The 44,193-nt window shown below is 69.3% G+C and carries 46 protein-coding genes and 1 tRNA gene; 37 read left to right on the forward strand and 10 right to left on the reverse strand.

What is annotated here, in order from left to right; genetic code table 11:
- Positions 1-101 precede the first annotated feature (101 nt).
- The 16 genes from MJ607_RS19250 (at position 102) to der (ending at position 16,948) form a co-directional block, all read left to right on the forward strand.
- Positions 102-2,054, forward strand: coding sequence for a primosomal protein (locus tag MJ607_RS19250; RefSeq protein ID WP_243077257.1), 1,953 nt, complete (start codon positions 102-104; stop codon positions 2,052-2,054).
- The gene (locus MJ607_RS19255) at positions 2,054-3,091 is read left to right on the forward strand and encodes an HAD-IIA family hydrolase (RefSeq protein WP_243077258.1); all 1,038 of its coding nucleotides are present in this window, start codon (positions 2,054-2,056) and stop codon (positions 3,089-3,091) included. The genes MJ607_RS19250 and MJ607_RS19255 overlap by 1 nt, the downstream gene beginning before the upstream one ends.
- 45 nt (positions 3,092-3,136) lie before the next feature.
- Positions 3,137-3,298, forward strand: coding sequence for a hypothetical protein (locus MJ607_RS19260; protein ID WP_243077259.1), 162 nt, complete (start codon positions 3,137-3,139; stop codon positions 3,296-3,298).
- A complete protein-coding gene (locus tag MJ607_RS19265; RefSeq protein ID WP_243077260.1) occupies positions 3,295-4,095 on the forward strand; it encodes a TlyA family RNA methyltransferase in 801 nt (266 codons plus the stop codon). The genes MJ607_RS19260 and MJ607_RS19265 overlap by 4 nt, the downstream gene beginning before the upstream one ends.
- Positions 4,092-5,045 carry an NAD kinase gene (locus MJ607_RS19270; protein WP_243077261.1) on the forward strand — a complete coding sequence of 318 codons (954 nt, stop codon included), beginning with the start codon at positions 4,092-4,094 and terminating at the stop codon, positions 5,043-5,045. The genes MJ607_RS19265 and MJ607_RS19270 overlap by 4 nt, the downstream gene beginning before the upstream one ends.
- Positions 5,042-6,739 carry a DNA repair protein RecN gene (recN, locus tag MJ607_RS19275; RefSeq protein WP_243077262.1) on the forward strand — a complete coding sequence of 566 codons (1,698 nt, stop codon included), beginning with the start codon at positions 5,042-5,044 and terminating at the stop codon, positions 6,737-6,739. Before MJ607_RS19270 ends, recN begins: the two co-directional genes overlap by 4 nt.
- A gap of 17 nt (positions 6,740-6,756) precedes the next feature.
- Complete coding sequence (locus tag MJ607_RS19280) at positions 6,757-8,454, forward strand: CTP synthase (protein WP_243077263.1); 1,698 nt, start codon at positions 6,757-6,759, stop codon at positions 8,452-8,454.
- 265 nt (positions 8,455-8,719) lie between these two features.
- Positions 8,720-9,250 (forward strand): NUDIX hydrolase, encoded by a 531-nt coding sequence (locus tag MJ607_RS19285; RefSeq protein WP_243077264.1) that lies wholly within the window; start codon positions 8,720-8,722, stop codon positions 9,248-9,250.
- A 1-nt stretch (position 9,251) separates the two neighbouring features.
- Positions 9,252-10,175 carry a site-specific tyrosine recombinase XerD gene (xerD, locus tag MJ607_RS19290; RefSeq protein ID WP_243077265.1) on the forward strand — a complete coding sequence of 308 codons (924 nt, stop codon included), beginning with the start codon at positions 9,252-9,254 and terminating at the stop codon, positions 10,173-10,175.
- A 135-nt stretch (positions 10,176-10,310) separates the two neighbouring features.
- A complete protein-coding gene (locus MJ607_RS19295) occupies positions 10,311-11,195 on the forward strand; it encodes a ParA family protein (RefSeq protein ID WP_243077266.1) in 885 nt (294 codons plus the stop codon).
- Positions 11,179-12,057: a ScpA family protein gene (locus tag MJ607_RS19300; protein ID WP_374238082.1), complete on the forward strand. Its 879-nt coding sequence runs from the start codon at positions 11,179-11,181 to the stop codon at positions 12,055-12,057. The genes MJ607_RS19295 and MJ607_RS19300 overlap by 17 nt, the downstream gene beginning before the upstream one ends.
- Entirely contained in the window at positions 12,047-12,700 is a 654-nt protein-coding gene (gene scpB, locus MJ607_RS19305; RefSeq protein WP_374238083.1) for an SMC-Scp complex subunit ScpB, read from the forward strand. Before MJ607_RS19300 ends, scpB begins: the two co-directional genes overlap by 11 nt.
- 97 nt (positions 12,701-12,797) lie before the next feature.
- The gene (locus MJ607_RS19310) at positions 12,798-13,589 is read left to right on the forward strand and encodes a pseudouridine synthase (protein WP_243077268.1); all 792 of its coding nucleotides are present in this window, start codon (positions 12,798-12,800) and stop codon (positions 13,587-13,589) included.
- Complete coding sequence (locus MJ607_RS19315; protein ID WP_243077269.1) at positions 13,586-14,695, forward strand: prephenate dehydrogenase; 1,110 nt, start codon at positions 13,586-13,588, stop codon at positions 14,693-14,695. The genes MJ607_RS19310 and MJ607_RS19315 overlap by 4 nt, the downstream gene beginning before the upstream one ends.
- Positions 14,688-15,428 (forward strand): (d)CMP kinase, encoded by a 741-nt coding sequence (gene cmk / locus MJ607_RS19320; RefSeq protein WP_243077270.1) that lies wholly within the window; start codon positions 14,688-14,690, stop codon positions 15,426-15,428. Before MJ607_RS19315 ends, cmk begins: the two co-directional genes overlap by 8 nt.
- Entirely contained in the window at positions 15,425-16,948 is a 1,524-nt protein-coding gene (der, locus tag MJ607_RS19325) for a ribosome biogenesis GTPase Der (protein ID WP_243077271.1), read from the forward strand. Before cmk ends, der begins: the two co-directional genes overlap by 4 nt.
- 92 nt (positions 16,949-17,040) lie before the next feature.
- Here the strand turns inward: der and MJ607_RS19330 are convergent, their stop codons facing one another.
- Positions 17,041-17,460, reverse strand: coding sequence for a GNAT family N-acetyltransferase (locus MJ607_RS19330; RefSeq protein ID WP_243077272.1), 420 nt, complete (start codon positions 17,458-17,460; stop codon positions 17,041-17,043).
- 82 nt (positions 17,461-17,542) lie between these two features.
- Between MJ607_RS19330 and MJ607_RS19335 the strand changes: the two genes are divergently transcribed.
- Positions 17,543-18,442 carry an NUDIX hydrolase gene (locus tag MJ607_RS19335; protein WP_243077273.1) on the forward strand — a complete coding sequence of 300 codons (900 nt, stop codon included), beginning with the start codon at positions 17,543-17,545 and terminating at the stop codon, positions 18,440-18,442.
- 15 nt (positions 18,443-18,457) lie between these two features.
- Here the strand turns inward: MJ607_RS19335 and MJ607_RS19340 are convergent, their stop codons facing one another.
- The 4 genes from MJ607_RS19340 to MJ607_RS19355 all read right to left on the reverse strand — a co-directional run bounded on the left by MJ607_RS19340 (position 18,458) and on the right by MJ607_RS19355 (position 21,466).
- A complete protein-coding gene (locus tag MJ607_RS19340) occupies positions 18,458-18,832 on the reverse strand; it encodes an RNA-binding S4 domain-containing protein (protein WP_243077274.1) in 375 nt (124 codons plus the stop codon).
- Entirely contained in the window at positions 18,829-19,539 is a 711-nt protein-coding gene (locus MJ607_RS19345; protein WP_243077275.1) for a lysoplasmalogenase, read from the reverse strand. The genes MJ607_RS19340 and MJ607_RS19345 overlap by 4 nt, the downstream gene beginning before the upstream one ends.
- 31 nt (positions 19,540-19,570) lie before the next feature.
- Positions 19,571-20,155: a GNAT family N-acetyltransferase gene (locus MJ607_RS19350; RefSeq protein ID WP_243077276.1), complete on the reverse strand. Its 585-nt coding sequence runs from the start codon at positions 20,153-20,155 to the stop codon at positions 19,571-19,573.
- Between the two features lie 90 nt (positions 20,156-20,245).
- Complete coding sequence (locus MJ607_RS19355; protein WP_243077277.1) at positions 20,246-21,466, reverse strand: globin domain-containing protein; 1,221 nt, start codon at positions 21,464-21,466, stop codon at positions 20,246-20,248.
- A gap of 134 nt (positions 21,467-21,600) precedes the next feature.
- Here MJ607_RS19355 and MJ607_RS19360 point away from each other — a divergent pair, with 134 nt between their 5' ends.
- The 4 genes from MJ607_RS19360 (at position 21,601) to adhE (ending at position 26,091) form a co-directional block, all read left to right on the forward strand.
- Positions 21,601-22,212, forward strand: a complete 612-nt coding sequence (locus MJ607_RS19360) for a helix-turn-helix domain-containing protein (protein ID WP_243077278.1) — start codon at positions 21,601-21,603, stop codon at positions 22,210-22,212.
- 86 nt (positions 22,213-22,298) lie between these two features.
- A tRNA-Pro gene (locus MJ607_RS19365) sits at positions 22,299-22,372 on the forward strand.
- An 88-nt stretch (positions 22,373-22,460) separates the two neighbouring features.
- Positions 22,461-23,189, forward strand: coding sequence for a hypothetical protein (locus MJ607_RS19370; protein ID WP_243077279.1), 729 nt, complete (start codon positions 22,461-22,463; stop codon positions 23,187-23,189).
- Between the two features lie 172 nt (positions 23,190-23,361).
- The gene (adhE, locus tag MJ607_RS19375) at positions 23,362-26,091 is read left to right on the forward strand and encodes a bifunctional acetaldehyde-CoA/alcohol dehydrogenase (RefSeq protein WP_243077280.1); all 2,730 of its coding nucleotides are present in this window, start codon (positions 23,362-23,364) and stop codon (positions 26,089-26,091) included.
- A 93-nt stretch (positions 26,092-26,184) separates the two neighbouring features.
- Here adhE and MJ607_RS19380 read toward each other — a convergent pair whose 3' ends face one another.
- Positions 26,185-26,430: a DUF4287 domain-containing protein gene (locus MJ607_RS19380; protein ID WP_243077281.1), complete on the reverse strand. Its 246-nt coding sequence runs from the start codon at positions 26,428-26,430 to the stop codon at positions 26,185-26,187.
- A gap of 79 nt (positions 26,431-26,509) precedes the next feature.
- Here MJ607_RS19380 and MJ607_RS19385 point away from each other — a divergent pair, with 79 nt between their 5' ends.
- The 3 genes from MJ607_RS19385 (at position 26,510) to MJ607_RS19395 (ending at position 28,898) form a co-directional block, all read left to right on the forward strand.
- A complete protein-coding gene (locus MJ607_RS19385) occupies positions 26,510-27,424 on the forward strand; it encodes a L,D-transpeptidase (RefSeq protein ID WP_243077282.1) in 915 nt (304 codons plus the stop codon).
- A gap of 97 nt (positions 27,425-27,521) precedes the next feature.
- Positions 27,522-27,842: a hypothetical protein gene (locus MJ607_RS19390; protein WP_243077283.1), complete on the forward strand. Its 321-nt coding sequence runs from the start codon at positions 27,522-27,524 to the stop codon at positions 27,840-27,842.
- Positions 27,843-27,905: 63 nt separating this feature from the next.
- Positions 27,906-28,898 carry an aldo/keto reductase gene (locus MJ607_RS19395; protein WP_243077284.1) on the forward strand — a complete coding sequence of 331 codons (993 nt, stop codon included), beginning with the start codon at positions 27,906-27,908 and terminating at the stop codon, positions 28,896-28,898.
- A gap of 88 nt (positions 28,899-28,986) precedes the next feature.
- Here the strand turns inward: MJ607_RS19395 and MJ607_RS19400 are convergent, their stop codons facing one another.
- From MJ607_RS19400 to MJ607_RS19410, 3 genes are all read right to left on the reverse strand, one after another.
- A complete protein-coding gene (locus MJ607_RS19400; RefSeq protein ID WP_243077285.1) occupies positions 28,987-29,472 on the reverse strand; it encodes a DUF1294 domain-containing protein in 486 nt (161 codons plus the stop codon).
- A gap of 91 nt (positions 29,473-29,563) precedes the next feature.
- Complete coding sequence (locus tag MJ607_RS19405; protein ID WP_243077286.1) at positions 29,564-29,968, reverse strand: hypothetical protein; 405 nt, start codon at positions 29,966-29,968, stop codon at positions 29,564-29,566.
- A 206-nt stretch (positions 29,969-30,174) separates the two neighbouring features.
- Positions 30,175-30,774 carry a GNAT family N-acetyltransferase gene (locus MJ607_RS19410; RefSeq protein WP_243077287.1) on the reverse strand — a complete coding sequence of 200 codons (600 nt, stop codon included), beginning with the start codon at positions 30,772-30,774 and terminating at the stop codon, positions 30,175-30,177.
- A gap of 79 nt (positions 30,775-30,853) precedes the next feature.
- Here MJ607_RS19410 and MJ607_RS19415 point away from each other — a divergent pair, with 79 nt between their 5' ends.
- On the forward strand, positions 30,854-32,191 hold the full coding sequence (locus tag MJ607_RS19415) for an MFS transporter (RefSeq protein ID WP_243077288.1): 1,338 nt from the start codon (positions 30,854-30,856) through the stop codon (positions 32,189-32,191).
- Between the two features lie 63 nt (positions 32,192-32,254).
- Here MJ607_RS19415 and MJ607_RS19420 read toward each other — a convergent pair whose 3' ends face one another.
- Entirely contained in the window at positions 32,255-33,187 is a 933-nt protein-coding gene (locus MJ607_RS19420) for an NADP-dependent oxidoreductase (protein WP_243077289.1), read from the reverse strand.
- A 174-nt stretch (positions 33,188-33,361) separates the two neighbouring features.
- On the opposite strand from MJ607_RS19420, the gene MJ607_RS19425 reads away from it, so the two are divergent.
- The 12 genes from MJ607_RS19425 to MJ607_RS19480 all read left to right on the forward strand — a co-directional run bounded on the left by MJ607_RS19425 (position 33,362) and on the right by MJ607_RS19480 (position 44,169).
- Positions 33,362-33,661, forward strand: coding sequence for a DUF1905 domain-containing protein (locus MJ607_RS19425; protein ID WP_243077290.1), 300 nt, complete (start codon positions 33,362-33,364; stop codon positions 33,659-33,661).
- 298 nt (positions 33,662-33,959) lie between these two features.
- Positions 33,960-34,403: a prepilin-type N-terminal cleavage/methylation domain-containing protein gene (locus MJ607_RS19430; RefSeq protein WP_243077291.1), complete on the forward strand. Its 444-nt coding sequence runs from the start codon at positions 33,960-33,962 to the stop codon at positions 34,401-34,403.
- 35 nt (positions 34,404-34,438) lie between these two features.
- Positions 34,439-34,888: a prepilin-type N-terminal cleavage/methylation domain-containing protein gene (locus MJ607_RS19435; RefSeq protein WP_243077292.1), complete on the forward strand. Its 450-nt coding sequence runs from the start codon at positions 34,439-34,441 to the stop codon at positions 34,886-34,888.
- Positions 34,885-35,409 carry a prepilin-type N-terminal cleavage/methylation domain-containing protein gene (locus MJ607_RS19440; protein ID WP_243077293.1) on the forward strand — a complete coding sequence of 175 codons (525 nt, stop codon included), beginning with the start codon at positions 34,885-34,887 and terminating at the stop codon, positions 35,407-35,409. Before MJ607_RS19435 ends, MJ607_RS19440 begins: the two co-directional genes overlap by 4 nt.
- 2 nt (positions 35,410-35,411) lie before the next feature.
- A complete protein-coding gene (locus tag MJ607_RS19445) occupies positions 35,412-36,956 on the forward strand; it encodes a hypothetical protein (RefSeq protein ID WP_243077294.1) in 1,545 nt (514 codons plus the stop codon).
- Positions 36,956-37,768, forward strand: coding sequence for an A24 family peptidase (locus tag MJ607_RS19450; RefSeq protein ID WP_243077295.1), 813 nt, complete (start codon positions 36,956-36,958; stop codon positions 37,766-37,768). Before MJ607_RS19445 ends, MJ607_RS19450 begins: the two co-directional genes overlap by 1 nt.
- A 23-nt stretch (positions 37,769-37,791) precedes the next feature.
- Positions 37,792-38,832, forward strand: a complete 1,041-nt coding sequence (gene pilM / locus MJ607_RS19455; protein WP_243077296.1) for a pilus assembly protein PilM — start codon at positions 37,792-37,794, stop codon at positions 38,830-38,832.
- Complete coding sequence (locus MJ607_RS19460; RefSeq protein ID WP_243077297.1) at positions 38,832-39,479, forward strand: hypothetical protein; 648 nt, start codon at positions 38,832-38,834, stop codon at positions 39,477-39,479. Before pilM ends, MJ607_RS19460 begins: the two co-directional genes overlap by 1 nt.
- Positions 39,479-40,156 carry a hypothetical protein gene (locus tag MJ607_RS19465; protein ID WP_243077298.1) on the forward strand — a complete coding sequence of 226 codons (678 nt, stop codon included), beginning with the start codon at positions 39,479-39,481 and terminating at the stop codon, positions 40,154-40,156. Before MJ607_RS19460 ends, MJ607_RS19465 begins: the two co-directional genes overlap by 1 nt.
- Positions 40,157-40,159: 3 nt before the next feature.
- Positions 40,160-41,293, forward strand: a complete 1,134-nt coding sequence (locus MJ607_RS19470) for a type IV pilus twitching motility protein PilT (RefSeq protein ID WP_279234925.1) — start codon at positions 40,160-40,162, stop codon at positions 41,291-41,293.
- 1 nt (position 41,294) lies between these two features.
- Positions 41,295-42,530, forward strand: coding sequence for a type II secretion system F family protein (locus tag MJ607_RS19475; protein ID WP_243077299.1), 1,236 nt, complete (start codon positions 41,295-41,297; stop codon positions 42,528-42,530).
- Between the two features lie 382 nt (positions 42,531-42,912).
- The gene (locus MJ607_RS19480) at positions 42,913-44,169 is read left to right on the forward strand and encodes an HNH endonuclease signature motif containing protein (RefSeq protein WP_243077300.1); all 1,257 of its coding nucleotides are present in this window, start codon (positions 42,913-42,915) and stop codon (positions 44,167-44,169) included.
- Positions 44,170-44,193 lie beyond the last annotated feature (24 nt).

Raw genomic sequence — 44,193 nt, forward strand, 5'->3', positions numbered from 1 at the left:
CCGCCGGACTTCTTTCATGAAATGGCCACCCAAAGCTGGGTGGCCATTTCACGTTAACGGACCACATTGCCCACGAGGCGCGGACCCGGGAGGATCGAACAATGGCACAGCCAGAACCGCGAGACGGCGAGCGTGAGCAGCGCCCGCGCGCGAACTCGCACTCAGATCGCCCGAAGAGCTCGTCCGGCCACGCCGGCGGGCAGAAGCCGCCCTACGCGAAGCGCGATGGCGGCTCGAAGCCGTACGTGAAGCGCGACGGGGATCGCAAGCCGTATCCGAAGCGCGACGGCGATGCGAAGCCGTACGCCAAGCGCGACGGCGACCGCAAGCCGTACCCGAAGCGCGATGGTGACGCCCGTCCGTACCCGAAGCGCGATGGTGACGCCCGTCCGTACCCCAAGCGGGACGGCGATCGTCCGTACGCGCGGCGCGACGGTGACGCGAAGCCGTACGCGAAGCGCGACGGCGATCGCAAGCCGTACCCGAAGAGGGATGGCGACGCGAAGCCCTACGCGAAGAGGGTCGGCGACTACAAGCCGTATCCGAAGCGCGATGGTGACGCGCGGCCGTACGCCGGTCGTGACGGCGACCGCAAGCCGTACCCGAAGCGCGACGGTGATGCACGGCCGTACGCCGGTCGTGACGGCGACCGCAAGCCGTACCCGAAGCGCGACGGTGATGCACGGCCGTACGCCGGTCGTGACGGCGACCGCAAGCCGTACCCGAAGCGCGACGGTGATGCACGGCCGTACGCCGGTCGTGACGGCGACCGCAAGCCGTACCCGAAGCGCGACGGTGATGCACGGCCGTACGCCGGTCGTGACGGCGACCGCAAGCCGTACGCGAAGCGCGAAGGCGACGCGAAGCCCTACGCGAAGCGCGAAGGCGACTACAAGCCGTACCCCAAGCGCGATGGTGACGCACGGCCGCACTCCAGTCGTGACGGTGATCGCAAGCCTTACCCCAGGCGCGACGGCGATGCTCGCCCGTACGCGAAGCGCGACGGAGACTCGCGTCCGTACGGCAGCCGGTCCGACGACCGCGGGGGCAGGCCGCCCCGTCCGACGCGTGGGGGAGCGGATCGTCCCGACCGCGCGCCGCGCGAGGGCGAGGAGCGCTCGATCCGTCCCCGCCACGACGATCCGTTCATCCCGGACGAGATCACTCCTTACGATCTGCACCCGTCTGCGCGCAACGAGCTCAAGACCCTGAGCAAGGAGAACGCGGAGTGGGTCGCGCGTCATCTCGCGATGGCGGCGAACCTCATCGAGGAGGACCCGGCGCTCGCGCACCAGCACGCGATCTCCGCCTCCCGCCGCGCCGGCCGTATCGCGGTCGTCCGCGAGACCCTCGCGATCACGGCCTACGTGACGGGCGACTACGCGCTCGCTCTCCGCGAGCTGCGCACGTACCGTCGCATCTCGGGCAGCGAGGATCAGATCGCCCTCATGGTCGACAGCGAACGCGGGGTCGGCCGTCCCGACCGTGCGCTCGAGCTCGGCCGCACGGTGGATCGCAGCATCCTTTCCGTTCCGGTCCGCGTCGAACTCGCGATCGCGATGTCCGGTGCCCGCCTCGACCTCGGCGAGCCTGAGCGCGCCCTCGTCGAGCTCGACATCCCTGAGCTCGACCCCGATCGCGCCTACGAGTGGAGCCCCGCGCTCTTCGCGGCGCGTGCGACGGTGCTCGACGAGCTCGGCCGCTCCGCCGAGGCGGAGGATTGGTACCGCCGCGCCACCGTGGCGGAGGCCGCGTTGGATGAGGCATCCGGCGTCGCCGAAAGCGAATTCGTGATCGTCGAGGAGGTCTTCGAGCAGTACATCGACGAAGACGAAGACGACGATGCAGACCAGGAGCACCCGGACGCCGGTAGCGCCGAGCCTGAGGTCGTGACCGAAGCTGAGGCCGAAGCTGAACCAGAGGCCGAGGTCGAAGCGGCACCTGCAGCCGAGACCGAGGGTGAGGCCGAGGCCGGCGCTCCGCAGAGCATCGAGGACGAGGTGCACGAGATCCTGGTCGAAGCGGGTGTCGACGACCCGGACGAGGAGCGCTGATGGCGCTGTTCTCCCGCCGGCCCGCTGAGCGCGCGCCCCTCGACGACGTCGACGTCGTGCTCGCTGACCTCGACGGCGTCGTCTACGCCGGCGCTGGTGCGCTTCCGCACGCCGTCGAGAGCCTCAACCGGGCCCGCGAGGGACGCCGGCTCGGCTACGTCACCAACAACGCGTCCCGGACGGATGCCTCGGTCGCTGCGCACCTGAGCGAGCTGGGGCTCGAGACCGCCGCATCCGAGGTCGTGACGAGTCCGCAGGCGGCGATGAGACTCCTCGTGGACCTCGTCCCCGCGGGCGCGACCGTGCTCGTCGTCGGCGGCGAAGGTCTCGTGAGCGAGGTCGAGAAGGCCGGGTTCACCGTCACGCGCAGCGCCGACGACGGCCCCGCGGCGGTCGTCCAGGGCTTCGCCCCGGAAGTCGGCTGGCTGCAGCTCGCCGAGGCCGCCTACGCCCTCAAACTGCCCGAGGATGAGGGCGGCATCCCCTGGATCGCGACCAACACGGACTGGACGATCCCGCAGGCGCGAGGGATCGCGCCGGGAAACGGCACCCTCGTGTCCGCCGTCCACACCGCCGTCGGCCGTCTCGCGACGGTCGCGGGCAAGCCGGAGACGCCGATCTTCGACGAGGCCGTCGCGCGATTCGGCGCGGCGAACCCGCTGTTCCTCGGGGACCGCCTCGACACCGACATCCTGGGTGCGAATCGTGCGGGGCTGCCCTCGGCGATCGTGCTCACGGGAATCGATCGTCCCAAGCACATCCTCGCGGCGTCCGCGGACTCGCAGCCGACGTATCTGCTGAGCGATCTGCGCGAACTGCACGAGCCGTATCCCGAGGCGCACGTGCGCGACGGCGTCGTGACGGTGCGCGGCGCGAGCGTCCGCATCGACGGACCCGACGTGCGCATCCTCGCGGAGGGCGACCGCCCCATCGATCTGCTGCGCGCGGGTGCCAAGGCGATCTGGGACACGGGCCGCGCGATCTACGGATTCCGCGTCCCCGAGCGCCTCTACGCGGACCCGTTCCACCGGCCGTGAGGCGCGGTCCCGGGCGATCGCGCCTGCGCACCGTATCCTGAACGGATGGAGCATCCCGAGCCTTCCTCCGGCGATCGCGCGGACCTCGTCTCCGCACTCGAGGTCGTCGAAGACCAGCCCCTGGCGACGCGCGCGGCCGCGTACGAGGCCCTCGCCGAGGGACTCGCACGCCGGCTCGACTCAGGTCCGGCAGCATCCCGTCCATGACCCGTCGCCTCGACGCGGCCCTCGCCGAGCGCGGTATCGCCCGTTCGCGCACGCACGCCGCCAAGCTCGTCTCCGAAGGTCTCGTGACGGTGGACGGCCGTGTCGTCGTGAAGCCGTCGACGCCCGTCGCGGACGATGCCGCGATCGTCGTCGCGGGCGACGATCACTACGTCAGCCGCGCGGCGCACAAGCTCATCGCGGGGCTCGACGCGTTCGGTGTCGACCCGCGCGGTCGGCTCGCGCTCGACATGGGCGCCTCGACGGGCGGATTCACACAGGTGCTGCGCGAGCGCGGTGCACAGCCGGTCATCGCCGTCGACGTCGGGCACGGCCAGCTCGCCGAGGCGATCGCGGCCGATCCCGGCGTCATCGCGATCGAGGGCTTCAACGTCCGGTACATGTCGAGTGCGACCCTCGCCGATGCGAGCGGGATCGCCGAGCCGCCCTCGGTCGTGACGGGAGACCTCTCGTTCATCTCGCTCGATCTCGTGCTGCCGGCCGTCGCGGCGGTATGCGCCGAGGGGGCGGATGTCGTCCTGCTCGTGAAGCCGCAGTTCGAGGTGGGGCGCACGGCCGTCAAGGGCGGTCTCGTGACCGACCCGACTCTTCGCATCGATGCCGTCGAGCGCGTCCTGTGGGCGGCGTGGGATGTCGGCCTGGGAACCCTGGGCATCGTCTCCTCCCCGATCGCAGGCACGCACGGCAACTCCGAGTACGTCGTGCATCTCGCGCCGGGGCGGGGAAGCAATCCGACAGAATGGTTGAGCACGGTGAACCGACTGGCGGGAGAGGGATGACCGACGCACAGCGCAGCATCCTCGTCGTCGCCCATGCCCACCGGCACGAGACCGTCGAAGCCGCCGAGCGCGTCATGTCGGCGCTGCGCGGCGCGGGCGCGCGCCCCGTGCTCGCCCCCGACGACCGTCAGGAGCTGGGCGAGCTCATCGAGGATCTCGACGGCGTCGCGACCCTCGGCGTCGATGTCGAGGTGGGTGAGGTCGAGCTCGCAATCGTCCTCGGCGGAGACGGCACGATCCTCCGCGCCGCCGAGCTCGTCCGCGAGGGCACGGCACCGGTCCTCGGCATCAACATGGGCCACGTCGGCTTCCTCGCCGAGATCGAGCGCGACGACATGGACGACGCCGTGCGGCGCGTCATCGACCGCGACTACCGCGTCGAGGAGCGCCTCGCGCTCGGCGTGCGGGTCAAGGATGCGTCCGACACCGTCGTCTACGAGACGTGGGCGCTCAATGAGGCGACGGTCGAGAAGGCGAGCCGCGAGCGCATGCTCGAGGTGGTCATCGAGATCGACGGGCGTCCGCTCTCGACATTCGGCTGCGACGGAGTCGTCGTGTCGACCCCGACCGGTTCGACGGCCTACAACTTCTCCGCCGGCGGCCCCGTCATCTGGCCCACGGTCGAGGCGATCTCGGTCGTGCCGCTGTCTGCGCACGCCCTCTTCGCGAAGCCTCTCGTCGTCGGGCCGGAGCACGCCGTCGCGATCGAGCTGCTGCAGCGCAACCCCGGCACCGGCGTGCTGTGGTGCGACGGCCGGCGCTCGCTCGATCTGCCGAGCGGCGCGCGCGTCGTTGTGAGCCGCTCGGAGCGGCCCGTGCGCCTTGCGCGCCTGCACCCGAGCGCGTTCACCGACCGTCTCGTGCGCAAGTTCCGCCTCCCCGTCGAAGGATGGCGCGGCCCGTCGGCGCTCACGGCCGCGATCCCCACGGTGGGGGAGCGTTCCGAGTGATCGAGGAGATGCGGCTGCGCGATCTCGGGGTCATCGCGGAGGCGACGCTTCCGATCGGCCCCGGCTTCACCGCCATCACGGGTGAGACGGGCGCGGGCAAGACGATGGTCGTGACGGGGCTCGGCCTGCTGCTCGGCCAGCGCGCCGACTCGGGCGCGGTCCGCGCGGGCGCCGCCCAGGCATCCGTCGACGGAGTGTGGATCGTGCCCTCCGAAGGCGCCGTCGCCGACCGCGTGCGAGAGGCGGGCGGAGACCTCGAGCCCATCGGCGCCGACCGTGCCGAACTCCTCGTCGGCCGCACGATCTCGAGTGAGGGTCGCAGTCGCGCATCGGTCGGCGGCCGTTCCGCGCCCGCCGGCGTCCTCGCCGACCTCGCCGATGCGCTCGTCGTCGTCCACGGACAGTCCGACCAGCTGCGGCTGCGCTCGGCGGCGGCGCAGCGCGACGCGCTCGACCGCTTCGGCGGCGCGCCCGTGCAGAAGGCGGTCGAAGCGTACCGCTCCGCGTTCGAGAACTGGCGCGCGCTCGATCGAGAGCTCGAGACGCTGACGACCGACCGCGACGCGCGTGCTCGCGAGGCCGACGATCTGCGCGCCTCGCTCGGCGAGATCGAGCAGGCGGCCCCGGTTGCGGGGGAGGACGTCGAGCTCGCGGCGCGCGCCGAGCGGCTCGCGAACGCGGAAGAGCTGCGCCTCGCGGCCTCGACCGCCCACGAATTCCTCTCGGGCGAGGGCGACGAGCCCGATGTCGTCGCACTGCTCGCCGAAGCGCGCCGCGCCCTCGAGCGGGGTGCGTCGCACGACTCCGGTCTCGACGAGCTCTCGACGCAGGCCGCCGACCTGGGCTATCGCGCAGCCGACCTCGCCGCCGCGCTCGCGGGCTATCTCGCCGACCTCGACGAGTCCGGTCCGCACGAGCTCGCGGCCGTCGAGGAGCGGCGCGCCGTCGTCGGCGCGCTCGTCCGCGCCCACGGAACGCTCGACGCCGCGATCGCGCTGCTCGAGACGGGCTCCGCACGGCTCGCCGAGCTCGACGACGACGGCGAGCGGCTCGAGCGTCTGACCGCGGAACGGGATGCCGCGGCATCCGTCCTCGACGAAACGGCGGCAGCCCTCACGGCCGCGCGCACGGAAGCGGCGGAGCGTCTCGGCACCGCCGTCACGACCGAGCTGCGCGCCCTCGCGATGCCCGACGCCCGCGTCGTCGCGGCCGTCGGTCCCGCGGGGCAGACAGGCGCGGGCCGCGACGAGGTCTCGATCCTGCTCGCCCCGCACCCCGGCTCCGAGCCGCGGCCCGTCTCGCGCAGCGCGTCGGGCGGCGAGCTCAGCCGCGTCATGCTCGCGATCGAGGTCGTCATCGCGGCCGTCGACCCCGTGCCCACGTTCGTCTTCGACGAGGTCGACGCCGGCATCGGCGGCGCCGCCGCGATCGAGGTGGGGCGCCGACTCGCACGCCTGGCCGAGGCATCCCAGGTCATCGCGGTGACGCATCTCGCGCAGGTCGCGGCCTTCGCGGGCAATCATCTGTCGGTCGTGAAGGCGAGCGACGGCTCGGTCACGGCATCCGACGTCCGCCGTCTCGAGGGCGCCGAGCGCGAGGCCGAGATGGCGCGTCTGCTGTCGGGAATGCCCGATTCGGACGCCGCGCTGACCCACGCGCGAGAGTTGCTCAGCCTTCGCACGGATTCGGACTGATAGGGTAAAAGCCCGTGATGCAGACTTCTGACGCAGCGGATGACAAGACTTCGAACGACACCACCAAGCACATCTTCGTGACGGGTGGTGTCGTTTCCTCGTTGGGCAAGGGTCTGACGGCGGCGAGCCTCGGCAACCTGCTCACGGCGCGGGGTCTGCGCGTCGTCATGCAGAAGCTCGATCCCTACCTCAACGTCGATCCCGGGACGATGAACCCGTTCCAGCACGGCGAGGTCTTCGTGACGGATGACGGTGCCGAGACCGACCTCGACATCGGCCACTACGAGCGCTTCCTCGACATCGAGCTGAGCCAGGCCGCGAACGTCACGACGGGCCAGATCTACTCGCAGGTCATCGCGCGCGAGCGCCGCGGCGAGTACCTCGGCGACACCGTGCAGGTCATCCCGCACATCACCGACGAGATCAAGCGCCGCATGCGACTCCAGGCCGACGAGACGCCGAAACCCGACGTCATCATCACCGAGATCGGCGGCACCGTCGGTGACATCGAGTCGCAGCCGTTCATCGAGTCGGCGCGCCAGATCCGCCACGAGCTCGGTCGCCAGAACGTGTTCTTCGTGCACGTCTCGCTCGTGCCGTTCATGGGCGCCTCGGGCGAGCAGAAGACCAAGCCGACGCAGCATTCCGTCGCGACGCTGCGCTCGATCGGCATCCAGCCCGACGCGCTCGTGCTCCGCAGCGACCGGCCCGTCACCGAGGCGAACAAGCGCAAGATCGCGCTCATGTGCGACGTCGACGAGGGCGCCGTCGTGAACGCCGTCGACGTGCCGAGCATCTACGACATCCCCACGATGCTCAACGAGCAGGGGCTCGACGAGTACATCGTGCGCACCCTGGGCCTCTCCAAGGCCGCGGACGTCGACTGGTCCCGCTGGGAACGTGTGCTGCAGGCCGTGCACAATCCCAAGCACGAGGTGACGATCGGCCTCGTCGGCAAGTACATCGACCTCCCGGACGCGTATCTCTCGGTGACCGAGGCGCTCAAGGCGGGCGGCTTCGCGCAGGAGACGCACGTCAGCATCCGCTGGATCCCGTCCGACGAGTGCGAGACGCCGGAGGGCGCCGAGAAGGCCCTCGGCCCGCTCGACGGCATCGTGATCCCGGGCGGCTTCGGCATCCGCGGCATCGAGGGCAAGATCGGCGCGCTCAAGTTCGCGCGCGAGCAGGGCATCCCCACCCTCGGCATCTGCCTCGGACTGCAGTGCATCGTCATCGAGTACGCGCGCCACGTCGCGGGCATCGAGGGCGCCTCCTCGAGCGAGTTCGACCCCGACAGCGAGCACCCCGTCATCGCGACGATGGAGGAGCAGGTCGACATCCTCGAGGCCGGCGACATGGGCGGCACGATGCGCCTGGGGCTGTACCCCGCGAAGCTCGCGGAGGGCTCCATCGCGGCCGAGGTCTACGGCGGGACGACCGCGTCCGAGCGGCACCGTCACCGCTACGAGGTCAACAACCGCTATCGCGACCAGATCGCCGCGGCGGGACTCGTCTTCTCGGGCATCAACCCCGACCTCGACCTCGTCGAGTACGTCGAGCTGCCGCGCGACGTGCACCCGTACTACATCGCGACGCAGGCGCACCCCGAGCTGCGCTCGCGCCCGACCGACGCGAACCCGCTCTTCCGCGGCCTCGTGGGCGCCGCCCTCGAGCGTCACAGCGCGAGTGAGCTGTTCGAGGTCGAGGATGACTGATCTCGGTACACCCGCTTCGCGGGCACTCGATCCGGCGGATCTCGATACACCCGCTTCGCGGGCACTCGATCCGGCGGATCTCGATACACCCGCTTCGCGGGCACTCGATCCGGCGGATCTCGATACACCCGCTTCGCGGGCACTCGATCCGGCGGATCTCGATACACCCGCTTCGCGGGCACTCGATCCGGCGGATCTCGATACACCCGCTTCGCGGGCACTCGATCCGGCGGACGCCCTCCGCGACGAGCCCGTAGACGTCGAGGTGTCGGGGTCCGACCTCGTCTACGAGGGCAGGGTGTGGGACGTCCGCAACGACACCTTCCGCTACAACGACGAGGACCTCGTCCGCCAGTACGTCGACCACCCGGGCGCTGCGGCGATCGTCGCGATCGACGACGACGGCCGCGTGCTGCTGATCCAGCAGTACCGGCATCCGATCCGCCATCGCGACTGGGAGATCCCCGCGGGGCTGCTCGACGTCGCGGGGGAGTCGCCGCTCGAGACCGCGAAGCGCGAGCTCGTCGAGGAAGCCGACCTGGAGGCTGACGACTGGCAGGAGCTCGTGAGCATCTTCACGACGCCGGGCGGCAACGACGAGGTCGTGCACGTGTTCCTCGCGCGGGGGCTGCGGCCCGTCGGCGAGGCGCACGCGCGCGAGGCGGAAGAGGCCGACATCCGCGTCGAGTGGGTGCCGCTGACGGATGCCGTGTCGGGAGTCCTCGCGGGGCGCCTGCGCAACGGCATCCTCTCGGTGGGAGTGCTCGCGGCGGCGGAGAAGCTCCGCCGAGGCTGACATGCACCTCGAGCGGGCGGTCGATTCGTATCTGCGCCACGTCTCGATCGAGCGCGGCCTCTCGGACAACACCGTCGGCGCGTACCGGCGCGACCTCGCGGGCTACGTCGAATGGCTCGAGACGCGCGGCATCGATGATTCGGACTCCGTGACGCCCGCGCTCGTCGCCGAGTTCGCGGCGGAGCGCGCGTCGGCGGTGCCGCAGCCGGCGGCCTCGTCGCTCGCCCGGCTGCAGTCCTCGGTGCGGGGCCTGCACCGCTTCCTCGCGCGGGAGGGGATCGAGACCGACGACCCGTCCGCGCGGCTGCGTCCTCCGAAGCTGCCGCAGCGCCTGCCGAAAGCCCTCACGATCGAGCAGGTCGAGAGGCTCCTGGATGCTTCGGGCCCCGCGCCGTCCGAGGGGGTGCTGAGCGACGCCACCGGCATCCGGGACCGCGCGCTGCTCGAACTGCTCTACGCGACCGGCGCGCGCGTGTCGGAGGTCGTGCAGCTCGACGTCGACGACGTGACGCACGGGGACGTGCTGCGCGTGCGGGGCAAGGGGTCGAAGGAGCGGATCGTGCCGGTCGGCTCGTACGCGCGCGCGGCGATCGACGCGTACCTCGTGCGGTCGCGTCCTGAGCTGTCGCGGCGCGGGATCTCGACGCCGCGGCTCTTCCTCGGGGCGCGCGGGGCGCCGCTCTCGCGGCAGAGCGCGTGGCTCGTCATCCAGCACGCCGCCGACCGTGCCCGGCTCACGGCGCACGTCTCGCCGCACACCCTGCGGCACTCCTTCGCGACGCACCTCCTGCAGGGCGGCGCGGATGTGCGCGTCGTGCAGGAGCTCCTCGGCCATGCCTCCGTCGCGACGACCCAGATCTACACGCACGTCACCGTCGACGCCCTGCGCGATGTGTATGCGACGTCGCACCCCCGGGCGCGGTGAGGCGCGGCATCCGTCCCCTGAAACCGCTCGGACGTCGTGTGCGGAAGGGGATTCGCGCCCATCCGTCAAGTCTCGCGGGCCGCGCGTGCGGGCGAGGCTAGAATCAAGCGGATAACCGTGACGGCAGGAGATTCGGTGGCGGGTACGAAGACGGGCGCAGCGAAGACCTCGAAAGAGGACTCGCCCATCGGTCCCACGGGGCGTCCGTATCACGGCTTTCCCACGCCGCCGAAGCTCGCGTCCCACGGTCCCGCGCGCATCGTGGCGCTGTGCAACCAGAAGGGCGGCGTCGGCAAGACGACGACGACCATCAACCTCGCCGCCGCGCTCGCCGGCTACGACCGCAAGGTGCTCGCGATCGACTTCGACCCGCAGGGCGCGCTGTCGGCGGGTCTCGGCATCCAGACGCACGACGTCCCGACGATCTACGACCTGCTGATCGACGGCAAGCGCGACCCGCGCGACGCGATCGTGCACACGGCGACGCCGAACCTCGACCTCATCCCCGCGAACATCGACCTCTCCGCCGCCGAGGTGCAGCTGGTCAACGAGGTCGCGCGCGAGATGATCCTCTCGCGCGTGCTGCGCAAGCTGGCGCCCGACTACGACGTCATCCTCATCGACTGCCAGCCGTCGCTCGGCCTGCTGACCGTCAACGCGCTCACGGCGAGTCACGGCGTCGTCATCCCCCTCGAGTGCGAGTACTTCGCGCTGCGCGGCGTCGCGATGCTCATCGAGACGATCGACAAGGTGCGCGATCGGCTCAACCCGACGATCACGCTCGACGGGCTGCTCGCGACGATGTACGACCCGCGCACGCTCCACTCGCGCGAAGTCCTCGAGCGCGTCGTCGAGACGTTCGGCGACGACGTCCTCGAGACCGTCATCGGGCGCACGGTGAAGTTCCCGGATGCCTCGGTCTCGGGCATGCCGATCACCGAGTTCGCGCCCGAGCACGCGGCCGCACAGGCGTACCTGCGGCTCGCTCGGGAGCTGGTCGCGCGTGGCGCCGTCGCCTGACGACGATCAGGAACGGGAGACGTCGCCCGAGCGGGCTCTGGATGCCGATGCCTCGGCGACGGAAGCCGCTCGGCCCGCTGAGGCCGGATTCCGGGTCTCGCTCGGCGTGTTCGACGGGCCGTTCGATCTGCTGCTGACCCTCATCTCGAAGCACGAACTCGACATCACCGAGGTGTCGCTCTCGAAGGTCACCGACGAGTTCATCGCCTACCTGCGCGAACTCGGACCCGATGAGGAGCTCGAGCAGGCGTCCGAGTTCCTCGTCGTGGCGGCGACCCTGCTCGACATGAAGGTCGCGGGGCTTCTCCCGCAGGGGGAGCTCGTCGACGCCGAGGCCGTCGCGCTGCTCGAAGCGCGCGACCTCCTCTTCGCCCGGCTGCTGCAGTACCGCGCCTTCAAAGAGGTCTCGGCCTGGTTCGAGCGCTGCGTGCGCCGCGAGGACCGCCGGCACACGCGCTCCGTGCGCCTCGACGCGAAGTACCGCAACACCGTGCCCGAGCTCGTCTGGACGCTCACCGTCGAAGACTTCGCGGCGCTCGCGCTGCTCGCGATGACGCCGAAGGAAGTGCCGCACGTCGGCCTCGACCACCTGCACGCGCCGCTCGTGAGCATCCGCGAGCAGGCGGCGGTCGTCGTGACGCTGCTGCGCAGCGCCGGGACGCTGAGCTTCCGCGAGATCGTCGCAGGGGTGTCGCAGCCCGGCGTCGTCGTCGCGCGCTTCCTCTCGGTGCTCGAGCTCTACCGCCATGCGGCGCTGTCGTTCGAGCAGCTCGAGCCGCTCGGCGAACTGACGCTGCGCTGGACCGCCGACCGGTGGTCCGACGAGAATCTCGCGACCCTGGGGGCCGACTATGACCGATGAAACGATCACCGAGCCGGAAACCGGGGGAGAGGCCGGGCCCACGCGCCCGGAGGCTCCGCCCAGTGCGCCAGCACTGGGTGGAGGGGGCGTGGGGACCGTCGCCCGCCGACTCGAGGCGATCCTGCTCGTCGTTGAGGAGCCGCAGAGCCTCGTGAGTCTCGCGACCGCCGTCAGCGCGCCCGTCCCGGCCGTGCGGCAGGCGATCGAGGCACTCGTCGAGGACTACGACGGCCTTGCGGGCGGACCGCGCCGCGGGTTCGAGCTGCGCGAAGTCGGCGGCGGATGGCGCCTCTACGTGCGCGAGGAGCACGACGACCTCATCTCGGAGTTCGTCAACGCGCAGGCGCCCTCCAGGCTCTCGCAGGCGGCGCTCGAGACGCTTGCCGTCATCGCCTACAAGCAGCCCGTCACCCGCGGACAGGTCGCGTCGATCCGCGCCGTCAACGTCGACTCGGTTGTGCGGACTCTGCTCGCGCGCGGGCTCATCACCGAGGTGTTCACCGATCCCGAGACGGGCGCCATCCACTACGGCACGACCGATGCGCTGCTCGTCAACCTGGGCATCAATTCGCTCGACGAGCTGCCCCACATCTCGCCCCTGCTCGACGACGGGGCGAACGGCTTCGAGGAGATCGTCCGATGACCGTGTCCCGATTCCCCGCCTTGATGTCCCGAAAGTGGTCGCTTGAGAACTCTTCGAGCGACCAGAAGTGGGACATTCCGAGAGAAGCGAGCCACCGATGACCGACGGCAGCCTGTCAACCGAAGGCGTCCGCCTGCAGAAGGTCCTCGCGAATGCGGGCGTCGCCTCCCGCCGGGTTGCGGAAGACCTCATCGTCGCGGGCCGCGTGCGCGTCAACGGCGAGGTCGTGACCGAACTCGGCTCGAGGATCGACCCCGAGAACGACCTCGTCGACGTCGACGGCACGGCGATCCAGCTCGACCAGTCCAAGCGCTACGTCATGCTCAACAAGCCGCGCGGCGTCGTGAGCTCGATGAAGGACGAGCGCGGGCGTCCCGACCTGCGGTCGTTCACGACCGACTGGGAAGAGCGTCTCTACAACGTGGGCCGACTCGACGCCGACACGAGCGGCCTGCTCGTCCTGACGAACGACGGCGCGCTCGCGCACGTCCTCGCTCACCCGTCGTTCGGCGTGACGAAGGTGTACATCGCGAAGGTGGAGGGCACGGTCACGCCGCAGACGATCCAGCGGCTCACGAAGGGCATCGACCTCGAGGACGGTCGCATCGCCGCCGACAAGGCGAGGCTCATGTCGAGTTCGGATGCCGGGAAGGGCTCGCTCGTCGAGCTGACTCTGCACTCCGGCAAGAACCGCATCGTGCGCCGCATGATGGCCGCGGTGGGGCATCCCGTCATCGAGCTCGTCCGACGGCAGTTCGGACCCCTGCACCTGGGAACCCTCCCAGCGGGCCGCGCCCGCGAGTTGACTAAGGTGGAACGCGGCGCGCTCCTCACTCTCGCGCGCCAGGCGGCGGGTGAGCCGCCGCAGGAGCAGCAGGAGTCACAGTGACCGATACCACGGGCGCGCGTTCCGCCCGTGTCCAGGGCACGGTGCGCATCGTCGGCGCAGGCCTGCTCGGAGCGAGCATCGGGCACGCGCTGACCGCGAACGGCATCGATGTCGCCCTCGACGACACCTCGCCCGCGCAGCTGCGTCTCGCGATCGACTACGGCGCCGGCCGCGCCGCGCGCGAGGACGACAGTCCTTCGCTCGTCGTCGTCGCCGTGCCTCCGGATGTCACGGCCGACGTCATCGCGCGCGAGCTGTCCCGCTTCCCGGACGCCGTCGTGACGGATGTCGCGAGTGTCAAGCTCGAGCCGCTGCGCGCGCTGCGCGAGCGCGGCGTCGACCTCACGCGGTACATCGGCTCGCACCCCCTGGCGGGGCGCGAGCGCGGAGGAGCCATCTCGGCGCGCGCGGATATCTTCATCGGACGCCCGTGGGTCGTGTGCCGCGACGGCGAGACCTCGGCGTCCGATCTGGCACTCGTCGAGGCGCTCGCGCTCGACCTCGGCGCGACGCCGATCGAGATGACGCCCGAGGAGCACGACCGCTCCGTCGCGATCATGTCGCACGTGCCGCAGATCGTCGCGAGCCTGCTCGCGGGTCGCTTCGTCGACGCGCCGGACGGCTCGCTGCGGCTCGCGGGCCAGGGCGTGCGGGACACGACGCGCATCGCGGCATCCGCTCCCGAACTGTGGGTGCAGATCCTCGGCGCCAACTCCGCGCCGATCGTCGACGTGCTCGATGCGCTCGCGGCCGACCTCGTCTCCGTGACGGACGCGCTGCGCGACGTCGACGTCCCCGGTGCCCGCCGTGCCGTCGCCGACACGATCCGCCGCGGCAACGACGGCGTCGAGCGACTGCCCGGCAAGCACGGCCAGAACCGCCGCTTCGAGAGCATCGTCATCATGGTCGACGATCGCCCTGGCCAGCTCGGCCGCCTTTTCGGCGAACTCGGCGAGCTCGGCGTCAACGTGGAAGATCTTCGCCTGGAGCACTCTCCCGGCGCACAGTTCGGCCTCGCCGAGATCTCGGTCGTGCCGAGCATCGTGCGGGCTGCCACCGAAGGGCTCGAAGCCCGAGGCTGGAGGATTGCGAGTGTCAATGACTGAGATCTTCAAGCCGTCGCCCGACGTCTCGCTCGACGTGCCGGTCGTCGTCGCGATCGACGGCCCCGCGGGCAGCGGGAAGTCGAGCGTCGCGAAGCAGGCCGCGCGGGAGCTCGGCTACGGCTACCTCGACACGGGTGCCGCGTACCGCGCGCTCGCGTGGCACGCGCTCGCGCACGGCGCCGATACGTCCGACGCGGCGGCTGTGCTCGACGTCGCGGGCGACTTCGACTACGCCATCTCACTCGACCCCGACGAGTACTGGGTGCGCGTGGGAGCCGTGGACGTCACGTCCGCGATCCGCGAGCCGCGGGTGACGGATGCCGTCAGCGGCGTCGCACGCGTGGCGCCCATCCGCGAATCGGTCAACGCCCTCTTCCGCTCGCTCATCGCGGCGTCGCGCCGCCCGGGCGTGGTCGTCGAAGGCCGCGACATCACGACAGTCGTCACGCCGGACGCGCCCGTGCGCATCCTGCTGACGGCGTCTCCCGAGGTGCGGGCTACGCGGCGGAGCCTCGAGCTGACGACGCAGGATGCGGCATCCGTCGCCGAAGCACTGCACCGACGCGACGCGACCGATTCGAAGGTCGTCGACTTCCTGACGGCGGCGCCCGGCGTCACCGTCGTCGACTCGACCGAGCTCGACTTCGACGCGACAGTCGCCGCGGTGCTCGACGTCGTCCGCATCGCCCTGGAACGGGCCCACGAACAGAATCCGACAGGAGGCCCGCGATGAGCGGCGAAGAAGAGTACGAGGGCGCGCCCGACCGTCTGGCCGAGAAGCTCGCCGACCTCGATGAGGGTCTCGCCGATCAGCGCGCCGAGACACTGCGCGCATCGCTCGGCGACTACGAGCTGGACGACGAGGATGCCGCGCTCCTCGCGGGCGTGACGCTCGGCGAGGACGGCATCGAGTACCTGCCGGCGCTCCCCGTCGTCGCGATCGTCGGCCGGCCGAACGTCGGCAAGTCGGCGCTTGTGAACCGCATCCTCGGCCGCCGCGAGGCCGTCGTCGAGGACACCCCCGGTGTGACGCGCGACCGCGTGACCTACAAGGCCGAGTGGGTCGGCCGTCGCTTCACGATCGTCGACACCGGCGGCTGGGAGCCCGACGCGCGCGGCATCGACCGCTCCGTCGCCGCGCAGGCCGAGGTCGCCATCGATCTGTGCGACGTCGTGCTCTTCGTCGTCGACGCGATGGTCGGTGCGACCTCGACCGACGAGCAGGTCGTGCGTCTGCTCCGCAAGAGCGGCAAGCCCGTCTTCCTCGTCGCGAACAAGGTCGACGATGCGCGCCACGAGCCCGAGGCCGCCGCCCTGTGGAACCTCGGTCTCGGCGAGCCGCGCCCCATTTCGGCGATCCACGGCCGCGGCGTCGCGGACCTGCTCGACGAGATCATGAAGGTGCTCCCCGAGATCTCGGCCGTCGCGAAGCAGGAGATCGGCGGACCGCGTCGCGTCGCGATCCTCGGCCGGCCCAACGTCGGCAAGTCGTCGCTGCTCAACAAGGCCGCGGGCGAAGAGCGCGTCGTCGTCAACGAGCTCGCCGGCACGACCCGCGACCCCGTCGACGAGATCGTCGACCTCGGCGGAAAGCTCTGGCGCTTCGTCGACACCGCCGGCATCCGGCGCCGCGTGCACCTCTCGCAGGGCGCGGACTTCTACGCGTCGCTGCGCACGTCCGCCGCGCTCGAGAAGGCCGAAGTCGCCGTCGTCGTGCTCGACGTGAGCGAGACCGTCAGTGAGCAGGACGTCCGCATCATCGACCTCGTCCTCGAGTCGGGTCGCGCGCTCGTGCTGGCCTACAACAAGTGGGACCGCCTGAACGACGACGACATGGAGGGCATCGAGCGCCGTCGGTACCTCGAGCGCGAGATCGAGCAGGACCTCGCGCACGTCGCGTGGGCTCCCCGCGTCAACATCTCGGCGCGCACGGGCCGTCACCTCGACAAGCTCGTGCCGGCGCTCGAGACGGCCCTCGACTCGTGGGATCAGCGCATCCCGACGGGCAAGTTCAACGCGTTCCTGTCGGAGCTCGTCGCCGAGCACCCGCACCCCGTCCGCGGCGGCAAGCAGCCCCGCATCCTGTTCGGGACGCAGGCCTCGACGCGTCCGCCGACCTTCGTCCTGTTCACGACGGGCTTCCTCGACCCGGGCTACCGCCGCTTCATCCAGCGCCGCCTGCGCGAGCTGTACGGCTTCGAGGGCTCGCCGATCGTCGTCAACATGCGGGTGCGCGAGAAGCGCCAGCGCTGAGCGTCGGGCGCGGCATCCTGGATTCGATCCCGGATGCGGCGCCCCCTCTGCCGAGTTCCGCGCGCTCTGCGCGCTTCGGGTCTGCCGCGGTGTCAGCGCATTCCGGATGCCGCCGGGCGCACCATCGCGGTGGCGTCGGGTGCCGCGAAGCCGAACTTCTCGTAGAGCGTGTGCGCGTCGCGCGTGAAGAGCGTCCAGCGGAAGTCGCGGCCCGGGCCTTCGTCGATCATGAGCGACAGCATCCGGCTGCCGAGTCCCCGGCCGTCGTGCCCTTCGGCGACGTACACGTCGGCGAGGTACGCGAAGGAGACGCCGTCCGAGACGGCGCGCGCGAAGCCCACCTGCGCGCCCGTGTCGGAGCGGTAGACGCCCACGACGCGCCACGCCGAGTCCAGCTGCTTCTCGAGGTCGTCGCGACTGCGCCAGCGACCCCAGTACGCCTCGGCCGAGAGCCACGTCCACACGGCGTCGCGCTGGAGGCGGGTCGGATCGTCGTCGAGCTCGTAGTCCATGGCCCCATTCTCCCGAGACGCCGCGTGTCGGGGCGGAGGCCGATCCGCGGTCTGTGGCATGCCGATGTGCGAGGCTGGAGGAGTGACGATCGAGCCGCCCGACTTCGGTGAGCCGCGGCGACCGCACGGGCCGCGCGATCCCGGCGACGCGTGGGTCGTCGCCCCTGACGGCTCACGCTATTGGGGCCGGTTCGGCGCGTCGGGTCTGCTCGCGATCGACCCCGTTCTGGGCGTCCTTCTGCAGCATCGCGTCGCGTGGAGCCACTTCGGCGACACGTGGGCGCTCCCCGGCGGGGCGCGGCACGAGGGGGAGTCCGCGACGGACGGCGCTCTTCGCGAGGCGGCGGAGGAGGCCGGGGTTCCGGATGCCGCGATCCGCCCGCGGCTGCTGAGTGTCTTCGATCTCGGATACTGGAGCTACACGACGCTCGTCGGCGATGTCGTGACGCCGTTCGAGCCTGAGATCACCGACCCCGAGAGCCGTGAGCTCGCGTGGTTGCCCGCGGACGATGTCGCGTCGAAGCCCCTGCATCCCGGCTTCGCGAGTTCGTGGGAGGCGCTGCGGCCCCTCCTCGACGTGCGGCCCGCGATCGTCGTCGACGTCGCGAACGTCGTCGGCTCGGTGCCGGACGGCTGGTGGCGTGATCGCGCCGGGGCGGCATCCCGGCTGCTGACCCGACTCTCGACGCTCGCCGGCTCCGGCATTCCCGCCGAGGCCGTGGAACTGCCGGGGCACACATGGTTCCCCGAGTGGGTCGGCGTCGTCGAGGGTCGGGCGCGCTCGGTGGAGGCGCCCGCGGGCGTCGACGTCGTGCGGGCCGAGGCATCCGGTGACGATGCCATCGTGCGCGAGGTCGAACGGCTCGCCGCGACGGGTCGTGCCGTGACGGTCGTCACAAGCGACCGGGAGCTCGCTTCGCGGGTGACGGATGCCTCAGCCGCCGTGCGCGGCACGCGCTGGCTGCTCGACCTGCTGCCGTAGCCCCAGGCCGAAGCGTCAGTCGTCCTCGCGGCCGCGGAGCCTGTCGATGTCGCGTCGCTCGCGCTTGGTGGGCCGGCCCGCGCCGCGATCGCGCACCGGCACGAACGCCGTGAGCTCGCGCGGCGGCGGGGGAGGTGTGCGGTCCTCGACGGCGGCGGCCGCGAGGACCGCGCCGACGCGCTTCGTGATGGTCTGCTTGACGACGAGGATGCGGTCGAACCCCGCGATCCGCACGCGCAGTTCGTCGCCCGGCCGCACGGCCTGCGCCGCCTTGGCACGCTCTCCGTTGACCCGCACGTGCCCGGCGCGGCACGCCGTCGTCGCGGCGGACCGCGTCTTGTAGACGCGCACGGCCCACAGCCACGCGTCGACGCGGGCGGTCTCGCTCATGCGCTCGCGGCCTCGGGCTCGGCCTCGGGCTCGGCCGCGGGCGAGGTCGTGCGCGCACGTTCCGCGAGGACGACGCCCGCCGCGATGAGCCCCTGGCCGAGGCAGTAGGTGATCATGACGAGCGGGCTCGTCCAGTCCGGCATCGCGTCGGGCGTGAAGAGGCGGAAGGCGAGGATCGTGTCGGACGCGAGGAAGAACGCGCCGCCCCACGCGATGAGCGGATGGCAGCGGGATGCCGCTGCCGCCGTGCCGCCGAGCACGAGTCCGTAGATCGCGACCGGGACGAGCAGCGCGCCGAGGCTCGGCCAGAGGACGAGCAGCAGCCCGACCCACCAGACGCCGTAGACAGCCGCCCACCCGGGGAGCCGCCGCACGGCGAGGATGCGCCAGAACAGCCAGATGTAGCAGAGGTGGGCGAGCCCGAAGCACAGGAGCATCATCGGCAGTTCGGGCGCGAACGGGAAGAACGTGCCGGCGCCGTCGCCGAGCCACGAGAGCGCGATCGCGCAGAAGAGCAGGGTGTACGGCCGGCCCCACTGCGAGCCGCGGCCGGCCCAGAGCACGGCGACGGCGAGCAGGGGCATGAGGGTCAGCTTGGTCGGCGCGGCGACGGCGTCGGCGCCGATCGCGAGGGCCGTGACGTGGACGAGGGCTGCGACGCCGTACAGCGCGAAGCCCCACCACGAGGCGCGGGGGAGGGAGGACACGGCTCCATCGTAGGTCGGCGCCGCGCAGCGCTCAGGCGACCTCGAGCGTGACGATCGGCCGATCGGGCTGCGGGCGGGCGATCTCGACGAACCCGGCGCTCTCGAACGTCGAGAGGACGCCGTGGTACAGGTCGTTCGCCGACTTGCGGGGACCCGTCTTCGGATCGAACGGATACGCCTCGATGATCCGGGCGCCGTTGTCGCGCGCGTAGTCGATCGCGGCAGCGAGCAGATGCGCCGTGAGGCCGTTCCCGCGGTGTTCCTTGCGCACGACGAAACAGGAGACGGCCCACACCGACGAGTCCTCGAGCGGCTCACGAGTCGTCTCGTTGATGATGCGCGTGCGGCCGATGCGGATCTGGTCGGTCCGCGGGCCGACGCGCACCCAGCCGGCCGGTTCGCCGTCGACGTAGGCGATGAGCGCGGGCGGCGGCCCCGCCGCGATCTCGTGTCTCAGCAGCTCCTGGCGCTCCGCCTGCGAGGACTTCTGGAACTCGGCGTTCGTGAGCGTCCACCACTGGCACTGGCAGCTGCGCCCGTCGCCCCCGCCGGTCAGCGCGTGCTGGGCGTCGTCGAAGCGATCGGATGTCGCGGGCTCGATCGTGATCTTCGGCATGCGCGGCACGCTACCCGCGACCCCCGACACGGGCAAGGCACCAGGCGCGCGGGTGCGGTTCGTCCTCGGACCGCACCCGCGCGCCGAGCGTCAGGCGGGGACGCTCTCGGGCTGCTGCGCCCAGAGGTCCGGTCCGAACACCTCGTAGTGGATCCGCTCGCTCGGGATGCCGCGCGAGATGAGCGTCGCGCGGGAGGCGCGCATGAAGGGCAGCGGGCCGCACATGAAGACGCTCGCGTCCTCGGGCAGCTCGACCTCGGCGAGGTCCATGAAGCCCGGGAGAGCGGGGTGGAGCGTCGGCGCCTGCGCGGCATCCGTCTCGTACCAGTTCTGAGCCTTCGCATCGGGCATGGCCAGGACCTGCCGGCGCAGCGACGAGTAGAGCGCGTGGGTGTCGTGCGCGCGGTCGGCGTGGAAGAGCCGCACCGTGCGCGCGGGCTGACGGCGCGAGAGGTCTTCGAGGATCGCCGCGATCGGCGTGATGCCGATGCCCGCCGAGACGAGCACGAGCGGGCGCTCGGAATCGTCGAGCACGACGTCGCCGGCCGGCTGCGACACGTCGAGCAGCGTGCCGGGCTTGGCGTTCTCGTGCAGCCACGTCGAGACCTGGCCGTCCGGAGCGCCGCCGGCGCCCTGCACGCGCTTGATCGTGACGCGGAGCGAGTCGCCGCGCGGACCGGACGAGATCGTGTACTGGCGCGGCTGGCGCGAGCCGTCGGGCAGGTCGACGGCGATCGCGACGTACTGTCCGGTGCGGTGCGACGGCACGGTGCCCGTCACGGGCGCGAGCAGGAGCGAGAACACGTCGTCGGACTCTTCGAAGCGCTCCACGACGCGATGCGTGCGCCAAGGATCCTCGGGATCCGTGCCGCCGAGGGCGTAGAGCTTCGCCTCCTCTGCGATGAGGGCCGTCGCGAAGAGCCAGTAGACCTCGTCCCACGCGGCGCGCACTTCGGGAGTCACGGCATCGCCGAGCACCGTGCCGACGGCGTCGAGCAGGTGGTGGCCGACGATCAGATACGAGCGCGCCTGGATGCCGAGCGAGACGTGTTTGTGGGCGATGCGGCGCATGACGGGCGCGAAGTCGGGCGCATCGGGATCGATGAGCTGCACCGCGAAGGCGACGACCGAGGCCGCGAGCGCCTTCGGCTGCTCGCCGATCGCCTGGTTGGCGCGGTTGAAGACACGCAGCAGCTCGGGGTGGGCGGCGAACATCGCGGGATAGAAGACCTTCGTGATCTCCTCCGCATGGGCGGCGACGACCCCCGCAGTGGCGCGGACGACGGCCTCGGACTCCGGTGAGAGCTTCATGACGCTTCCTTTCTCCTTCGAGTCACAGCTCTCCGACACTGGCGTGTCCGGTTCGGGCCTTGTTGAGCTTTCTGCCGGGTTAAACCGCATCCTCATCCGGGCCTCATGATCGAGGGCTGGGCTAGCCTCGATCCATGCCCCGCCGCGCTCACGACTTCCGCGGGCTCACTCAGCCCCGTCGGATGCAGCTGCTGCGCGCCATCCAGCGCGTGCCGGGGCGCCGCGCGGGCGAGCTCGCGTCGGAGTGCGGCATCCCGCTCAACACCGTCCGCGACCACCTGCGCGTGCTCGAGGACGAGGGCCTGATCCGCAGCGAGACCGTGCAGGTCGGCACGCGCGGCAGGCCGCCGGTCGTTTTCCATCCCGTGCGCGAGTCGTCCTCGAGCGCCGTCGCCGAGGCGCGCGTCGTCGGTGCGCACGACAGGGGACGGATGCTGCGTGCCGTTACCCGCACGGAGGCCCCGGTACTCGATCCCGAGGCGTCACGGCAGCTCGATGTGCTGTACGAGCATCTCGAGGATGCGGGCCTCGATCCGACCGTCGACGAGGAGGCCCTCTCGTTCGATCTCGCCCCGTGCCGGTACCACGACATGATCGACGAGGACCGCGCGCTCGTCTGCGGCGTGCACGAGCGGCTCGTCCGCGATGTGCTCGCGCACGCCGACGGCCCGCTGTCGCTGCAGGTGCTGCAGCCCTTCGTGACGGCGCACCGGTGCCGCCTGCTCCTCACGGCAGCGAGCGACTGAAAGCGCGTCCGGGCACCGCCCTCGGTTCGCGAGCGCTGTCGCGAGCGGGTAGGATGGGGGAGTTGTCCACGCGAAGGCGCGGTCAACGGGATGTGGCGCAGCTTGGTAGCGCACCTGACTGGGGGTCAGGGGGTCGCAGGTTCAAATCCTGTCATCCCGACAGAAATGACGAAGGGTCGGCCTCGAGGCCGGCCCTTCGTCATTTTCGCTTGAGCAGCCACGTCCGTGGTCTCTCGTAAGCTCCGCGCATGGCCCGGGACCGAACGTACACAGACGATCAGCTCAGCGTCTCGATTGCGCGGTCGCATTCCTGGCGAGCGACCCTGCGGGAACTCGGACTGGCGGCGACCTCGGCAGGCGCAATGCGGTCCGTCCGCTCGCGGGCCGACGTGCTCGGCTTGGACTACAGTCACTTCTCGACCGCTCGGCTCACATCGGAGCGTCTGCGTGCGGCGGTGTCCGACTCCGAGACCTGGGGTGAGGTGATCGAACGCCTCGGACTGCGGGGCGCATCGGGCATAGCTGCCGCAAGGGGCCACGCCGCGCGGCTGGGCGTTGACGTGGCGCATCTGGCGCCGCGTTCCGAGTCGGCGATTCCTCTGGATGTCCGACCCGATACTGTGAACCTGCCGCGAGCCGGCTCGCTGCTCGCGGCAGCGTGGTTCACGCTGTGTGGACAGGAGGTCTCCTGGCCTCTCGAACCCAGTCGATACGACCTGCTCGTCCAAAGCGGCGAGGGGATTCGCCGCGTGCAGGTCAAGACGACGACGGTGCGCGCGGGCGATACATGGAAGGTGTACCTGTCCACGGCGGGACGCGGACGCAGGACGTACGATCCCGACGAGATCGATGACTTCTTCGTGATCGATGGGTCGCTTACCTACTTTCAGATCCCGCTCACCGAAGTGGGCGGTCGGCAGGCGATCCACCTCTCTGCGTACGAGAGATTCCGGCTCCGGCCTGTGGCGTTCGGTTGACGCTCGCGAACGGGACCTCGGAAATCACGACATCGAACCACTCTCGAGTTCGCCCGTTGTGTGGTCAGACCACATGCGCCATAATTGATCTCGACAGGGCGCGGACACAGATCGCCGGGCCCAGGAAAGCAAGGATGCGGATGTCGCATCCGCTCCTGGGTTGGAGATCACAATGTCCACGTCGATCGATGCACTCGTCGCGAAGGCGCAGGAAGCGCTCGCTGAGTACGGGTCCTTCACGCAGGAAGAGATCGACCACATCGTGCGCAAGGCATCGGTGGCGGCTCTCCACGAGCACGGACCCCTCGCGGTGCTCGCGGTGGAAGAGACAGGTCGAGGCCTCTTCGAGGACAAGGCCGTCAAGAACATGTTCGCCTGCGAGCACGTGACGCACTCGATCATCAAGCAGAAGACGGTCGGAGTCATCTCGCACGACGACATCACGGGCATCACCGAGATCGCCGACCCCGTCGGCGTCGTCTGCGCACTGACCCCCGTGACCAACCCCACCTCGACGACGATCTTCAAGTCGCTCATCGCGCTGAAGACCCGCAACCCGATCGTCTTCGGCTTCCACCCGTCGGCCCAGCGCTCCTCGGTCGCCGCCGCGACGATCGTGCGCGACGCGGCGGTCGCCGCCGGCGCCCCGGAGAACTGCATCCAGTGGATCGAAGAGCCGTCGATGGAGGCATCCGGCGAGCTCATGAACCACCCGGGCGTCGCCCTCATCCTCGCGACGGGCGGCAACGCCATGGTCCGCGCCGCGTACTCGTGCGGCAAGCCGGCCCTCGGCGTCGGCGCGGGCAACGTCCCCGCCTTCATCGAGCGCACCGCGAAGGTCGGTCGCGCCGTCAACGACATCGTGCTCTCGAAGTCCTTCGACATGGGCATGGTGTGCGCGTCGGAGCAGGCCGTCATCCTCGACGAGCCCATCGCCGAAGAGGCGCTCGCCGAGTTCGAGCGGCTGCACGCGTACCGCGTCAACGCGGACGAGAAGCGGATGCTGGAGGAGTTCATCTTCGGAGTCACAGCCACCTCTGAGAACTGTGGCCTGGCGAAGCTCAACGCCAAGGTCGTCGGGCAGTCGCCCGTCTGGATCGCCGAGCAGGCCGGCTTCTCGGTCCCCGAGGACACCTCGATCCTGCTCGCGGACGTCGCGAGCGTCGGCCCGCAGGAGCCCCTGACGCGCGAGAAGCTCGCCCCCGTGCTCGCCGTGCTGCGCGCTGCGACCCCCGCTGAGGGCATCGACCTCTCGGCGCAGATGGTGGCCTTCGACGGCCTCGGCCACTCGGGTGCCATCCACTCGAACGACGCCGCCGTCATCGCCGACTTCGCCGAGGCGGTCAAGGCCGTGCGCATCATCGAGAACGCCCCGTCGGCCCTCGGCGGCATCGGCGACATCTACAACGCCTTCATGCCGTCGCTGACCCTGGGCTGCGGCTCCTACGGCCGCAACTCGGTCTCGAACAACGTCTCGGCGGTGAACCTCCTCAACGTCAAGCGCGTCGGTCGCCGCAACAACAACCTGCAGTGGTTCAAGGTGCCGGCGAAGACGTACTTCGAGCCGAACTCGATCCGCTACCTCATCGACATGAAGGGCGTCCAGCGCGTCACGATCGTGACCGACGCGGGCATGACCCGCATGGGCTTCGTCGACAAGGTGATCGACGTGCTGAACCGCCGTCCCGGTCGCGTGCAGCTGCAGATCATCGACAACGTCCTTCCCGAGCCGAAGCTCTCGACCGTCCAGGCCGGTGCCGCGCAGATGCGCGAGTTCAAGCCCGACACGATCATCGCGCTCGGCGGCGGTTCGCCGATGGACGCCGCGAAGGTCATGTGGCTCCTGTACGAGAACCCCGACGTGCAGTTCTCCGACATGCGCGAGAAGTTCTTCGACGTGCGCAAGCGCGCGTTCAAGTTCCCCGAGCTCGGCAAGCAGGCCAAGCTCGTGTGCATCCCGACGACGTCGGGCACGGGCTCCGAGATGACGCCGTTCGCGGTCATCACGGACGACGAGACGGGCAACAAGTACCCGCTCGCCGACTACGCGCTCACGCCGTCCGTCGCGATCATCGACCCCCAGCTGACGAAGGCGCTCCCGGGCTTCCTCGTGGCTGACGCCGGGTTCGACGCCCTCACGCACGCGACCGAGGCCTATGTCTCGGTGTACGCGAACGACTACACCGACGGCCTGTGCCTGCACGCGATCAAGCTCATCTTCGAGAACATCGAGCGCAGCGCCCAGGCGCAGCCGAATTCGACCGCTGCCGAAGACATCCGGGCCCGCGAGAAGATGCACAACGCGGCATCCATCTCGGGCATGGCGTTCGGCAACGCGTTCCTGGGCATCGTGCACGCGATGGCCCACGTGACGGGGTCGAAGTTCCACCTCGTCCACGGCCGCACGAACGCGATCTACCTGCCGCACGTCATCCGCTACAACGGGCGCATCCCCACGAAGCTCACGAGCTGGCCGAAGTACGAGCGCTACATCGCGCCCGAGCGCTTCCAGGAGATCGCGGCGCACCTCGGCCTGCCGGCGTCGACCCCCGAAGAGGGCGTCGAGAGCTACGCGAAGGCCGTCGAGAAGCTGCGCGACGCGGTCGGCATCGAGCGGTCGTTCCAGCAGCAGGGTGTCGCCGAGGGCGACTTCATCGGCCGCCTCGACGAGCTCGCGATGGCCGCCTACGGCGACCAGTGCGCGCCCGCCAACCCGCGGATGCCGATGCTCGCCGACATGCGGACGATCATGGAGGCCGCCTACTACGGCACGTCCTTCGACGAGGTCCGCGCCCACCGTGCGCACACCGCACAGGCCGGCGACTCGGTGACGGCGGCTCCTGCCGCCGAGGCCGCTCCGAAGGCTGCCAAGGTCTCCGCCAAGGCGACCAAGGCCGCGTAACGCGACCAGACCAGCGCCCCGTCCCACCTCGCCCGGGACGGGGCGCTTTCGCGTGCGCGAGCGAGCCCGCGAGCGAGCCCGGGAGCCCGCGACTCAGCCCGCGAGCTTCTGCTTCGTGTATCCGACGATCGCCTGCGCGTGGCCGTGCCCGAGGCCGTACTCGGTCTTGAGGTACTCGACCGCCTCCATGTGCTTCTTCGTCTCGAGCTGCTCGACCGCGATGTCGAGCCAGTCCTGGATGGGGCACCCGTAGTTCTTCTCGATGCTCGGGAAGTACGAGGCGGGGCCCTTGACCTTCTCGTCCGACGGCGGCGGGGGAGTCACGCGATGTTCCGACATGGTCGCGATGCTAGCGAAGCGGTCGGACACAGCACATCCCGGGTTGCGGGATCCGGATGCCGCAACGGACGATGGAGCAATGGGGCAGCAGCGTCGGCGCATCGTGTGGATCGCGGCAGCCGCGGTCGCCGCGCTCGTCGTCGGGCTCGGGATCGCGTGGCTCGCGCAGCCCGGCGCGCCCGCGGCATCCGCTCCCTCTCCTTCGCCGACGAAGACGCAGACCCCTTCCCCGACTCCCACGCCGACCCCCACCCCCACCCCCACTCCGACGCCGACCGGATTCCCGGCGAACACCGCCGGCTACGACCTCAACGCGCTGCCTTCGACCGACGTCTTCGCCGTCAACGCGGGGATCGCGGTCGATGACAAGCCGGACGCCGCCTTTACGGGCGAAGCCGCGCGGCCACGGGATTGGGCGGCGCCCGTCTTCACGGATCCGCTCGGGCAGCCCGTCTCGCGGCTGCTGCGGGACTTCGTGTACGGCGGCACGACGGTGCCCGTCATCGAGCGGCAGGACAACTGGGTCAAGGTGCTGCTCACGGGGCGGCAGGCGATCCCGTCGCAGGGGAACCCCGCGCAGGTCACGGGCTGGCTGCGGATGCAGGATGTCGAGCTCACGCCCCTCGACCAGGTCGTCGCCGTGAGCATCTCGGCACGCACGATCGACATCTGGAAGGCCGGGGCGTCCGAGCGGGTCGCGAGCGACTTCGGCTGGGGCACGGGCGCGACGCCGACGCCGCTCGGTCGCGCCTTCGTCATGCTCGTCCGCGCCGATCCCTCGCTCTGGTACACGCGCGGGCACCCGATCGTGTACCTCTCGGTGCAGTCGCCGACGCTCGACGGGTTCGGCGGATCGAGCGTCGCCGTGACGGCGTTCCACTATCACGATGCGCATTCGGGTCAGATATCGAATGGATGCCTCCGGCTGGACGCCGCCGCGATCGATCGGCTCGCCCAGCTCCCCGAAGGGACGCCCGTCTTCATCCGCGCCTGACCCGTGACAGCGGGGCTCTGGCGGGCGAGTCGGACCGCGCGTAGATTGCACGTGCCGCGGGGGACGGCCTCGCGGCTCGACCCGAGAAGAGACCGTCATGAGCACGTACCTGATCCTCTACCGCGCGCCCGGAACCGCCGCCGACCAGATGGCCGACCAAGACCCCGAAGCAGCCGCCGAGAGCATGAAGGCGTGGACCGACTGGCAGGCGAAGGCGGGCGACGCCGTCGTCGACTTCGGCTCGCCGACACAGCCCGTGTCGGGCGCCGATCCCGGCTCGGAGACGTCGATCGGCGGCTATTCGCTCGTGCAGGCGGATTCGCTCGGCGAGCTGGACGCCCTTCTCGCCGATCACCCGCACAAGGCCATGGGCGGTTCCATCGAGATCCTCGCGCTGCTGTCAATCCCCGGGATGTGATGCCGCGGCAGCGCAGCGAGGCGTCAGGATAGAGGCACCCCCCGAACTCTAAGGAGCCTCCCCATGCAGCAGCGTCCGCTCGGCCGCACCGGCCGCACCGTCTCGCCGATCGGACTCGGCACGTGGCAGCTCGGCGCCGACTGGGGCGATGTGAGCGAGGCCGACGCGCGGGCCGTGCTCGCGGCATCGGTCGAGAACGGCGTGACGCTCTTCGACACCGCCGACGTGTACGGCGACGGGCGCAGCGAGTCGATCATCGGCGCCTTCCTCGCCGAGGGTCATGACGTCGTCGTCGCGACGAAGATGGGCCGCCGTCTCGCGCAGGAGCCCGAGAACTACTCGCCCGCGAACTTCCGTGCGTGGACCGACCGGTCGCGCCGCAACCTCGGCGTCGACACGCTCGACCTCGTGCAGCTGCACTGCCCGCCGACCGCCGTCATCGAGGCCGACGCCACCTATGACGAGCTCGACGCGCTCGTCGCCGACGGGACCATCGCGGCCTACGGCGTCTCGGTCGAGACGACAGCGCAGGCGCTCGCCGCGATCGCGCGGCCGAACGTCACGAACGTCCAGATCATCCTGAATCCCTTCCGCCTCAAGCCGCTCGACGAGGTGCTGCCTGCGGCGCTCGCGGCGGAGGTCGCGATCTTCGCGCGCGTTCCCCTCGCATCGGGACTCCTCTCGGGGAAGTACACGGCGGCGACGACATTCGCCGAGAACGATCACCGCACGTACAACCGCCAGGGTGAGGCGTTCGACCGGGGCGAGACCTTCTCGGGCGTCGACTACGCCACAGGGCTCGAGGCGGTCGCCGAGCTCGCCGCGGCACTGCCGTCGGGCGTCTCGCTTCCCGCCGCGACGCTCGCATGGATCACTTCGCTGCCGGGTGTCACTTCTGTGATCCCGGGCGCGCGCAACATCGCCCAGGCCCGGTCGAACGCGGATGCCGCAGCACTCCTCGAGCCCGGCTCCGGCTTCGACCTCGCCGCGTTCGACGGCGTCGTCCGCGAGGTCTACGACCGCCGCCTGCGGGAGTCCATCCACCCCCAGTGGTGAGCCGGGCCCTCGGCCGTTCGCGGCGGCGCGCCCTGTTCGTCGAGCGAGCGAAGCGAGACGAAGCGCCTCCTGGTTCGATGCCGTGGGGTCAGCCGAGCAGCGACGTCACCGCGTCGGGCGACCAGGGAAGCGCGAGGTCCCAGCCCCGCATCGTCGCAAGCGCGATGAAGGAGCCGAGCAGGAGGACGTTCAGCACGACAGTGCCCCAGAACGCCCGCCGGAACGTCCGCTTGCGCGTCTTGTGCCGGAACACCTGCTGCGCGACGAGCGCTCCGGGCCACCCGCCGAGCAGTCCGAGTGTGAGCAGCGTGCGCTCCGACGTCCGCGGCGCACTGCGTCGCGCTGCGCGCTTGTCGAGCCCGTAGGCCGCGAATGCGACGAGGCTCAGAGCACCGTAGAGCGCCGGCATCCACCAGGGCAGATCCAGAATCACGGATGCCGCGCCGAACGTCGCCGCGAAAACGACGAGCACGCCCCAGCTGAGCCCTGCCGGGAGCGGCCGCGACAGATCCCGCGGCCGGTCGTCGACCGCGGCGGGGCGAGGGCGGGGGCGAGGGGAGGAGCCGTGCGACATGCGCTCGATCCTAGGACGCCGCACGCGCGGGACGGCACGAGAAAGGGCGCCGCACCCCGAAGGATGCGGCGCCCTTTCGAGCGGGACGGGGTCAGCGGTCCTGCAGCTCCTTGCCGTACACGACGAGCGCGAAGATCACGAGCAGGTCGAGCGCGATGATCGTGAGCGCGAGCCACGGCGAGTAGGGGATCGACGCGAACTGGCTCACGGCGTTGATCGAGACGAGCACGACACCGGTGATGCGGGCCCAGGTCGCGCCGCGCAGGACGAAGACTCCGACGAGCACGATCAGGAGACCGACGATGAGGTGCCACCAGCCCCAGGTCGTGACGTCGACGAGCCAGATGCTGCCGGTGATCGTGACGAAGTAGGCGCTCGACGGGCCGATGATCGCGGCGAGGCCGAAGAGCGCGTTGAAGACGCCCACGATGATCAGGACGATGCCGCCGAACACGGCCCAGCCGACCCAGCCGGACTGCTTCTGAACGTTGGACATGATCGGAACCCCTTTCTGAGGTGATACGGCCCGCAGAACCGCGGGATCCACGGACGGGCCCGTACGGCCTGCCCATCGACACGATGTTCCCGTGATCCACGGACTCGGATCACGCAGGCGCGCCGCCGCTCACCCGACTCGGGTGACGGGAGGGGTGCGGCATCCGTCACCCGCCGTAATGCGAAGCGGACGAAGGGATGCCGCGCTCAGAGCTCGAGCCGCATGACGAGCCGGCGCTTGGTGGGGTGCGAGACCTCGACGAATCCGGCTGCGGCGAAGGGGCCGACGGCGCCGACGCTCATCTCGTTCCACGTCACTTCGGCGCCGCCCGTGACCATGGGGTAGCCCTCGATCGCCTCGGCTCCGCGGGCGCGGGCATGCGCGACGGCTGCCGCGACGAGGTCGTAGGTGTAGCCCCGGCCGCGGAACCCGCGCCGCACGACGAGGCAGGGGATCGCCCAGACCGACTCGTCGTCCTTGTCTTCGCTGCGCTCCTTCCATGGCACGGGCGAGCCGCGGAGCCGGCCGTAGACGCTGCGGCGATCGACGGCGCACCAGCCGACGGGCTCGTCGTCGAGGTAGGCGACGATGCCGATCGTCTCGGTCGCGCGCGGATCGCCGCAATTCGTCTCGGCCCGCAGGATCGCCCCGCGCTCGCTCTCGGGCATGTACCACCAGTCGTGGTCGCCCAGGCGCTGCCGCTCGCACTGGCAGTGCCCCGCCGTGCCGGTGAGGATCGCCTGCAGGTCGTCCCACGATGCCTCGTTCGCCGGCACGATCCGAAGGCGCGGAGCAGCGGCTGCCATGCACCGACCCTACGTCGCACCCCCGACAGCGCGCACGGAGCGCACGGGCGCCCCCCTGCTGATCGATAGCCTGGAACGGATGCCGCATACCCAGCCGACTCGCCCGCCCGCCCTCACGCCGTGGTCGATGATCGTCGGACTCGGATTCGTGAGCCTGCTGATCGACATGGTCGCCGACGGCGCCGCATCGGTGACCGGCGCACTGCTCGAGCAGCTCGGGGCGACGGCGCTGCTCGTGGGTCTCGTGACGGGCGGCGCGCAGGCGCTCGCGCTGCTCCTCCGGCTCGTGACGGGACCGTGGGCCGACCGCACGGGCGCGTACTGGGGCTTCACGATCGCGGGATACGCCCTGACCGCGATCTCGGTGCCGCTGCTCGCCTTCACCCCGATGCTCGGCGCCGCGGGGCTCGCGGTCGCGAGCGCCCTCATCCTGGTCGAGCGCACCGGCAAGGCGATCCGCTCACCTGCCAAGACAGTGCTTCTCGCGGATGCTGCGCTCGCCGTCGGCGTCGGCAAGGGCTTCGGCGTGCACAAGGCGCTCGACCAGATCGGTGCTTTCGGGGGGCCGCTCATCGTCGCGGGCGTCGCGGCGCTGACGGGCTCGCTCGCACCTGCCTTCCTCGTGCTCATCGTGCCGGCGGCGGCCGCGATGGTACTCCTCTTCTGGCTGCGCGCGAAGGTCCCCGACCCGAGCATGTACCAGCCGGCGGAGCCCGAGCCCGCGAAGCCCGCACCGGCGAAGTCCGCGGTGGCTCAGTCCAGGTCTGACGCTGACCCCCGCCCGACAGACCCGCAGCCCACGACCGCCGAAGCCGCGGCATCCGTCGCCGCCGCTGCGCGCGCGACCTTCCGCACCTTCCTCCTCTTCTCGCTCTTCGCGGGCCTCACGACCTTCGGTCTGCTGAGCTTCGGGATCGTCTCGTTCCACCTCGCGGCGAGCGATCTCGTCCCTCTCGCCGGGGTGCCTCTCGTCTACGCGCTCGGCATGGCCGCGGCCGCGCTCTCGGCATTCGCGACCGGCTGGGCATACGACCGCTGGGGCGCGCGAGTGCTGTATGCCGTTCCGGTTATGACTCTCTTCGTGCCGGGTCTCGTGCTCGGCCCGACGCTCGCCACCGTCGTCGGGGGAGTCGTCGTCTGGGGTGCCGCGACGGGGGTGCAGGACTCGACGGTCAAGGCCCTCGTCGCAGATCTGGTGCCGGGCCGCAAGCGCGGCGCGGCCTATGGCTGGTTCGCCGTGTTCCAGGGCGTCGGAGCCCTCGCGGGCGCCGTCGTCGCGGGCGCGCTCTACGGCAATGTGCCGCTCCTCATCGGCCTCGTGGTGGTGCTGCAGATCGTCGCGATCGTGCTTCTCGCGATCGTGCTGCGCCGTCGAGGTGCCGCCCGCGTGGGCACGGCCCAACCCCGTGATCGTTGAGCGAGCCAAGCGGGACGAAACGCCACCCGCCTCCAAGGCCGGCGAGTGGCGTTCCGAGCCCCGCTACCAGATCCGGATGACGATGTTCCCCAGCGTCTCGTGCCCGTACGCGCCGAATGCCTGCGCGATCTCGTCGAACGCGTGCTCGCGGTCGACGATGATGCGCAGGTCGCCCGACCCCGTGAGCCCCGTGAGCCGCTCGAGCGATTCCGTGGTGGGGTAGCCCGCGATGGGCACCGCCGTGAGTCGCTCCTGGTCGGGGAACATGTCGGGCGAGAACAGCACGGGCGAGATGAGCGTGCCGCCGTCCTTCACGAGCTCCGCGAATTCGCCCGGGTCGCCTTTGAGGTGCACCGCGACGTCGACGCCGTGCGGTGCGATTTCCCGGACGGATGCCGCGAGCCGCGCATAGTCGACGGCGTGCGCCGCTCCCAGTTCGGTGAGCAGGTCGCGCCCGTCGATCGTGCGGCCCGTCGCGATGACGACGGCGCCGGCGGCCGCGGCGAGCTGCACGAGGATGGTCCCGACTCCGCCGGTCGCGCCGACGACGAGCACGGTCTTGCCGACGGGGTCGCCGATCGCGGCGAGGATCGCAAGGGCTGTCGATCCCGTGTGGGCGAGCGAGGCCGCTTCAGAGTCGGTGAGGTCGTCGGGGGCCTTGATGAGTCCTCCGTCGGCGAAGGCCGTCGTGTATTCGGCGAACGCGCCTTCGCGCAGGAATGGCTTCGCGACGACGCCGAGCACTCGGTCGCCGACGCCGAGCCCGGAGACGCCTTCGCCGACCGCATCCACGACTCCCGCGAATTCGCGCCCCAGCACGACCGGATACCGATGCTCGAAGAATCCCGCCATCCACCCCGCCGCGACGGCGAGGTCGAAGCCGTTGACCGATGCGGCGGTGACGCGCACGCGCACTTCGCCGGGGTCGGGTTCGGGGATGTCGATGTCGAGGTGTGCGGGCTGCGCGCCCTGCTCAGCGACTGCGAAGGCCTTCATCGGCTGCCTGGCTTTCTGCGCGCCCATCCGCGGCTTCTGCGCGGGGCGAGGGATGCGCTCCCGCTCTGGATATACCCGCCGCCCCTCGCCCCGCAAGAGAAACCGCTCTCCCGTGTCGAAGCGAGTCGAACGCCCGAGGCTCCGAGTAACCTCGCCCGCACTACCCTCGATCCCATGAAGGTCGAGTTCGACGGCGAGGTCTTCACATGGGACGCCCGCCGCGCCGACACGTGGTTCTTCACGGCGCTGCCGGTCGACCTGAGCGAGCAGATCCGCGAGATCCCTCGCCCCTCCCGCGGCTTCGGCTCCGTGCGCGTGCTCGCCCGCATCGGAAGCTCCGAGTGGCGCACCTCGATCTTCCCTGACTCCTCCGCCGGCGCGTATGTGCTGCCGCTCAAGAAGGCCGTTCGGGATGCCGAGTCCCTCGTCGACGGAGGCCCCGTGTCGGTGCGCCTCGAGGTGCTCGACGGCTGAGAACGGGGTCTCGATGCGGCTGGGACTGCGTTCCACTTAGGGGCGTTATAGAAGCGTGATAGATTCCCGCTTGACGAATCATGAGAGATCTCTCATGATTGTCGGCGGGAGGGGATCCACGCAGTTGCGTGTATCTCAAAACCCAGCTCTGAAAAGACTGGGACACGTAACTGGGGATGTTCTTGGGGCCGGTACTTGGGTGTGCCGGAGCTGTACGTAACTGGGGTTGTTCGCTGACTGGTGATGTCGCCGGTCTATTCAGTGCTGTCCGCTTGTCATCAAACAAGGAGATACGCACATGCGTGCAACCATCAAGAACAGCCTCGAGGCCGCAAAGGCGCGCCGCGAAGAGACCGGCGAGAAGGGCTTCTCGCTGATCGAGCTCATCGTCGTCATTGTGATCATCGGTATCCTCGCCGCGATCGCGATCCCGATCTTCGCGGGCATCCAGAAGAACGCCAACGACGCCGCCGCTCAGTCCGCGGCGGCCAATGGCGCGACCTCTGCGGCTGTCACCATGTCGCAGACTGGCAAGAGCGCCACAGACGTGGAGGGCGCTGCAGGCTTCTCGACGCTGGTCACGGCCCCGGACACGATCGACCTCGCTTCACCGGCAACGGGCACCGACGCCTCGAAGATCTGCGTCGTGGTCTCCTACGACGGCGGCAACTTCGGCTCCTGGGGCGAGGGGCCTGGATGCATCGCTGGTACGAACGCGGGTGGCTTCGGCGCCGCGAAGTAGTAGCACGACTCACGATCGCCAGGAAGCCGCGGCAGATGCAGCTTCCTGGCGATCGTTCCAGATCGAGGTTGGGCGAAACGGCGGGCCGTGAAGTGGACAAGGAATCTGACGCTGGATTCGGGTTGGTTGAGCTCGTCATTGCGATGCTCCTCCTTGCGGTGATCGCGGTCGCCATTGCGCCCGCAATCTGGAACGGCATCCGATACTCGTCCGATCAGACGACAGTCGCGACGGCGACACGCCAACTGAACAGCCTCGTCGACCAGGCTCATGATGGCGAAAGCTGCGCCAGCGTTGCAGTGGCGACAGGTTCGCGTACTTTCGTCGACGGGCGCGGCCGTCAGTTCACGACGGCCGCCGAGGATCCGAGTGGCACCATCGTCACGCCCGCATGCAGCGGTACGTCGCTCGTGAAGTTCACACTCGTCGCGCGGCAGGCCGGCAAGGAGCTAGCCCGCGTCGACGCGATGGTTTACGTCCCATGAGCAAGCTCTCAACGAACGATGAGGGACTTACGCTCATCGAACTCATCATCTACATCGTCATTCTGGGCATCATTTCGACAGCGATCGTGATGATCCTGACCAACACGTTGAGGGCGCAGGCGAGCGTGACCTCGCAGACGCAAGCCACCACACGCGGACAGCTCGTGTCGTCAGAGATCGAGAAGGCGATGCGCAACGCGATCGCGTTCACCGTCTCGCCTGATGGATCGACCCTTCACGTCAACACATCATTTGCCGGGTCGAAACAGTGCCAAGCCTTCGCCCTTACCAGTGACGGTCTGAAGATGTCGGTGAGCAGCAGTCCGGCTCCGGACATCAGTGTCTGGCCTGTATGGCAGAAGCGCGTCGCAGCCGTGGGTGTATCCACTCCTGCGTTCACCGCGCTCGGCGGCGACGGGGTCACCTACGCGTTCAATGCCACGAGCGATTCGGCGCCGGTGCGGTTCACCGGCAATGCGTACACACGCAACGACAAAACAGGGGTGATGGGCGGGTGCTGATCATGACGAAGAACGGACTTCCCTCGAGCCGGCGTAGCGACGACGGTGTCGCACTCATCGCTGTGCTGCTGATGATGTTCGTCGGTGTCGCTGCGGTGAGCATCATCGCCAGCACGGTCATCTACGCCATCGGCTCGAACGTCGCGAACAAGAGCACGACCCAGTCCTTCATTGCGGCCGAGTCCGGCAGAGACGCTGTGCTGGCCAACGTCCTCGCGGCCACCTGCAGTCTGACGGCATCGAACCCGGTCGGCAGCGGACATGTAGCGCCCTTCTACGAAGCGAGCGCCGACGTCTGCCCGAGCAAGACAGCAGGCAGCACGTTCACCATCACGTCCACCGGCTACGACGCGTCGGGCGCCACGAGCAAGATCGTGGCGACCTACAGCCGACTCGTCACGTACGAGAATCAGCCGGGCGGGTCGCTCGCCTACTTCAGCGGCACGTTCAAGCTCACCAAATCCACGTACACCGGTGACGTCGTCATCCGCGATGGAGACTACAACTGCAACTCCGACTCGACCATCGACGGCGACCTCTGGGTGCCCAAGGGCTCCCTCGAGATCAGCGCGAAATGCGTGATCACGGGCAGCATCTACGTACGCGACGGAGTCAATCTCAAGTCGTCGAACTCCGCAGTCGGCAAGTCCGTGGTCGCCGGAGGAGACATCACGATGAGTGCCGGCGGGATGATCGTCGGAGTCGACCTCGTGTCCAACGGAAACATCACGGTCGATGCCGGTCAGGTCAACGGAAAGGCGCGCGCGGCGAAGACCGTCGACGTCAAGACGAATCCGCAGGCGATCGTGCTCGGTGGGATCGAACAGAACGTTTCGCCCGCGCCTGCAGTCTTCAGTCCCTCGCTCGCCGATGTCTTCGCGATGACGGCCTGGGTCGACCTGCCGTCGACGAAGTCGGTGTGGGGCGCCGATGTCGACTGGGTCACCTACACCCCGACGACGGACCACAAGGGCAACAAAGTCTGCACCGGCGACGTGACAGCGAGCGTGACGAAGACCCTCGCGTCGGGTATGAACCGTGTGGGCATCGACTACTCCGCGTGCACGACGGATGTGACGGCGAAGGTCACCAGTGCCGCACTGAACCGCGATGTTCTGTTCCTCGTTCCTTCCGGCGTCGCGATGAACGTCGACATCAGCGGGACGGTGACGTCGCTTCTTGCCGCGAAGAGTCAGTTCTTCTTCATTCACGGCGATGCGAACACGACCAATCCTCTGCCCAACTGCCGGGTGGGCGGCAGTGCGGGAGACGACATCACCCTGCCGGCAACGCTCGGTGTCGACGTGATGTTCTACACTGCGTGCGGCATCAGCAAAGAGCCGAACGCCTTCACGGGCCAGTACTACGCAGCCAACGATGGCAACTCGCACTGGGTGCAGCCGTCCTTCACCTGCAAGCAGATGAAGTGGACACCTGTCATCGATCTCGGCTGCAAGCTCGGGCAGTCGGCAGGCAGCGGGACAGGTCCGACCGTCACGACGATCCAGAAGCCGGTCCGCGTGACACAAGTCGAGGTCGCGCCATAGTGGTTCTTCAGACGGCGATCATCGTCTTCACCGGCTTGGTCGGACTCGTGATCGGCTCCTTTCTCAACGTCGTCGCCATACGAGTCCCGGCAGGTGCGTCCCTCGTGCGCGAGAGCCGCTGCCCATCGTGCGACTCCGTGATCAAGCCGTGGCACAACGTTCCCGTGCTGGGTTGGCTCACGCTGCGGGGACGCTGCGCGTCGTGCGGCGAGCCGATCTCGCCGCGGTATCCCATCGTCGAGGCGATCACGGGCGCGCTCTTCGCGTTCGTCGCCTGGCTCACGCTCGCGACCAGCACCGTGCCCCTCCCGGCGACTTTTGCGGTGCTGGTCGCGTTTCTCTACTTCGCGGCCATCAGCGTCGTGCTGACGGTCATCGACCTCGACACGCACCGCCTGCCGAATGCGATCGTGCTGCCGAGCTACGTCGTGGCGGCGGTGCTCTTCACCACCGCTTGTGTCCTCGGCGCCGACTGGAATGATCTGCTCCGTGCCGGCATCGGCATGGCGATCCTCTACGCGTTCTATTTCGTCATCCGTCTCGTCCGTCCCGACGGCATGGGCGGCGGCGACGTCAAGCTCGCGGGTGTCGTCGGGATGTATCTCGGCTGGCTCGGCTGGGGATCGCTCGCCGTCGGGGCGTTCGCGGCGTTCCTGCTCGGCGGAGTCTTCGGGCTCGCGCTGATCGGCGCGAAGAAGGCCGGCCGTCGCACGGCGATCCCGTTCGGTCCGTGGATGATCGCGGGCGCGTGGGTGGGCATTGTTCTTGGGCAGGCGCTCGGCGCCTGGTATTTGGGGCTGCTCGCAGTCTGAGCAGGCAGGGGAAGGGGCAAGAAATGGCATCGACATTGGTCGGTCTGGAGATCACGGAAGAGAGTGTGCGCGCCGTCGAAGTGCGCAAGGGGCGAACACCCGTCCTGCTCGCGGCGGGGGAGGTGCCGCTTCCGCCCGACGCCGCGCGCGACTCGGAGGTGCTCGACCGAGACGTCGTCGCGATGGCGCTGCGCCAGCTGTGGTCGACGGCCGGCATCAAGGGCCGCGAAGTGACGCTCGGCGTCGGCAGTCGGCGCATCCTCGTTCGCGAGTACACGACGCAGGCGATGGCGCCTGCGATGCTCAAGCAGGCCCTGCCCTATCAGGTCCAGGACCTCCTTCCGGTGCCGGCGAATCAGGCGGTGCTCGACTTCTATCCGCTCGGGCAACAGGGCGATCAGGTCAGCGGGATGCTCGTGGCCGCCGTCGCCGAGACGATGGAGCAGCTCGTCGCGACGACGAACCGCGCCAAGCTCAGGACGAAGACCGTCGACCTCCTGCCGTTCGGACTTGCGCGCGTCGCAAAGCGCATCGCGGTTCAGGGAGACGCCGTCGCGATGGTGCACATCGGCGATCACACGACGCATGTCGTGATCTCGACGGACGGCGTCCCGCACTTCGTTCGCATGATCCCGATCGACGTGCCGACTGCCGCATCCCGGCGTCACGACGACGCGCTGTTGGCGTTCTCGGACGTCGTCCTCGACGAGCTCGCGCTCGAGACGGTCCCGCCCATGCCGGCGAGCGTGACACGCACGCGCGCCAACCTGCGCACGGGCGGCGCTAACGATCCCGCGATCGGAGACCTCATCACGCGCATCCGCAGCACGATCTCGTTCTTCGCCGCGCGGCCCGGAGCCCCCCGACTCGCGGCAGCCTGTGTGAGCGGGGCCGGATACCTCGCCCCGGGCGTCGCCGACGCGCTCACCCGCGCGTTCGACATCCCGGTGCGCCCGCTCAACGTCACCGACATCGTCAAGGTGGGTGCAGGACTCACCCTCACCGACGACCTCGCGTTCAACGCCGTGGCAACGCTCGGCGTTCTTCTTGGAGAGACGAACTGATGGCAAGCTCTGCTTTCGTGCTCGCGGGCGTGCCGCGTGTAAACCTCATGCCGCCGCTCGAGATCGAGCGGCGCAAGCGGGCGTCGCTCGTCCGCGGGTGGGGCTGGGCCGTCTTCACGTCGCTGGTCGTCGCGGCTCTCGTCGTGGGAGGGGCCTTCGCGTTGAAGCTCGTTGCCGATCAGGCCCTTGCCGTCGAGCAGGCCAACACCACAGTGCTCCTCACAGAGCTGTCGAGCCTCTCGGAGGTGAGCGGAGCGATCGCGGCCGAGGGTGAGCTCACGTACTTCCGCGCGGATGCGATGGGCTCGGACTTCGCATGGACGCCCCTGGTGGCCGCGATCACGGGCGCGCTCCCCGCGGAGGTGCGACTGACGGGGTTCGACCTCACGAGCGGCGGGAATGCGCAGACAGAGGACCCGACGTCTGACGTGGGGCTCATTGGAACGATGACCTTGGACAGCCCGAATCCGATCGATCTGCCCGCGACGATTCGCCAACTCCGAGACCTCGAGTCCGTCGCGAACGTGGATGGCCGCGCCCTGACGACCGGGGGGGAAGGCGGAAGCCGCTATACCTACCAGCTCGACGTCACCTTCGACCAGTCGATCTACTCAGGTCAGTACGCGCCTGTGGAGGGGGCCCAGTGATGTCTCGTTCACTCATCAACGTGCTGGGCGTCATCGTCACTATTGGCGTCCTGGCTCTCGGCATCTTCCTGGTCGCCATGCCGATCGCGCTTCAGGCGCTCGGCGTCGTCGGCCAGACGGCAACGGTCTTGAGTACGAACGCGACGTACCAGGCTCAGATCGACGGTCTGCGCGAAGAGGAGGAGAACCTCGATGCGACTCAGGCGTCCGTGGCGAGTCTTCAGACGCAGATCACCCCGGCCAACGAGCTGGACGATGTCTTCGAGTTGGTCGCGACAGCGGCTGCGTCCTCCGGCGTGACACTCACCAACGTGGCTGCGGGAGAGTCTGCAGCCTTCGTCGAGCGGACCTCCGCAACGGCGATCAGCGATGTGGCAGCCGCCCCGCCTGCGGCGGCACCTTCGTCCGAGTCGACGTCGGGCGAGCCGGCCACGACGACCGATGCGGCCGCGCAGCCTGTCGCACAGGACACGCCCTCTGCCACCGCGGGTCGCACTCAAGTCGACTTCACCATCGGCGCGACGGCAGGCGACATGAACCAGGTCGTGGCCTTCCTCGAGGCACTTCGCGCGGGGCCACGCTTGCTCGGCCAGGTGAAGTCGACGGTGGCGTCCGACGGTTCGACTTTCAACATCACTGTCTCGGCACTGACCTTCGTGCTTCCCCTGGAAGGGTGAACAATGAGCCCTACTGCGCTCGACGGCCTGCTCTCGGCAGCTGCTCGCTACGAGGCATCCGATGTCCACCTGACGGCTGATGCCGTGCCCCTCATGCGGGTCGACGGTGATCTCGTGGCGATCCCAGGCTTCACCGACCCGCTGTCGGCACTCTGGGTCGAGTCGGCGGCGTTCGGACTGATGGGTCCGGCGCAGCGCGACGAGTTCGAAGAGCGGCATGAGGTCGACCTCGCCCACGCGTCGGACGGTCTCGGACGCTTCCGCGTCAACGTCTTCCGCCAGCTCGGCTCGGTGGCGGTCGCTCTGCGATTCATCCCGGAGCGCGTCTTCTCGCTAGAGGAGCTCGGGGCGCCTGCCATCGCGCGCGACCTCGCGCTCAAGCCGCGCGGCCTCGTGCTGCTGACGGGCCCGACGGGGTCGGGCAAGTCGACGACGCTCACGGCGATGGTCGACATCATCAACGAGACCCTGCCGGCGCACGTCATCACGATCGAAGACCCGATCGAGTTCCACCACGAGAGCAAGCGGTCGCTCGTCCATCAGCGCGAGGTCGGTGCCGACACCGCCTCGTTCGCCGAGGCGCTGCGCCGCGTGCTGCGCCAGGACCCCGACGTCATCCTCATCGGCGAGCTGCGCGATCCCGAGTCGATCCGCACGGCGCTGTCGGCGGCCGAGACGGGTCACCTCGTGCTCTCGACGCTGCATACGCAGGGTGCCGCGAAGAGCGTCAACCGCATCGTCGACGTCTTCCCTTCTGATCAGCAGCACCAGATCCGGACGCAGCTCGGCGACACGCTGCAGGGCATCATCAGCCAGACGCTGCTCCCTCTCTCGCAGACGAACGGACGCACGATCGCGACGGAAGTGCTCATCAACACGCCCGCCGTCGCGAACCTCATTCGCGAGGGTCAGGTCGCGCAGCTCTACACGGCGATGCAGGCGGGCGGCCAGATGGGCATGCACACGCTCGACCAGGACCTCCGTCGCATGGTGGAACAGGGAATCATCGCGCAGCAGGTCGCCCGTCAGTTCGCCGTCGACCCGAGCTACCTCGACGGTGTGCACGTGCGACCGCGCGACCTCGATGCCGAGGCATGGTCCATGCATGCGCCCGAGCACATGATCCAGGGGGTCTGACATGTCGATCGTGCAAGAGTTCACGTACCGGGCGATCGACCCGCGCGGCGGAGCCGTCGTCAAGGGGTCGATGGAGGCGGCGAGCGAGTCGGCCGTGACGGGCAAGCTGCGTGCGCAGGGGCTGACGCCCCTCGAGATAAAGGCGCTCTCGAAGACCGGTCTCAACCGGGAGATCAAACTCCCTGGGCTGGGCGGCACGGTCAAGCCGAAGTCGCTCGCGATCTTCACGAAGCAGATGGCGGGCCTGCTCAACGCCGGCCTCCCGCTCATGCGAACGCTGGCGATCCTGATCGAGCAGACGGAGGACAAGAAGCTGCAGCCGGCGCTCATCGCGGTGCAGGCGGATGTCGAGAGCGGTCAGTCCTTCTCGAATGCCCTGGCTCGGCATTCCGAAGTCTTTCCTCCGCTTCTGATCAGCATCGTGCGGGTCGGCGAGACCGGTGGCTTCCTGGCGCGGGCGATGGAGTCGCTCGCGGAGAACTATAAGAAGGAGTCCGAGCTCCAGAACAAGATCCGCGCAGCAGTCACCTACCCGATCATCGTGCTGATCGTCGCGGTCCTCGGTGTGATCGCGATGGTGACGTTCGTCGTACCGGTCTTCGAGAGCATGTTCGCGGGGATCGGTTCGGAGCTTCCGCTGCCTACGCAGATCCTCGTGAACGTCTCGCGCAACATGTGGTGGATCCTGCCGCTGCTCATCGTGACGGTCATGGGTGTCACGATCTGGTGGCTGCGCAACAAGAACAAGGACAGCGTCCGCAAGGTCCTCGACCCGTTCAAGCTCAAGATGCCGATCTTCGGCAAGCTCTTCACGAAGATGTCGGTCGCCCGCTTCAGTCGCAACCTGTCGATGATGCTCGATGCGGGCGTGCCGATCATCCAGGCGCTCGCGATCGTGGCCCAGGCATCCAACAACTGGGCCATCGAGCGCGCGGTGCACGACGTGCAGGAGTCGGTGCGGCAGGGTCGATCGTTCGCGGCGCCGCTCGCAAAGGCGAACGTCTTCCCGGCGATGGTCTCCCAGATGGTCGCGATCGGTGAGGAGTCGGGCACTCTGTCCGAGATGCTCGCGAGCATCGCGGACTTCTACGAGGACGAAGTGGACACGGTCACGTCACAGCTTTCGTCGATCATCGAGCCGCTCCTGATCGTTGTGCTCGGCATCGTGATCGGCGGGATCGTGATCTCGCTGTACCTGCCGATCTTCACCCTGTACGGAGATCTCAGCCAGCAGTAGCTTGGGGCCGCCTTGGGGGAGGCGGAAGAAGCGGCGGCACCTGGGGAGGGATGCCGCCGCTTCGTCGTTCCCGCAGGGATCGTGTAGTCACCGGGTAGGTGGGTTCAGCGTCGCGTCTCGCAGAGCCCCTCCCGAGCGCGCGAATTACGTCGAGGGGTCGTTCAACGACTGGCAGCGAGCAGCTGAAGGGGGCTGTTCAGGCGCGGGATCATGGAGAAGATCGCCGCCGGACATGCTTCGTACAAAGAGACGAATGTTCTCACTCGCTGCGACGGCCCACGCCCTGCAGGCCTGGGGTGGATTCCGGCTCGGAAGCCGAGAAAGGAGCAAACTCGATCCTAATTGCGTTCTCAATGTCGTAGATGTGTTCTAAACTGAACTCATGGATCGAAGCCCCGTCACCCAACCTCTCGGCGACATCGCCGAGCCGTGGGAGGCGGATCTCGCCGGGCTCGAACTGGCGGCCTTCGACGCCCCGGACGCGCTCGATCTCGTCATGGAAGTCGATGCGATGCTGGCGATCTGCGCGGCGCAGCGGCTTGAGCGCGTCGACGCGATGCGCCGCGAAGCGCTGGGCGATGCTGCCCGCTACGGTGGCGGGCTTCGGGATGTGATCGAGCGCTCCGTGCGGCTCGAACTCGCGGCGGCGCTGCGGATCACCGAGCACTCGGCGGCCACGCTCCTCTCACTCGCAGAAGCGCTCGTCAGTCGCTACCCGACCGTGCTCGCCTCTCTCGGGGCGGGACGCATGACAGAGCGCCACGCGACGACGATCGTCGACTACCTGGACGCCGTCGAAGCCGAGGTGCGAGCCGGCATCGTCGATCGTGCCGTCGAGCTCGCCGAGGTCGAAGCCGTCGGCACGTTCCGCCGGTCGCTGCGTCGACTGGTCGACTCGGTGCGCGCCTCGACGCTAGCGGAGCGCTACGAAGCGGCCCTCGTGCAGCGTCGCGTGTACGTCGAGCCCGCAGAGGACGGCGCTGCCTGGCTGCACTACTTCGGGCCGGCCGTCGAGGTGCATGCCGCACACGGCCGGATCACCGCGATGGCGAAGGTTCTGTGCGCGCAGCCGGGCGACACGCGCACGCTCGACCAGGCGCGCGCCGATGTGCTGTGCGACCTGCTCATCGACGGCACGACGGCCGATCATCCCGTCGAGGCGCGCGGCATCCGTGCGACGGTCGTCGTGACCGTTCCCGTGCTCTCGCTGCTCGAAGGCGCAGATGGCTCACCCGACGACCTGAGCGAGACCGAGCATCACGCCGACCGGGGTGGCATCACACCGGCCGGCCTGGCCGACCTCCCCGTGGTCGAAGGCATCGGACCGATTCCGCTCGCCGTGGCCCGCGAACTCTGCGGGGGAGCGTCCGGATGGATGCGAGTCCTGACCCACCCCGAGACCGGCGCGGTGCTCTCTGTCGGTCGAGAGCAGTATCGTCCGCCATCATCGCTCGCGAGATTGGTGCGATGGCGAGCAGACCGATGTATGGCACCCGGATGCGGTATGCCGGCATCCAGATGTGAGATCGACCACTCGATCGCATGGCAGCACGGTGGTTGCACCTCCATCACCAATCTCGACCCGCTCTGCAAGGGGCATAGAGAGCATGGACGTGGGCCGGTCCTGGTGGCGGCCTGACCCCGAGATCCATTGACACTTTCG

It is taken from the genome of Microbacterium sp. SS28 (assembly GCF_022761035.1).
Taxonomy (GTDB): Bacteria; Actinomycetota; Actinomycetes; order Actinomycetales; family Microbacteriaceae; genus Microbacterium.

Excerpts from the sequence above, each read along its gene's own strand:
- MJ607_RS19265 (WP_243077260.1), top strand. The coding sequence starts at position 3,295 with ATGACCCGTCGCCTCGACGCGGCCCTCGCCGAGCGCGGTATCGCCCGT.
- MJ607_RS19310 (WP_243077268.1), top strand. The coding sequence starts at position 12,798 with ATGACCGACGGCAGCCTGTCAACCGAAGGCGTCCGCCTGCAGAAGGTC.
- MJ607_RS19280 (WP_243077263.1), top strand. The coding sequence starts at position 6,757 with ATGCAGACTTCTGACGCAGCGGATGACAAGACTTCGAACGACACCACC.
- MJ607_RS19445 (WP_243077294.1), top strand. The coding sequence starts at position 35,412 with ATGACGAAGAACGGACTTCCCTCGAGCCGGCGTAGCGACGACGGTGTC.
- MJ607_RS19255 (WP_243077258.1), top strand. The coding sequence starts at position 2,054 with ATGGCGCTGTTCTCCCGCCGGCCCGCTGAGCGCGCGCCCCTCGACGAC.
- pilM (WP_243077296.1), top strand. The coding sequence starts at position 37,792 with ATGGCATCGACATTGGTCGGTCTGGAGATCACGGAAGAGAGTGTGCGC.
- MJ607_RS19260 (WP_243077259.1), top strand. The coding sequence starts at position 3,137 with ATGGAGCATCCCGAGCCTTCCTCCGGCGATCGCGCGGACCTCGTCTCC.
- MJ607_RS19270 (WP_243077261.1), top strand. The coding sequence starts at position 4,092 with ATGACCGACGCACAGCGCAGCATCCTCGTCGTCGCCCATGCCCACCGG.
- MJ607_RS19430 (WP_243077291.1), top strand. The coding sequence starts at position 33,960 with ATGCGTGCAACCATCAAGAACAGCCTCGAGGCCGCAAAGGCGCGCCGC.
- MJ607_RS19480 (WP_243077300.1), top strand. The coding sequence starts at position 42,913 with ATGGATCGAAGCCCCGTCACCCAACCTCTCGGCGACATCGCCGAGCCG.
- MJ607_RS19340 (WP_243077274.1), bottom strand. The coding sequence starts at position 18,832 with ATGAGCGAGACCGCCCGCGTCGACGCGTGGCTGTGGGCCGTGCGCGTC.
- adhE (WP_243077280.1), top strand. The coding sequence starts at position 23,362 with ATGTCCACGTCGATCGATGCACTCGTCGCGAAGGCGCAGGAAGCGCTC.
- MJ607_RS19470 (WP_279234925.1), top strand. The coding sequence starts at position 40,160 with ATGAGCCCTACTGCGCTCGACGGCCTGCTCTCGGCAGCTGCTCGCTAC.
- MJ607_RS19370 (WP_243077279.1), top strand. The coding sequence starts at position 22,461 with ATGGCCCGGGACCGAACGTACACAGACGATCAGCTCAGCGTCTCGATT.
- MJ607_RS19415 (WP_243077288.1), top strand. The coding sequence starts at position 30,854 with ATGCCGCATACCCAGCCGACTCGCCCGCCCGCCCTCACGCCGTGGTCG.
- MJ607_RS19440 (WP_243077293.1), top strand. The coding sequence starts at position 34,885 with ATGAGCAAGCTCTCAACGAACGATGAGGGACTTACGCTCATCGAACTC.
- cmk (WP_243077270.1), top strand. The coding sequence starts at position 14,688 with ATGACTGAGATCTTCAAGCCGTCGCCCGACGTCTCGCTCGACGTGCCG.
- MJ607_RS19460 (WP_243077297.1), top strand. The coding sequence starts at position 38,832 with ATGGCAAGCTCTGCTTTCGTGCTCGCGGGCGTGCCGCGTGTAAACCTC.
- MJ607_RS19350 (WP_243077276.1), bottom strand. The coding sequence starts at position 20,155 with ATGCCGAAGATCACGATCGAGCCCGCGACATCCGATCGCTTCGACGAC.
- MJ607_RS19435 (WP_243077292.1), top strand. The coding sequence starts at position 34,439 with ATGCAGCTTCCTGGCGATCGTTCCAGATCGAGGTTGGGCGAAACGGCG.
- MJ607_RS19385 (WP_243077282.1), top strand. The coding sequence starts at position 26,510 with ATGGGGCAGCAGCGTCGGCGCATCGTGTGGATCGCGGCAGCCGCGGTC.
- MJ607_RS19410 (WP_243077287.1), bottom strand. The coding sequence starts at position 30,774 with ATGGCAGCCGCTGCTCCGCGCCTTCGGATCGTGCCGGCGAACGAGGCA.
- MJ607_RS19400 (WP_243077285.1), bottom strand. The coding sequence starts at position 29,472 with ATGTCGCACGGCTCCTCCCCTCGCCCCCGCCCTCGCCCCGCCGCGGTC.
- MJ607_RS19425 (WP_243077290.1), top strand. The coding sequence starts at position 33,362 with ATGAAGGTCGAGTTCGACGGCGAGGTCTTCACATGGGACGCCCGCCGC.
- xerD (WP_243077265.1), top strand. The coding sequence starts at position 9,252 with ATGCACCTCGAGCGGGCGGTCGATTCGTATCTGCGCCACGTCTCGATC.
- der (WP_243077271.1), top strand. The coding sequence starts at position 15,425 with ATGAGCGGCGAAGAAGAGTACGAGGGCGCGCCCGACCGTCTGGCCGAG.
- MJ607_RS19420 (WP_243077289.1), bottom strand. The coding sequence starts at position 33,187 with ATGAAGGCCTTCGCAGTCGCTGAGCAGGGCGCGCAGCCCGCACACCTC.
- MJ607_RS19380 (WP_243077281.1), bottom strand. The coding sequence starts at position 26,430 with ATGTCGGAACATCGCGTGACTCCCCCGCCGCCGTCGGACGAGAAGGTC.
- MJ607_RS19390 (WP_243077283.1), top strand. The coding sequence starts at position 27,522 with ATGAGCACGTACCTGATCCTCTACCGCGCGCCCGGAACCGCCGCCGAC.
- MJ607_RS19475 (WP_243077299.1), top strand. The coding sequence starts at position 41,295 with ATGTCGATCGTGCAAGAGTTCACGTACCGGGCGATCGACCCGCGCGGC.
- MJ607_RS19330 (WP_243077272.1), bottom strand. The coding sequence starts at position 17,460 with ATGGACTACGAGCTCGACGACGATCCGACCCGCCTCCAGCGCGACGCC.
- MJ607_RS19250 (WP_243077257.1), top strand. The coding sequence starts at position 102 with ATGGCACAGCCAGAACCGCGAGACGGCGAGCGTGAGCAGCGCCCGCGC.
- MJ607_RS19355 (WP_243077277.1), bottom strand. The coding sequence starts at position 21,466 with ATGAAGCTCTCACCGGAGTCCGAGGCCGTCGTCCGCGCCACTGCGGGG.
- MJ607_RS19465 (WP_243077298.1), top strand. The coding sequence starts at position 39,479 with ATGTCTCGTTCACTCATCAACGTGCTGGGCGTCATCGTCACTATTGGC.
- scpB (WP_374238083.1), top strand. The coding sequence starts at position 12,047 with ATGACCGATGAAACGATCACCGAGCCGGAAACCGGGGGAGAGGCCGGG.
- MJ607_RS19360 (WP_243077278.1), top strand. The coding sequence starts at position 21,601 with ATGCCCCGCCGCGCTCACGACTTCCGCGGGCTCACTCAGCCCCGTCGG.
- MJ607_RS19405 (WP_243077286.1), bottom strand. The coding sequence starts at position 29,968 with ATGTCCAACGTTCAGAAGCAGTCCGGCTGGGTCGGCTGGGCCGTGTTC.
- MJ607_RS19395 (WP_243077284.1), top strand. The coding sequence starts at position 27,906 with ATGCAGCAGCGTCCGCTCGGCCGCACCGGCCGCACCGTCTCGCCGATC.